Annotated in this window: 46 protein-coding genes (2 of these 46 running past the window's edge); 24 read left to right on the top strand and 22 right to left on the bottom strand. The window is 69.4% G+C overall.

Annotated elements, in window-relative coordinates:
• Positions 1–799, bottom strand: partial view of an MMPL family transporter gene (locus tag ON33_RS16625; protein ID WP_040859793.1) — the 5' portion only. It extends 1,373 nt beyond the left edge of the window; 799 of the gene's 2,172 nt are visible here — the first part of the coding sequence; it begins with the start codon at positions 797–799; its stop codon lies beyond the left edge, outside the window.
• Positions 800–897: 98 nt separating this feature from the next.
• On the opposite strand from ON33_RS16625, the gene ON33_RS16620 reads away from it, so the two are divergent.
• The 5 genes from ON33_RS16620 to ON33_RS16600 all read left to right on the top strand — a co-directional run bounded on the left by ON33_RS16620 (position 898) and on the right by ON33_RS16600 (position 6,311).
• Entirely contained in the window at positions 898–1,593 is a 696-nt protein-coding gene (locus tag ON33_RS16620) for a TetR/AcrR family transcriptional regulator (protein WP_245550556.1), read from the top strand.
• Positions 1,594–1,706: 113 nt separating this feature from the next.
• Positions 1,707–3,392 (top strand): metallophosphoesterase, encoded by a 1,686-nt coding sequence (locus tag ON33_RS16615; RefSeq protein ID WP_040859792.1) that lies wholly within the window; start codon positions 1,707–1,709, stop codon positions 3,390–3,392.
• 63 nt (positions 3,393–3,455) lie between these two features.
• Positions 3,456–4,436, top strand: a complete 981-nt coding sequence (locus ON33_RS16610) for a cytochrome c oxidase assembly protein (RefSeq protein ID WP_040859791.1) — start codon at positions 3,456–3,458, stop codon at positions 4,434–4,436.
• A gap of 192 nt (positions 4,437–4,628) precedes the next feature.
• Positions 4,629–5,351 carry a DUF8020 domain-containing protein gene (locus ON33_RS16605; RefSeq protein ID WP_051152326.1) on the top strand — a complete coding sequence of 241 codons (723 nt, stop codon included), beginning with the start codon at positions 4,629–4,631 and terminating at the stop codon, positions 5,349–5,351.
• Positions 5,352–5,612: 261 nt separating this feature from the next.
• Positions 5,613–6,311 (top strand): DUF8020 domain-containing protein, encoded by a 699-nt coding sequence (locus tag ON33_RS16600; RefSeq protein ID WP_051152325.1) that lies wholly within the window; start codon positions 5,613–5,615, stop codon positions 6,309–6,311.
• An 81-nt stretch (positions 6,312–6,392) separates the two neighbouring features.
• On the opposite strand, the gene ON33_RS16595 is transcribed toward ON33_RS16600, so the two are convergent.
• Positions 6,393–6,704: a hypothetical protein gene (locus ON33_RS16595; protein WP_040859790.1), complete on the bottom strand. Its 312-nt coding sequence runs from the start codon at positions 6,702–6,704 to the stop codon at positions 6,393–6,395.
• A gap of 116 nt (positions 6,705–6,820) precedes the next feature.
• Positions 6,821–7,105: a DUF2631 domain-containing protein gene (locus ON33_RS16590; protein ID WP_040859789.1), complete on the bottom strand. Its 285-nt coding sequence runs from the start codon at positions 7,103–7,105 to the stop codon at positions 6,821–6,823.
• A 199-nt stretch (positions 7,106–7,304) separates the two neighbouring features.
• On the opposite strand from ON33_RS16590, the gene dxr reads away from it, so the two are divergent.
• The 3 genes from dxr to ON33_RS16575 all read left to right on the top strand — a co-directional run bounded on the left by dxr (position 7,305) and on the right by ON33_RS16575 (position 11,483).
• The gene (dxr, locus tag ON33_RS16585) at positions 7,305–8,444 is read left to right on the top strand and encodes a 1-deoxy-D-xylulose-5-phosphate reductoisomerase (protein ID WP_040859788.1); all 1,140 of its coding nucleotides are present in this window, start codon (positions 7,305–7,307) and stop codon (positions 8,442–8,444) included.
• A gap of 22 nt (positions 8,445–8,466) precedes the next feature.
• Positions 8,467–9,669, top strand: coding sequence for a M50 family metallopeptidase (locus tag ON33_RS16580; RefSeq protein ID WP_040859787.1), 1,203 nt, complete (start codon positions 8,467–8,469; stop codon positions 9,667–9,669).
• Positions 9,670–9,860: 191 nt separating this feature from the next.
• Positions 9,861–11,483, top strand: a complete 1,623-nt coding sequence (locus ON33_RS16575) for a TerD family protein (RefSeq protein WP_040859786.1) — start codon at positions 9,861–9,863, stop codon at positions 11,481–11,483.
• A gap of 15 nt (positions 11,484–11,498) precedes the next feature.
• Here ON33_RS16575 and ON33_RS16570 read toward each other — a convergent pair whose 3' ends face one another.
• Complete coding sequence (locus ON33_RS16570; protein ID WP_245550555.1) at positions 11,499–12,149, bottom strand: endonuclease V; 651 nt, start codon at positions 12,147–12,149, stop codon at positions 11,499–11,501.
• A 256-nt stretch (positions 12,150–12,405) separates the two neighbouring features.
• Here ON33_RS16570 and ispG point away from each other — a divergent pair, with 256 nt between their 5' ends.
• From ispG to ON33_RS16555, 3 genes are all read left to right on the top strand, one after another.
• The gene (gene ispG, locus ON33_RS16565) at positions 12,406–13,539 is read left to right on the top strand and encodes a flavodoxin-dependent (E)-4-hydroxy-3-methylbut-2-enyl-diphosphate synthase (protein ID WP_373281039.1); all 1,134 of its coding nucleotides are present in this window, start codon (positions 12,406–12,408) and stop codon (positions 13,537–13,539) included.
• 195 nt (positions 13,540–13,734) lie between these two features.
• Positions 13,735–14,598: a GNAT family N-acetyltransferase gene (locus tag ON33_RS16560; RefSeq protein ID WP_245550554.1), complete on the top strand. Its 864-nt coding sequence runs from the start codon at positions 13,735–13,737 to the stop codon at positions 14,596–14,598.
• Between the two features lie 106 nt (positions 14,599–14,704).
• Entirely contained in the window at positions 14,705–16,504 is a 1,800-nt protein-coding gene (locus tag ON33_RS16555; RefSeq protein WP_040859783.1) for a penicillin-binding transpeptidase domain-containing protein, read from the top strand.
• A gap of 28 nt (positions 16,505–16,532) precedes the next feature.
• On the opposite strand, the gene ON33_RS16550 is transcribed toward ON33_RS16555, so the two are convergent.
• The 8 genes from ON33_RS16550 to ON33_RS16515 all read right to left on the bottom strand — a co-directional run bounded on the left by ON33_RS16550 (position 16,533) and on the right by ON33_RS16515 (position 34,983).
• Positions 16,533–16,733, bottom strand: coding sequence for a hypothetical protein (locus tag ON33_RS16550; protein ID WP_040859782.1), 201 nt, complete (start codon positions 16,731–16,733; stop codon positions 16,533–16,535).
• Positions 16,734–16,943: 210 nt separating this feature from the next.
• The gene (locus ON33_RS16545; protein WP_083869009.1) at positions 16,944–17,507 is read right to left on the bottom strand and encodes a peroxynitrite isomerase; all 564 of its coding nucleotides are present in this window, start codon (positions 17,505–17,507) and stop codon (positions 16,944–16,946) included.
• A gap of 21 nt (positions 17,508–17,528) precedes the next feature.
• The gene (locus ON33_RS16540) at positions 17,529–18,350 is read right to left on the bottom strand and encodes an ABC transporter permease (RefSeq protein WP_040859781.1); all 822 of its coding nucleotides are present in this window, start codon (positions 18,348–18,350) and stop codon (positions 17,529–17,531) included.
• Between the two features lies 1 nt (position 18,351).
• Positions 18,352–19,185, bottom strand: coding sequence for an ABC-2 transporter permease (locus tag ON33_RS16535; RefSeq protein WP_051152323.1), 834 nt, complete (start codon positions 19,183–19,185; stop codon positions 18,352–18,354).
• Complete coding sequence (locus tag ON33_RS16530) at positions 19,182–20,255, bottom strand: daunorubicin/doxorubicin resistance ABC transporter ATP-binding protein DrrA (RefSeq protein ID WP_051152372.1); 1,074 nt, start codon at positions 20,253–20,255, stop codon at positions 19,182–19,184. The genes ON33_RS16535 and ON33_RS16530 overlap by 4 nt, the downstream gene beginning before the upstream one ends.
• Before the next feature lie 32 nt (positions 20,256–20,287).
• Complete coding sequence (locus ON33_RS16525; RefSeq protein WP_040859780.1) at positions 20,288–33,526, bottom strand: non-ribosomal peptide synthetase; 13,239 nt, start codon at positions 33,524–33,526, stop codon at positions 20,288–20,290.
• A gap of 37 nt (positions 33,527–33,563) precedes the next feature.
• On the bottom strand, positions 33,564–33,971 hold the full coding sequence (locus ON33_RS16520) for an AMP-binding protein (protein WP_051152321.1): 408 nt from the start codon (positions 33,969–33,971) through the stop codon (positions 33,564–33,566).
• Between the two features lie 148 nt (positions 33,972–34,119).
• A complete protein-coding gene (locus ON33_RS16515; RefSeq protein WP_040859779.1) occupies positions 34,120–34,983 on the bottom strand; it encodes a helix-turn-helix domain-containing protein in 864 nt (287 codons plus the stop codon).
• A 262-nt stretch (positions 34,984–35,245) separates the two neighbouring features.
• On the opposite strand from ON33_RS16515, the gene ON33_RS16510 reads away from it, so the two are divergent.
• Both ON33_RS16510 and ON33_RS38275 read left to right on the top strand, forming a co-directional pair.
• Positions 35,246–35,605, top strand: a complete 360-nt coding sequence (locus ON33_RS16510; RefSeq protein WP_040859778.1) for a DUF4254 domain-containing protein — start codon at positions 35,246–35,248, stop codon at positions 35,603–35,605.
• A 321-nt stretch (positions 35,606–35,926) separates the two neighbouring features.
• On the top strand, positions 35,927–36,289 hold the full coding sequence (locus tag ON33_RS38275) for a hypothetical protein (RefSeq protein ID WP_051152320.1): 363 nt from the start codon (positions 35,927–35,929) through the stop codon (positions 36,287–36,289).
• A gap of 80 nt (positions 36,290–36,369) precedes the next feature.
• Here the strand turns inward: ON33_RS38275 and ON33_RS16500 are convergent, their stop codons facing one another.
• The 7 genes from ON33_RS16500 to ON33_RS16470 all read right to left on the bottom strand — a co-directional run bounded on the left by ON33_RS16500 (position 36,370) and on the right by ON33_RS16470 (position 44,153).
• A complete protein-coding gene (locus ON33_RS16500) occupies positions 36,370–38,079 on the bottom strand; it encodes an aminoglycoside phosphotransferase family protein (protein ID WP_040859777.1) in 1,710 nt (569 codons plus the stop codon).
• A 171-nt stretch (positions 38,080–38,250) separates the two neighbouring features.
• Positions 38,251–39,048, bottom strand: a complete 798-nt coding sequence (locus ON33_RS16495) for an ABC transporter permease (protein WP_040859776.1) — start codon at positions 39,046–39,048, stop codon at positions 38,251–38,253.
• Positions 39,049–39,051: 3 nt separating this feature from the next.
• Positions 39,052–39,945: a 2-aminoethylphosphonate ABC transporter permease subunit gene (locus ON33_RS16490; RefSeq protein ID WP_040859775.1), complete on the bottom strand. Its 894-nt coding sequence runs from the start codon at positions 39,943–39,945 to the stop codon at positions 39,052–39,054.
• Complete coding sequence (locus ON33_RS16485; protein ID WP_051152318.1) at positions 39,942–41,126, bottom strand: ABC transporter ATP-binding protein; 1,185 nt, start codon at positions 41,124–41,126, stop codon at positions 39,942–39,944. The genes ON33_RS16490 and ON33_RS16485 overlap by 4 nt, the downstream gene beginning before the upstream one ends.
• Before the next feature lie 29 nt (positions 41,127–41,155).
• On the bottom strand, positions 41,156–42,226 hold the full coding sequence (locus ON33_RS16480; RefSeq protein WP_040859774.1) for a 2-aminoethylphosphonate ABC transporter substrate-binding protein: 1,071 nt from the start codon (positions 42,224–42,226) through the stop codon (positions 41,156–41,158).
• Between the two features lie 99 nt (positions 42,227–42,325).
• Positions 42,326–43,018, bottom strand: coding sequence for a phosphonatase-like hydrolase (locus tag ON33_RS16475; protein ID WP_085996767.1), 693 nt, complete (start codon positions 43,016–43,018; stop codon positions 42,326–42,328).
• Positions 43,019–43,037: 19 nt separating this feature from the next.
• The gene (locus tag ON33_RS16470) at positions 43,038–44,153 is read right to left on the bottom strand and encodes a TIGR03364 family FAD-dependent oxidoreductase (protein WP_040859772.1); all 1,116 of its coding nucleotides are present in this window, start codon (positions 44,151–44,153) and stop codon (positions 43,038–43,040) included.
• Positions 44,154–44,250: 97 nt separating this feature from the next.
• Between ON33_RS16470 and ON33_RS16465 the strand changes: the two genes are divergently transcribed.
• A complete protein-coding gene (locus ON33_RS16465; protein ID WP_083869007.1) occupies positions 44,251–45,045 on the top strand; it encodes a GntR family transcriptional regulator in 795 nt (264 codons plus the stop codon).
• Positions 45,046–45,054: 9 nt separating this feature from the next.
• Here ON33_RS16465 and ON33_RS16460 read toward each other — a convergent pair whose 3' ends face one another.
• Complete coding sequence (locus ON33_RS16460; RefSeq protein WP_040859771.1) at positions 45,055–46,068, bottom strand: LLM class flavin-dependent oxidoreductase; 1,014 nt, start codon at positions 46,066–46,068, stop codon at positions 45,055–45,057.
• 128 nt (positions 46,069–46,196) lie between these two features.
• Between ON33_RS16460 and map the strand changes: the two genes are divergently transcribed.
• The 4 genes from map (at position 46,197) to ON33_RS16440 (ending at position 49,673) form a co-directional block, all read left to right on the top strand.
• Positions 46,197–47,060 (top strand): type I methionyl aminopeptidase, encoded by an 864-nt coding sequence (gene map / locus ON33_RS16455; RefSeq protein WP_040859770.1) that lies wholly within the window; start codon positions 46,197–46,199, stop codon positions 47,058–47,060.
• A 125-nt stretch (positions 47,061–47,185) separates the two neighbouring features.
• Positions 47,186–47,404 (top strand): hypothetical protein, encoded by a 219-nt coding sequence (locus tag ON33_RS41295; protein ID WP_157184568.1) that lies wholly within the window; start codon positions 47,186–47,188, stop codon positions 47,402–47,404.
• Positions 47,405–47,501: 97 nt separating this feature from the next.
• Positions 47,502–49,043, top strand: a complete 1,542-nt coding sequence (locus ON33_RS16445; protein WP_040859768.1) for a cobyric acid synthase — start codon at positions 47,502–47,504, stop codon at positions 49,041–49,043.
• A 66-nt stretch (positions 49,044–49,109) separates the two neighbouring features.
• The gene (locus ON33_RS16440) at positions 49,110–49,673 is read left to right on the top strand and encodes an alpha/beta fold hydrolase (RefSeq protein WP_040859767.1); all 564 of its coding nucleotides are present in this window, start codon (positions 49,110–49,112) and stop codon (positions 49,671–49,673) included.
• Here ON33_RS16440 and ON33_RS16435 read toward each other — a convergent pair.
• Positions 49,653–50,591, bottom strand: coding sequence for an alpha/beta hydrolase (locus tag ON33_RS16435; protein ID WP_051152369.1), 939 nt, complete (start codon positions 50,589–50,591; stop codon positions 49,653–49,655). The two genes, ON33_RS16440 and ON33_RS16435, sit on opposite strands and share 21 nt — an antisense overlap.
• Positions 50,592–50,854: 263 nt before the next feature.
• Between ON33_RS16435 and mqo the strand changes: the two genes are divergently transcribed.
• From mqo to ON33_RS16420, 3 genes are all read left to right on the top strand, one after another.
• A complete protein-coding gene (mqo, locus tag ON33_RS16430; RefSeq protein ID WP_373281034.1) occupies positions 50,855–52,378 on the top strand; it encodes a malate dehydrogenase (quinone) in 1,524 nt (507 codons plus the stop codon).
• Positions 52,379–52,396: 18 nt separating this feature from the next.
• Positions 52,397–52,846 (top strand): GNAT family N-acetyltransferase, encoded by a 450-nt coding sequence (locus tag ON33_RS16425; protein ID WP_040859763.1) that lies wholly within the window; start codon positions 52,397–52,399, stop codon positions 52,844–52,846.
• 128 nt (positions 52,847–52,974) lie between these two features.
• The gene (locus tag ON33_RS16420) at positions 52,975–55,098 is read left to right on the top strand and encodes a magnesium chelatase subunit D family protein (protein ID WP_245550553.1); all 2,124 of its coding nucleotides are present in this window, start codon (positions 52,975–52,977) and stop codon (positions 55,096–55,098) included.
• Positions 55,099–55,133: 35 nt separating this feature from the next.
• Here ON33_RS16420 and ON33_RS16415 read toward each other — a convergent pair whose 3' ends face one another.
• The gene (locus ON33_RS16415) at positions 55,134–55,613 is read right to left on the bottom strand and encodes a methyltransferase family protein (RefSeq protein ID WP_218001444.1); all 480 of its coding nucleotides are present in this window, start codon (positions 55,611–55,613) and stop codon (positions 55,134–55,136) included.
• 57 nt (positions 55,614–55,670) lie between these two features.
• Here ON33_RS16415 and ON33_RS16410 point away from each other — a divergent pair, with 57 nt between their 5' ends.
• The 3 genes from ON33_RS16410 to ON33_RS16400 form a co-directional block, all read left to right on the top strand.
• Complete coding sequence (locus tag ON33_RS16410) at positions 55,671–56,315, top strand: TetR/AcrR family transcriptional regulator (RefSeq protein WP_218001443.1); 645 nt, start codon at positions 55,671–55,673, stop codon at positions 56,313–56,315.
• A gap of 75 nt (positions 56,316–56,390) precedes the next feature.
• Positions 56,391–57,011, top strand: coding sequence for a cob(I)yrinic acid a,c-diamide adenosyltransferase (cobO, locus tag ON33_RS16405; RefSeq protein ID WP_040859759.1), 621 nt, complete (start codon positions 56,391–56,393; stop codon positions 57,009–57,011).
• Positions 57,005–57,671 carry the start of a cobyrinic acid a,c-diamide synthase CobB gene (locus tag ON33_RS16400; RefSeq protein ID WP_040859757.1) on the top strand. Its footprint extends 878 nt past the window's final position, so 667 of the gene's 1,545 nt are visible here — the first part of the coding sequence; it begins with the start codon at positions 57,005–57,007; its stop codon lies beyond the right edge, outside the window. The genes cobO and ON33_RS16400 overlap by 7 nt, the downstream gene beginning before the upstream one ends.

Here is a 57,671-nt window from a genome sequence, read left to right as displayed (position 1 = left end):
GCGCCGATTCTCGCGGGGTCAGTCCCGCGGCCAGCTGTGACCGATGCCGGGACAGGATGAACAGCGCGTAGTCGATGCCGACCGCCAGGCCCAGCATGAGCGCCAGCGTGAGTGCGGTGGAGGACACCGGTGCCAGCGCGGACACCGCCGACAGTCCGCCCACGGTGACGGCGATGCCGAAAACCGCTGACAGGATCGGCATTCCGGCCGCCAGCAGCGAGCCGAAGGTGATCAGCAGCACGAGCACGGCGACCGCCAGCCCGAGGACCTCGGTGATGCCGGGATGCATTTCCCCGGCCCCGTACGCGGATCCGCCGACGGAGACGTCGAGCCCGGCCGCGCGGGCCGGGTCGCCGGATCGCTCGACCGCCTCGCGGGCCGCCTTGGTCACCTTGGATCGATCACCGTCGAAGTGGACCACCCCGACCGCGGTCCGCTGATCGGGCGAGATGGTGCCCGCCTGCTGCGGCGCCGTCACCCCGATCGCGCCCGGCGCGGTCCCGGCCGTCTCGAGCGAGCGCTGGATGACCGCGCGGTAGGGCGCTTCGGTGATGAGGCGGCCCGCGGGTGCGGTGAAGACCAGCTGCGCGTTGGCGCCCGCGGCGTCGGGCGCGGTCTCGGACAGCGTGTCCAGCGCACGCTGCGATTCGGCTCCGGGCACGGTGAAGCGGTCGTCGAGGCGGCCGCCGGCGAAGGCGGCGAGGCCGAGAACGGCGATCAGCAGGACGGCCCAGATCGAGACGACCAGGCCACGGCGTCGGAAGGCGAAATCGCCGATCCGTCCCAGTAGCGCGCTCATGGGTGATTCCTCTCGGAGGCGAGCGGGAATGTTGACGGGCGTGAACTTTATGGGTGTTAACTTGCCATCCAATCTGTACAGGTGTCAACATCGGTGTTGTGGCCATCACTGACGATGCGGCGCAGCGCCCGGCTCGCGAAGGTCCCTACCACCACGGGGACCTGCGCAATGCCCTGGTGCGCGCCTCCGCGCAGCTCGCCGAGATCGGCGGGCCCACCGCCGTCACCGTCCGCGCCGCCGCCCGCGCGGTCGGCGTCACCGCCACCGCCGCCTACCGTCACTTCAACGGCCACGAGGAACTGCTCGCCGCGGTCTGCGACCGGGCCGCCGACGCCCTCTTCGAAGCGCTCGACAGCGCCATGAAAGACGTTCCGGAGCAAGCGGATCCGACCTCGACCGCCATCGCCCGGCTCGCCACCGCCGGGCGCGCCTACATCGAATACGCCGACCGCGAGCGCGGCCTGTTCCGAACCGCCTTCTGCGCCACCGATATCGACGTGCAGAAGGACGTGCACGAGGAGCCCATCTTCCAGCTCATCGGGGTCGGCATCGACGCCCTGGTCGAGGTGGGATTCATGGACGCGCGCCAGCGCCCGGGCGCGGAGTTCACAGCTTGGGCGGTCGTGCACGGGCTGGCCTCGCTGATCGTCGACGGCCCGCTCGCCGACGCCGACGCCGCCGACCGGGAGGCGGCCATCGAGCACGCCATCGCCAATGTGCTGCGCGGATTCGCCACCGGACCGCACGCCGAGCCGTACCGCTCGACCGACCCGAATATCGCCCTGCCCGCCTGATTCGGACGACTCGCCGCGCGAATTGTCCTGTGTTCACCGCCATGTCGCGAGTCCGTAAGCTTGCGGCGTTTTGATGACCGCGCAAACGGACTCACGGTGACAAGGTTCTCTCGATGCTGAATCCTCTCGGCACGGTGCCCCGCACGGGCATTCCGCCACACCTCGCCGCGCAGATGACGATGGACGAGCAATACGAATGGCACCGTTCGTATCTGAAACGGCATCGGGTGACCCGGCGGAACTTCCTGTGGGGCAGCGCCGCCGCGGCCGTGGCCGCCGGGCTCGGCTCCGCCTTCGGCGGCCGTGGCGTCGCCTACGCCGACGACGCTCCGCTGACTGTCGGCGGCCGCCGCGTCGGCTATGGCACCGACGCCGCCGGCGAGCTGCGTTTCTCCGCCCAGCTGTCGCGAAACCCGGGCGCCACCAAGGTCTTCCTCGATCACGGCCCGACCCCCGCGCTCGGCGGCACCCTCGAGGCCGAGGTTCGCAATCTGGTCACCCAGCTCCCGCGCACCGACGGGGGAGTGCTGTCGGCCGAGCAGTTCTACGTGCACGCCCCCGTCGACGGACTGCCCGGGCGGCTGCCGCACTTCTACCGCTGGCGCACCGCCGACGGCTACACCACCGACGTGCTCTCCGCGAGCACCGCCATGCCAAGCTCGCGCGCGGCCCTGCTGCCGTTCCGCTTCACCATGATGGGCGACCAGGGCATCGACGACACCCCGGCCCTGCCCGCCGGCATGCCCTCGGGCGCCTACCGCAACAAGTACGGCGAGGGCGACGCCCCCAGCTCCCGCAATGCCGAGAACATCCAGCGCCAGATCGTCGCCAGCAATCCGGAGTTCCACATCCTGGCCGGCGACATCTGCTACGCCGACACCTCGCACGGCGGCGGCCCGGACTGGTTCGTGCCCAACGGCAAAGCCGACACCGACGCCATCGACGCCTACAACCCGTTCGTGTGGGACACCTACCTGCAGGCCATCGAGAGCAGCGCGGGCCACGTGCCCTGGATGTTCGCCACCGGCAACCACGACATGGAAGCCGTCTACGGCAACCACGGCTACGGCGGCCTGATGGCGCGTATGGACTTTCCCGGGAACGGGCCCGCCGGCTGCCCCTCGGTGTACTCCTTCACCTACGGCAATGTGGCCGTGCTGTCCCTCGACGCCAACGAGGTGAGCTGGCAGGTCCGCGCCAACCTCGGGTATTCCGGTGGGGCACAGAACAGTTGGGTGGAATCCACCCTGGCCACCTACCGCGCGGACCCGAATATCGACTTCATCGTCTGCTTCTTCCACGAATGCGCCTACGCCACCGGCATCGGCGGCGCCAGCGACGGCGGCGTGCGCGGGGCCTGGGCCGGCCTGTTCGATCGGTATCAGGTCGATCTGGTGCTGCAGGGTCACAATCACAACTTCGAGCGCACCGACCCGATGCGCGGCGGACAGCCCACCAAGGCCGCGCCCGACAACTCGATCGTCTACCCCGACACCGACGGCACCGTCTACTACGTGGTCGGCGGAGGCGGCGCCGCACACGGCACCTTCGCCGCGGGCGACACCTACCGCGGCAACGAGAAGCCCGACACCTTCGTGCCCGAGAGCACCCTGTGGAGCTCCGACGGCACCGAGGGCAAGGAGTCCGCGGCCTGGTCACGGGTGCGGTTCAGTCGCTACTCGTTCATCCGGGTGGATGTGCGGCCGGGCGTGTTCTCCAGTGAGATGGACGTGGTCGCGGTCGACGAGAACGGGCGCGAGTTCGACAAGGTGACCTACCGCCGCATGGTCTCCCGCTAGCCGCGCGACGCCATCCCGGTAGCCGTGCCGACCCCGGCGGCGGCACGGCGCATACTGGGTGCCGTGTTACAGACCCAAACACCGCTGCAGCTGCACAGTGTGGTGAGCTCCTGGCGGTGGGACACCTCGACCGTGCTGGTCATCGCCCTGCTGGGGCTCGCGTACGCGGTCTGCTTCCGCAAGGGGAGACAGCGCGGCGAACGGCTTCCGGCGAGCCGGGCCGCCTTCTTCGGGGTCGGGCTCGTGGTGTGGCTGTACTCCGGCATCGGCGTGATCGGCGTCTACTCCGACACCCTGTTCTGGGTGCGCGCGCTGCAGGTGCTCCTGCTGCTCTACCTGGTGCCGTTCGCGATCGCGGCCGGCGCGCCGTTCACCGTGGTGCGCGCGGCGCTCGGCCCGGCGGGCCGGAAGCGCCTGGACGCCATGCTCTCCGGCAGCGTCGCCCGGCTGCTCACCCATCCGGCGACCGCCTCCATGCTGATCCTGCTGCTGCCCTGGATGCTCTTTCTCTCGCCGTGGTACGAGGCGGCGCTGCGGCACGGGGAAGTGGACGCGGTCACCCGAATCATCGTGGTGGCCATCGGGTTCCTGTACTTCTACTCGCGCCTGCAGATCGATCCGGTGCCCAAGCACTTCACGCAGGGGCTCTCGCTGCTCATCACCATCGCGGAGTCGCTGGCCGACGGCATCCTCGGCATCGTGCTGTGGCTCGGGCCACTGGTAGCCACCGGCTATTACGGCTCGCTGGGTCGCGATTGGGGTCCGGGCGCGCGGATGGACCAGACCATCGGCGCGGGAATCCTGTGGCTGCTGGGCGATTTTCTTGGTCTGGTCTACTCGCTGGTCGTGATGCGCGCCTTCGCGGCCGACGAGCGGCGCAAGGCCGGGGAGGTGGACGCGGAGCTGGACGCCGAAGAGGCCGCCCGAGCACGGCGAAAGTCGTTGCCGCGCACTGTTTCCCGGGCGGCGGAGGACGAGGAGCCGGTGTCGACCGGACTGTGGTGGGAGAACGATCCGCAGTTGCGCGAGCGCTTCCGGCGCTGATCCCGTTCGGAGATCCGATCGTGGCGGCTGTCACCCGATCGGGTACCGAGTGACATCGGCTATCAAAGGAACAGATCTGGCTATTTCTCAGTAGATTCTATGTGGACGTTCGACCAGCATGCTCGATATCGCGTCCACTTCCATCTATGGGCCTCGACCGGTGGAAGTAAACCCGTCGGAAGGCCAGAAGCCATGCAGTTCAGCAAACTTGCCGCCACCTCTGCTCTCGTCGTCGCTGCCCTCGGTATGACCGCCGGAACCGTGCACGCCGATCCGGCCCCCGCCCCGTCCCCGGTGATCCCCTCGGTCATCGACGGCATCAATCAGGGTGTCGGCCAGGTGCTTCCGTCCATTCATTGGAACGCGAAGGTGGAGGGCGACTCCGTGGTCGTCGAGACCGACGCCGGGTCGCTCACCACCGCCGATGATCAGTTCCAGGTCCGCGACGATCAGGGCAACGTTGTCACCGGTTTCCCGCTGAGCTACACCCTCGGCGACCTCGAGTATCCGATCGACGCGGCCGTCGACGGCCTGCGCGCGGTCCTCACCCCGAGCACGGATCCGTCCACCGCGCGGCCCAGCGCCATGCTGCACAACGTCGTGAAGCAGCAGGCGTTCGACGACGCGGTCTCCGCCGCCTCCACCCAGTTCGGCCTGATCACCGCCGTCGGAACGCTGGTCGGCACCATCGTCGGCGCCGGCATCGGCTGCGTCGTCGGCATCATCGGCGGTGCGACGCTGAGCCTGCCGGTACTCGAGGCGGCCGGATTCGGGCCGGTGCTCGGGTGCCTGGCCGGCGCGGCCATCGGCATTCCGCTCGGCGCCGCGGCCGGGCTGGTCCTGACCGGTGTGCCGGCCGCCATCATCGTCGGCATCGGCTTCGCTCAGCGCGTCAACGATCCGGCCAACCAGTAACTCGTCGCTTCGCGTCGCAGGCCCGCCGAATGCTCTGAAACTTGGGTGTGAGGCGGGCCTCGTTGTGTAACGGAAGGTTGCCTGGATCACTTCTCTGATCTGCAGCGAACACCATCTTTACGCAAAACATACTTTAAGAAGTGTTCTCGCTACGGTTTGGCAACAAGTAGGCAACATTTGCTGACTTATCTTGGTTCGGGTGCTCGATGAGGACCTCGCTCCCAGGAGGGAAGCGCCCGTTCAAGAAAGCGACGAGAAGTAATGCGTTTCAAGAAGTTTGCCGCCACCTCGGCCCTCGCCATCGCGGCTCTCGGCGTCTCCGCCGGTACCGCCTATGCCGATCCCGCCGCCGCCGTAGCCCCCGCCGCTCCCGGCATCCACTGGGACACCAAGATCGAGGGTGCTTCGGTGGTGCTGAAGACCGACGCGGGCTCGCTGACCACTCAGGACGGCCAGTTCCAGGTGCGCGACAACAACGGCGGCCTGGTCACCCAGTTCCCGCTCAGCGTCATCACCGGTGACGTCGCCCACCCGGTCGCCGCCACGATCGACGGCAACACCGCCACCCTCACCCCGAACATGGACCCGGCCGCCGCCCTCCCGGCCCCGGCCCTCCCGGCTCCCGTGGTCAAGGACGTCGCCAGCCAGGCCGACCAGGATGCCGCGTTCGGCGCCGCGGTCAACCAGTTCGGCATCGCCAGCTCCATGGGCACCCTGATGGGCACCGTCGTCGGTGGCGTGGCCGGCTGTGCCATCGGCGCGGTGGGCGGCGCGGTCGCCGGTGTCGTGATCATGTCGGTGCCGACCGGCATCGCGGGCTGTGTCGCGGGCGCCGCGATCGGCATCCCGCTGGGCGCCGCGGCTGGTCTGGTCGCGACCGGCGTGCCCGCCGCCATCGCGGTCGGCATCGGCCTGTTCAACCGCCTGAATGCGCCGGACTCCACCCCGGCCGCCGGCTGAGTCACTGCGCCACAACAGAATTCGGGCCGGATCGCTCCCAAGCGATCCGGCCCGAATCGGTATCGGGGTACTACCGCGATGTTAGGAGCAGGACGCGTTGAACGAGTCGATGGCGTCGCTCAGATCGGTCACGTTGTCATCGATCAGCGCGGTGGCGAAGGCGGCGATGGCCGCCTTGTCCGCACCATTGGCGGCGATGCCGAGCAGCTTGGTGGCCAGTGCCTTCTGCCCGTCGTTGTCGATACCGTTGGGGTACTGGTCGATTGCGGCGTTGATCAGATCGGTCGCGGCGCTGCAGGCAGCGGACTGGGCTGCAGCGGTGCCGGTCGGCAGTGCCAGCAGGGCGGCGGTGGCGGCCACGGCGAGCAGGGCGGACGGCAGCATCTTGCGCATGAGGATCTCTCCGGTTACTAGTACGTCGTTGTGACGTGGCGAGTGTGCCGGAAGGGGCCGACAAAACCCGAATGCCCCACGGACGTGTCCGTGGGGCAAGGGATTTCGTGTCGTGCCTAGCGCGGGCGCCGCGACACGATGGAGTCGCGGATCAGCATGAACGCGAGGCCCAACGCGAACAGCACCAGGAAGATGTAACCGATATTGCCCGTGCCCGACGAGCTGCCCTGCTGGTTCTCGAACAGCATGGCCAGCAGGATCACGATGACGACCCACCCGGCGGCGCGAGCGGTACGGCGCGACTCGCCGCTCCAGCCCCACGCGGCGGACGGAACCTCGGCGGTGTCGACCTTGGTGACAACCTCAGAGGGGTGCGCGGGTTCCAGTTCCGTGGCGGCCACTGTGGCTCCTTTACGGCTCGAATCGATTGCTGGCCAATATCGTGACATACGACCCGTTGTCGTAGCCAACAGGGGTTTGAACAATTCTGGTGGCTCGCGGGGGTCGGCGACGGAAACCCCGGAGACGATCGGGGCGTGTCGCGCGGGCGGGGCGTCGGGGCGGCGCGGGTTCGGGATCCGAGCAGGGGACAATGGGCGCGTGTCCGACGTTGTGAGAGTTCTGCTGCTGGGCAGCACCGGTTCGATTGGTACGCAGGCACTGGAGGTGATCGCCGCCAACCCCGACCGCTTCGAGGTGGTGGGTCTCGCGGCGCGCGGTGGCAATACGGAGCTGCTGGCACAGCAGATCGCGGCCACCGGCACCAGCAATGTGGCGGTGGCCGACGAGGTGGCGGCCACGAAACTCGGTGTCGCGCTGTCGGGCCCGGCCGCCGCGACCGAGCTGGTCCGGCGCACCGACGCGGACGTCGTGCTCAACGCGCTGGTCGGCTCGCTCGGGCTGGGCCCCACCCTCGCCACCCTGGAATCGGGACGGCGACTCGCCCTCGCCAACAAGGAATCTCTGGTGGCGGGCGGCTCGCTGGTGACGCGGGCGGCCAAGCCGGGACAGATCGTGCCCGTCGACTCCGAGCATTCGGCGCTGGCCCAGTGCCTGCGCGGCGGCCGCGCCGAGGAGGTCGCCAAGCTGGTGCTCACCGCCTCCGGCGGGCCGTTCCGCGGCTGGACCACCGAGATGCTGGAGTCGGTGAATCCGTCCGAGGCCAAGACGCATCCGACCTGGTCCATGGGTCCGATGAACACCCTGAATTCGGCGTCGCTGGTGAACAAGGGGCTTGAACTGATCGAGACGCACCTGCTGTTCGGCATCGGCTACGACGACATCGACGTCACCGTGCACCCGCAGTCCATCGTGCACTCCATGGTCACCTTCACCGACGGCTCGACCCTGGCCCAGGCCAGCCCGCCGGACATGAAGCTGCCCATCGCGCTCGCCCTGGGCTGGCCGGACCGGGTGCCCGGCGCGGCCGCCGCCTGCGACTTCTCCACCGCCTCGACCTGGACCTTCGAGCCGGTCGACAACACGGTGTTCCCGGCCGTCGAACTGGCCCGGCAGGCCGGTAAGGCGGGCGGCTCGGTGACCGCGGTCTACAACGCCGCCAACGAGATCGCCGTGCAGGCCTTCCTCGACGGGCTCATCCGATTCCCCGACATCGTGCGAACCGTCGGGCGCGTCGTGGAGTCCGCCGACCGCTGGGCCGTCGAACCCGGTAGCTTGGACGAGGTGCTCGCGGCCGATACGTGGGCGCGCGACACCGCACGCACGATCGTGCGCGGCTGACAGCAGGAGGGCTCGGAACCGGATGGTCTACGCGATCGGCTTCGTACTGTTCGCCCTCGGGATCACGGCCTCGGTCGCCCTGCACGAATGCGGCCACATGTGGACCGCGCAGGCCACCGGCATGAAGGTGCGGCGCTACTTCATCGGTTTCGGCCCCAAGGTCTTCTCGTGGCGGCGCGGTGAGACCGAATACGGTCTCAAGGCGCTGCCGCTGGGCGGGTTCTGCGATATCGCGGGCATGACCGCCCTCGACGAGCTCGAACCCGAGGAGCTCGACCGGGCCATGTACCGGCAGGCCACCTGGAAGCGGCTGCTGGTGATGTCCGGCGGCATCCTGATGAACTTCCTCATCGGCTATCTGCTCATCGTGCTGCTCGCGGTGGGCTGGGGGCTGCCCCGGTTCGATCAGCCGCCGGCCACCCAGCTCGGGTCCATGAGCTGCGTCGCCGATATGGCCCCCGACCAGTCGCTGCTGCCCTGCACCGGGCAGGGCCCGGCCCAGTTGGCCGGCCTGCAGCGCGGCGACCGGGTGATCGCGGTCGCCGGCGTCCCGATCAAGACCTGGAACGAATTCCGTACCCAGACCGAGAAGCAGACCGGCACTTTCGTATACACCGTCGAGCGCGACGGCAAGACGCTGCCGATTCAGGTCACCCCCAAGATGGCGACGGTGTACACCGACAAGAACGGCGCCCCGAAGACGGTGGCCAAGGTCGGTGTCGGCCAGGACTACTACGCGCCGGTCCAGCACAACATCCTCGCCGCGATCCCCGCCGCGGGCGTCTTCACCGGACAGATCGCGGTCCGCACAGTCGAGTCGCTGGCCCAGATGCCGTCCAAGGTCGTGGACCTGTGGCACGCCGTCACCGGCGGTACCCGCGACCCGGAAACCCCGGTCAGCGTCTACGGCGCCTCCAAGATCGGCGGCGAAACCGCCGAACACGGCCTCTGGTCGATGTTCGTCCTCACCCTCGCCAGCCTGAACTTCTTCCTCGGCGCCTTCAACCTGCTGCCGCTGCTTCCTCTCGACGGCGGCCACATGGCCGTGGTCATCTACGAGAAGTTCCGCAACCTCTTCCGCAACCGCAAGGGCCTCCCCGACGGCGCCCCCGTCGACTACCTGAAGCTCCTCCCCGCCACCTACGTCGTGGTGGTCCTGGGTGGCGCCTACATGGTCCTCACCTTGGTCGCCGACATCGTGAACCCCGTCAAGCTCTTCCCCTGAGTTCGAAAGCCCCAGGCTTTCAACGCAACCCGGCAGCGGTGGATCGAAACGGTCCGCGGCCGGGTGTCGGTGCCGCTGGGTAATCTTGCTCGCCGAGGCCGCGACTGGGCTCGGGTGGGATCGCGAATCCGAAGTTCCTGGCGCAGCGCGTGGCTCGGGATCGACTGGGTACGTGGAACGGGGTTCGGGTCGTGGAGTTGGCGCGTGGTGCGAATGCGCTCGTGGCCGCATCGGCGGTATCGCTGGTGCTGGAATGGGACGGCGATCGGGAAGTCGACCCGCACGCTCTGCTGCTGGCCCCGACGGGCAAGATCCGGTCCGACGCTGATTTCGTCTTCTTCAACGCGCCCCGCCATCCTTCCGGAACCGTTGTGCTGGAACAGATCACGGCCCGGCGGGCCGGACTGGCGGTGCGGCTGAGCGACATCGAGCCCGCAGTGGATCGTGTGGTGATCGCCGGATCCGTCGCCGCCGGGACCTTTCTGGACGTGCCCGCGCTGACGGTCAGCGTTCAGGACGCCGGTCGCCGGCTGGTCGACTACCGCGTGTCGAGCCCGGAAGCCGTGCAGGCCATGGTGTTCGGTGAGTTCTATCGACGTGACGGTGGCTGGAAGTTCCGCGCGGTCGGACAGGGCTGGTCGAGTGGATTGCGTGGGCTCGCCGAGGAATTCGGCGTCGCGGTGGACGACGATCAACCACCCGCATCGCTACCGGCCACACCGACCCCGGCGCCCGTCATGGCTCCCGGCTGGTATGTGGCGTCGCAGCACACCGGCCAGCTGCAATGGTGGAACGGGACGGCCTGGACCGCGGACCGCCGGCCGCAGCATCCACAGGATGATCCGGCGACCTGCGGGCGCTGTGGCCGGCCGAGAGCGGTGCGTCGCATGGGTGGTACGCCGCCGTGCCAATGGTGCCTGCGGGAGGTCCACCAATTCATGGAAACCTGGCGGGGTCACGCCTGGCGGGTACTGACCGCGGACGGGCCCCGCGGCCCGCGCTGGGACGACCTGTGGGTGATGCTGCGGTTCCATCTGGTCAGCGAGGACACCGGGCGCGAGGCGCTGCGGCCGCTGGCCGTCGCACACCTGGAGCGGATGGTCGCCTTCGCCTTCGCCGACAACCAGATCGACCAGGAGGAACTGGACGACTTCGACCGGACCGTGGCCGAGCTGCGGGCCGTCGTCGATCTGTCGGCCGCGGACGCGCTCGTCCACGGGTTGCGGCAGCGGATGCTCCGGGGCCGCTCGCTCACACAGGTGCGGGCCGGGGACCTGCCCCGGGTGAGCCGGCCCGATCTGCACCTCGAGATGGACGAGCTGCTGCACGTGGACGTCGACGCGGAGCAGATCAGATACCTGGCCAGCGGTCCGAAGCAGAGCTCGGGCCGGCTGATCGGCAGCAGCCGGAAGCTGCGATTCATCGGCGCGGGCGCGGGGAGCGAACTGGCGTGGGCCAAGATCGTGTCCGTCCGGCACGAGTACGACACCGTGGTGATCGACGCGACCACGGCCCGGGGTGGCGGCAGCTACCGGGTACGGGACGCCGAATACGTCGCCGCCGTACTGGAGGGCGCGCTGCGTATCGCCAAACGCCTGGTGCTCGCCCCGGGGCAACGCGACTCCCGCGCGATCCCGCAGGACGTGAAGGCCCAGGTCTGGCAGCGTGACGCCGGGAAATGTGCCCAGTGCGGCGCCCAGGAGTACCTCGAGTTCGACCACGTCATTCCCTGGAGCCGAGGCGGTGCGACCAGTGTCGACAACCTCCAGATCCTGTGCCGGGGCTGCAACCTGGCCAAGGGTGCGCGCATGTGACCGCGGCGCCGCCCTTCACTCCACCGAAGGTGTTCCCGCGGTGGAGATTTCGCGCAGGAGCCGGCGGCACAGCTGGTCGGCGCGGCGGGTGGTTTCGGGCTGGCGGAATTCGGGGGTCAAGGCGAGGACCTGGGCGCAGGCGGTGTCCAGGTCGATGAGGTGGCCGACGGAGACGTAAACGGGTTTGACGTCGGTGCGGGTGCGGAGGGCGCGGCCCACCGGGTCGCCGTCGATGGTGATGACCGAAAAGCAGCCGCGTTCACGGCCGGGATCCTCGAAGTCGCCCCAGGCGTTCTTGGCGACGCCGAGGGTCGGCACGCCGGTCAGCAGGCCCAGGTGGCAGGCGAAGCCGAAGCGGCGGGGGTGGGCCAGGCCCTGGGAGTCGCAGATGAACAGATCCGGTGTGGCGGTGAGGTTTTCGAGGGCGCTGAGGGTGGTGGGGAGTTCGCGGAAGGCGAGCAGGCCCGGCACGTACGGGAAATCGGTGGTGCCGTGGGCGGTCGCGACCTCGACGGTCTCCAGGGTTGTGGCATCGAGCACTACGATCGCGGCCACTACGTTGCCGTCCTCGTCGTAGGCCGAGTCGAGCCCCGCAATCGTCCGGAATTCCGGTGGCCGGGGGTTGGCGGCGATCACCTGCGTGCGCAGCCGATCTTGTAGTGCCACCGCCTCTTCCGGGGTCGCCGGCCACGGATCTGGATTCGCTACCTTCACTTTTCGGAGCGTAAACCTTCGCGTCGATCGCAACGAATATGAACTGTAGGCCCCGGGCCGATTCCGGGTCCTGCCGTCGGCGCGGGTAGCCTTGTCGCCGCCGTCACAGGGCGACCGGTAACTGAGCCTCGGTAAGCTCGGAGCCGGTAAGGGTGAGGACTTAGTCGAAAGTAGGCAGCCGATCGTGAGCAGTGCCATCGCATTGGGGATGCCGGCCGCACCGGCGGCCGTCCTCGCACCACGGCGCAAGACGCGCCAGCTGATGGTGGGCAATGTCGGAGTGGGGAGCGAGTTCCCCGTCTCGGTTCAGTCGATGACCACCACCAAGACCCATGACGTCAATGCCACCCTGCAGCAGATCGCGGAGCTGACCGCGTCCGGCTGCGACATCGTGCGCGTGGCCTGCCCGCGTCAGGAGGACGCGGACGCACTGGCCACCATCGCCCGCAAGTCGCAGATCCCCGTGATCGCCGACATCCACTTCCAGCCGCGCTACATCTTCGCCGCCATCGACGCGGGCTGTGCCGCGGTGCGCGTGAACCCGGGCAACATCAAGGAGTTCGACGGCCGCGTCAAGGAGGTCGCCAAGGCGGCCGGTGACGCGGGCATCCCGATCCGCATCGGCGTCAACGCCGGATCCCTCGACAAGCGGATGCTCGAGAAGTACGGCAAGGCCACCCCTGAGGCGCTGGTCGAGTCCGCGCTGTGGGAGGCGGGCCTGTTCGAGGAGCACGGCTTCGGCGACATCAAGATCTCGGTCAAGCACAACGACCCGGTGGTAATGGTCGAGGCCTACCGCCAGCTGGCCGCGCGCTGTGACTACCCGCTGCACCTGGGTGTGACCGAGGCCGGTCCGGCCTTCCAGGGCACCATCAAGTCCGCCGTCGCGTTCGGCGCGCTGCTGAGCGAGGGCATCGGCGACACCATCCGCGTTTCCCTCTCGGCCCCGCCCGCCGAGGAGATCAAGGTCGGCACCCAGATCCTGCAGTCGCTGAACCTGCGTCCCCGCAAGCTGGAGATCGTCTCCTGCCCGTCCTGCGGCCGCGCCCAGGTCGACGTCTACACCCTCGCCAACGAGGTCACCGCCGGCCTCGAGGGCATGGAGGTTCCGCTGCGCGTGGCCGTCATGGGCTGCGTCGTCAACGGTCCGGGCGAGGCCCGCGAGGCCGACCTCGGCGTCGCCTCCGGCAACGGCAAGGGCCAGATCTTCGTCAAGGGCGAGGTCATCAAGACCGTGCCCGAGCACCTCATCGTCGAGACCCTCATCGAGGAGGCCATGCGCCTCGCCGAGGAAATGGGCGACACCACCGAATCCGGCGCCCCGGTAGTCACCGCGGGCTGACCCGATCACCCACTCACGGCCCGGACCGCACGGCCTCGTCGCCGCGGCCGGGGCCCCTCGCTGTCCGCGCTACCCGCGGGGCAGTTGAGTACCGAGAGGTTGGATTGGGTTGGGGTGTTTGGGGTTTTGCCTGGTGACTCGGCGGTTGGGGGCAATCGGGCGGCGCGGCGCCGGAAGTTCTGGCAGGCTGTCAGCGTGCGGAGTGTGCTGGAGCCGACTCGCCGGGGCCGGACGTCCGGGGCCCGTCAGCTCGCGAACCGCGATCTGACGCAGGTTCTGCGTGTGCTCGACACCGATCCGGTGGCGACCTGTATGGTCGCCGCGCGCCTGCAGGAGTACGGGCTGGACCCGCGTGGCGTGTACGGCGAGCTGTGGACCCGGGGCGGGCCGGCGGAATCGCTGTGCTTCTCGGGCGCGAATCTGATTCCGCTGCGCGGTGGTCGCGACGATATGAGGGCCTTCGCGGAGCGCGCGATCAAGGGGCCGCGGCTGTGCTCGTCGGTGGTGGGCCGTCGTGAGCTGGCATTGCCGCTGTGGGAGTTGCTGGCCGAGCACTGGGGGACGCCGCGCGAGGTGCGCGAGGATCAGCCGCTGCTCGCGCTGGAGCGGCCCGCGAGTATCGCTCCGGATTTGCGGGTGCGCCGGGTGCGCCCTGAGGAGATCGACCGGTACCTGGTCGCGGCGGTCGCCATGTTCACCGAGGAGATCGGCGTCGACCCGCGCACGGGCGACGGCGGGCGCAGTTATCGACGCCGGGTGTCGGGCCTCATCGATTCCGGCCGGGCCTGGGCGCGATTCGAGGACGGCGAGGTCGTCTTCAAGGCCGAGGTCGGCGCGTTGTCGCGACGCACCGGACAGATCCAGGGCGTATGGGTCCATCCGGACAAACGCGGCCAGGGCTGTGGCACTGCCGGAACCGCCGCGGTGGCCAATGTGGTGGTCTCCTCCGGGCGCACGGCCAGCCTGTATGTCAACTGCTACAACGATGTTGCGCGCCGCGCGTACGGCAAGGTGGGCTTCCGTCAGGTCGCCACCTTTGCGACCGTGCTGCTGGATTGAGTCCCATTTCGAGCGCGGGGAGGCGGAGCGGGACCTGAACGTGAAATCCGTTCCGTTACAGTGTGTCGCACCGGTTTGCCGGTAGTTGGCTCTAGCATCTGACCCGATGTCTCCTCGGGTCTTCACCACGCTGATCGCCGCCGCGGTCGCCCTTCCGGCCGTCGCGCTCGCGGCCGGTTGCTCGTCGGGTCCGCAGGGCCCCTCGCAGGCGGCCGAGGCCTTTGTCTCCGCCTTCGCCGACCATGACGTGCAGGCGGCGGCCGACCGCACCAGCCAGCCCGAAAAGGCCGGTGCCGCACTGGCTTCGGCGTGGGATCAGCTGCAGGCGGAGAAGCTGGTGGCCTCCACCGGCGCCGCCCGCGTCACCGGTGACACCGCCATCGTCGACTACACCTACGAGTGGCATATGCCCAAGGATCGCGTCTGGACCTACCAGGGCCAGCTGCAGATGGGCCGGGCCAACGGGCAGTGGCAGGTGCGCTGGTCCTCGGCGGACATCCACCCGCAGCTGGGCAATACCCAGACGCTGCAACTGCGTTCGACTCCCGCGCCCCGAGCCCGGGTGAACGAGCGCTCGGGCAGCGATGTGATGGTGCCGGGCTCGCTGTACCGCGTGACCTTCAAACCGTCGGCGTCCACGGACCCGACCGGTGTCTCCGCCGCGCTGGCGAATGCCCTGCACCGCTTCGACGATCACGTCACCCCGGACGCGCTGCTGCGCGCGGCCCGCAAGGCCGACGGCGCCTACACCGCGGCCCTGCTCTCGGAATGGGAGTTCGGCCAGGTGAATTCGCAGCTGCTGGGTCTGTCGGGGGTCACCTTCAACAAGGAATTCGATCTGGTCCCCACCGATCGCCACTTCGCCCCCGATCTCATGACCCAGGTCCGCAAGACCGTCATCGACGAGGTGGACGGCAAGGCGGGCTGGAGTGTGGTGACCGTGAACGCCAATGGCGTCGATACCGACGTGCTGCAGGAGGTCGATCCCCAGACCTCCCCGTCCTTCTCTCTCAGCGTCGATCGCTACATCCAGAACGCCGCCCAGAGCGCGGTGGACGGCCGCACCGAGCAGGCCATGATGGTGGTGCTGCAACCCTCCACGGGCGCGGTGCTGGCCATCGCGCAGAACGAGGCGGCCGACGCCGACGGCCCGGTGTCGGCGACCGGCCTGTATCCGCCGGGCTCGACCTTCAAGACGGTGACCGCGGCCGCGACCATGACCGCCGGCAATGCCACCCCGGACACGGTGGTGCCGTGCCCGAGCCAGATCGTGGTGGGGGAGCGCACGATTCCCAACTACGACCTGTTCAGTGTCGGCAATGTCCCGATGGCCACCGCCTACGAGCGGTCCTGCAACACCTCGTTCGCCAAGCTCGCCTCGGAGCTCGGCGGTCAGGATCTGCGCACGGCCGCGGCGTCGCTGGGGCTGGGCCCGGATTACACGATGGCGGGCCTGCCGACGGTGTCGGGTTCGGTGCCGCCCGACGATGATCTGGTGCAGCGCGCCGAGGACGGCATCGGCCAGGGCAAGGTGCTGGCCAGCCCGTTCGGCATGGCGATGGTGGCGGCGACGGTCGCGCACGGTTCGGCGCCGGTGCCGTATCTGATCGCGGGCCATCCGACGCAGGTGTCGGGTGGTCGGCCGCAGTTGAAGCCGGAGGTCATCGACGGTCTGCGGTTGATGATGCGCAAGGTGGTGCTCGGCGGTACGGCCGAGCGCATCGTCGATCAGGGCGAGGTGTACGGAAAGACCGGTGAGGCCGAGGTGGACGGCGGTTCGCACTCGTGGTTCATCGGCTACCGCGGTGATCTGGCCTGGGCGACCCTGGTGGTGCGCGGCGGCAGTTCGGACAATGCGGTGGCGGTGACGCGGGATATGCTGGCGACCCTGCCACCGGGCTATTGAGAACTACCGCTTCGGAATTCGGATCAGGTCAGCGATCGCCGTAGCCGCTGTCGGTGCGGGTGCAGGCGAGGGCTTGGATCACTCCGGGACTGTCGGTGACGAAGTGCTGGTCGGCTAGGAACTTGACCGGTGGTCCGTCGGCGGAGGCATCGCCGATGATCTCGGTGACGCCCGCTCCGGCGAGGATCATTCCTGCGGTGGTGACCAGCAAAAGGGCCGAGCGCTTCATATCCCTCTCCCTTGTTTTGGGGATGAGTCGGGAGACCCGAACGGTCTGCTTCGGTGATCCGGTGCTCATTAAGGGTTGGCTGACTGTTTGCCAATGGAAGAAACGGTAATCGGTCACTTATGCCGAAGGCAACCCGCAAATGTGCTGCCGCACTCCGGTTATCCGGCGGTCCGGCAGGTCACGCGCGAGGTGGGAACGCGAAGTTCACTGTCAGTTCGCTCGCTGCATGGTCGCCGCGAGGTGGTGGGTCAGCGGTTGCTCGACCGCGGCCATGCGGAGCGAGTACGCGAGGGTGTCGCCCGCGACGGTGATGCTGCGGCCGAGGGCGGTCACCGATTTCGCGGTGCTGCTCAGCCCGATGGCGGTGGATTCGAGTTCCAGGCGCAGTTCGCCGTCCTCGGTCACCAGGGTGCCCTCGCAGATCTCGGTGATGCCGGTCGGGTGGGCGAGGATCAGCTCGACGCGGTCGGCGCCGATGGCCCGCAGATAGCCCGTCTCACTGTGCATGGGCCGGCTGCCGTCGGCGGCGCGGGTGCGCTGCCGGTAGGTGAGGAAGGGCCGGCCGACGTGGCCGAAGTGCACTTCCTCCAGGTACTCGAACGGTTCGATGGTCGGGTACTCGCCGCGGCCGCGGCCGCGCCAGGTGCCCAGCAGCGGGGCGAGGTGGGCGATATCGGGGTGGGGCGCGACGGCGGTTTCGGGTTCGAGCACGGCGGACAGCTTAATCCGCCCGGCACGCGGTGGCGGGAGGTGCACCCGTCCGCGCGCCGACATTCGCGATAAGGGGTATTGATCTCAGCGTCGGCTGGCCCGGCGGTAGCCGTAGGCTGCGGGGATCGCGAACACGATGATCAGGCTGAGGGTCCAGGCCAGGGTCTGGACGAGCGGGCGCGCCACCGGTCCGCCCTCCGACAGCGCGCGCATGGTGTCGACGGCCACCGACATGGGTTGATTCCGCACCACCGGTTGAATCCACCTCGGGTAGGCCCCGAGGGGCACGAATCCGGTGCTGAAGAACATGAGCAGCGAGGACAGCAGCGCGACGGCCTCGACGAGCGTGGACTTGGCGGTGAACACGGCGATGGCGGTGACCATGGTCGCGAACGCCAGCCCGAACAGCACGGGAATCCACAGGTAGGCGAACGTCTGCAGCGGTCCCTGGCGGAAACGGAAGCCGAGCGCCATACCGAACAGGATGATGACGACGGTCCCCGCGAAGATGCGGCAGCCCTCGGCGATGATGCGGGCGGCGAGCCCGGAGGCCCGGTGCACCGGCAGCACCCAGAAGCGGGACAGGATGCCGGCCTCGCGTTCCCGCCCGAGCATGACGCCGCTGGCCACGGTTCCCGACAGCGCGCCCACGAGGGTCACCATGGGCGTGGATCCGTACAGCGCGCTGTGCCCGGAGAACTTCTCGATCTGCGAGCCGACCACGATATTGAGCATGAGCAGCAGCAGGCACGGCACGACCAGGGTCTCGAGCAGCGTGATGGGGTCGCGGACCCAGCGCAGCAGCAGCCGCTGGGTCTGAATCCAGGTGTGCCGCAGCAGAGCCGGGGCCGAAGCTTCACCGAAGACGAGAGTGTCGGCGGTGTCGGGGTGTTCGAGGGTGGCCATGTCATGACCTCTTCAGGTTCTGCCGGGCGAGGAAGTAGCAGGACACCGAGGTGCTGCCCACGAGCCACAGCACCGTCGGCATCATGAGCGACCAGGTCACCGGACTGGCCTTGCCGAGGGTGTCGCCGCCGAGGGCGCGCAGCCCCTCCGCGTATTGGGAGATGGGCTGGTTGCGCACGAAAGGCTGGACCCAGCGCGGGAATTGGTGAGCGGGGGCGAGGCCGGTGGAGAGCATGCCGAGGATGAGGGGTGGCAGTACCAGCATCTGGCTGGTGGCTTCGGGGCTGCGGGTGGCGGTGCCGATGGCGTCCGCGCCGAGGCAGAAGGAGATGCCGATGACCAGCCCGAGGGCCAGGAACCCGAGGGTGTCCGCGGTGCCGCCGACGAAGCGGAACCCGATCACGTGGGTGCTGATCACGGCCGAGACGAGCCCGATGAGCAGCCGGAAGACGTTGGAGGACATGCGCGCCGCAGCGGGGACGAGCGGGTGCATGGGCATGGCGTCGAAGCGCCGATCGAGTCCGGAGACGGCGTCGGTGGCGGCGCGGAAGGCGGCGGAGACGGCGGTGAAGGCGCACGCCTGCAGGATGACGATGGGGGCCATGAATTGCGCGTAGCTGCTGAATCCCAGTCCGGCAAAGGACATCACGCGGTTGAGCGGGATGTAGAAGCTGGCGGTGAAGGTGACGGGTGCGAGGACGGCGGTGATGATCTCGCCGGTCTTGACCGAGGGCACGATGAGCCGCACGGTGAGCACCCACCATTGGGCGAGGGTGGCGGGGGTGGCGCGGACGTTGGTGAGCCACCCGGTGGGTGCGGCGTCGACGGCGGTCATGCCCGGCTCCGGTCCTCGGCGCGGTGGCGTCCCTCCGTCGTCCGGAATCGGACGGAGGGCGAATCTTCCTCTTCCTCTTCGGCTTTGGCGATGTGCCCGGTGAGTTCGAGGAAGACGTCGTCGAGGGAGGGCCGCCGCAGCGCGATGTCAACGAGTTCCATTCCGGCGGTGTCGAGCCGGCGCAGCGCTTCGGCGAGGGTCTTGGCGCCCTCGGGCGCGGGGATGGCGATCCGGTCCGAATCCTCGGTCAGGGCTTCGCGATTGGCGGCGGGCAGCAGGTCGCCGAGGGCGCCCGCGATGGCGGGCAGGTCCTCGATGCGCAGCGGCACGATCTCGCAGTAGCTGCCACCGGTGCGCGCCTTGAGTTCGTCGGCGGTGCCGTGGGCGATGACGAGGCCGTGGTCGATGACGATGATGCGGTCGCAGAGCGCGTCGGCTTCTTCGAGGTACTGCGTGGTGAGCAGGGTGGTGATGCCGTGTTTGCGGAAGCCGCCGACCAGGTCCCAGACGCCCTGGCGGCTGCGCGGATCGAGGCCGGTGGTGGGTTCGTCGAGGAACACCACCTCGGGCCGGACCACGAGTCCGCAGGCGATGTCGATGCGCCGCCGCATGCCGCCCGAGTAGGTGCCGACACGGCGTCCGGCCGCCTCGACCAGATCGAATTCCTGGACGAGTTCGTCGGCGCGGGCGCGGGCAGCGCGTTTGCGCAGGCCCATCAGGCGGCCGAACATGACGAGGTTCTCGTACCCGGACAGGGCGTCGTCGAGGGCGGCGAACTGCCCGGTCAGCATGATGGAGCGGCGGACATCGGCGGCGTCGGCGACGACATCGTGCCCGGCGACCAGCGCGCGCCCGGAGTCGGGGGCGATGAGGGTGGACAGGACATTGACCATGGTGGTCTTGCCCGCGCCGTTGGGTCCGAGGATGCCGAGGACCTCCCCGGGCGCGGCCTTGAAGGTGACGCCGCGCAGCGCCTGGACGGCGCCGAAGGATTTCTCGACGTTCTCGACGACGACACCGTCGAGGCCGGTGTCCGCGTTGCTCGGGGGTGCGACCGTCCTGGTTTCCACGGTTGTTGTATCGGGTTTGCCATTGTCGGTGTTCACGGCGTCCCTCCCAGATGTGCGTCGAGAATGCGCGCGATGGCCGCGAGCGCGTGCGGTGCGGTGAGTTCGTCATGGCTGACGTCGATGTCGTGGTTGGTGATGACGCCGGTGATCCAGGGCCGCCAGCCGTCGGGTCCGAAGATCTCGGAGGTGTGCACAGTGGCGCTGAAATACAGTGCGTCGCCGTGGAATACGGGCCGCTGGTAGCCGGTGCGGGTGCGGGCGGAGGCGTTGTAGGAGGCGGCCATGCGTTCGAGCGTCCGCGCGTCGACCAGTTCGACGCCGCCCATGCGGTCGCGGATGAGGGCGGCGGCCTGCTCGGCGCTGGTGTCGGCGGGGACGTCGGTGATGCCGAAGACCGAACCGAAGGCCGCGACGAAGGACCCGGCGGTGAGCGTGTCGATGCTGTCACCGTCGATATCGGTGCTGTCCGCGTCGAGCAGGGCCAAGGTGGCGACCTCGTCTCCGGTTTCCTCGAGCTGGGCGGCGACGGCGTGCGCGATCAGGCCGCCGAAGGACCACCCGAGCAGATGATAGGGGCCGCGCGGTTGCAGTCGGCGAATTTCGGCCATGTAGCGCGCGGCGAAGTCGGCGATGCTGCGGGCGTGCGGTTCGCCGGACAGATCGGGGGCCTGCAGGCCGTAGATGGGCCGGCCGGGCGCGAGGGTGTCGGCGAGGCCGAGGTAGGTCCAGGCGATGCCGGAGGACGGATGGATGCAGAACAGCGCGGGCTCGTCGCCGCCGGGGCGGATCGGCAGCACCACGTCCAGTCCGAGGCCGGGCGGGGAATCCGCGCGGGCAGCGGCGAGTTCGGCGGCGGCCTGCTGTTCGCGCAGGTATCGGCGTTCGGCTTCGGCGGCGGGTGCGGCGGCCGGTGAGGTGGCGAAATAGGCGGCCGCGGCGAGCGTGTCGGTCCACAGGTGGGCCAGCATGGTGATCTCGTGGCGGGGCAGCAGGGTTTCGGGGAAGGTGAAGCTCGCCTGCAGGCGGTCCCCGGCCACGACGGCATTGATCTCGATCTCGGCGGTGACGGGCACGTCGGCGTGTTCGGTGGCGTGCAGGTCGCCGAATTCGTCGGTGGGCAGCCAGCCGAGATCTTCGAGCCCGGCCGGAATGTCGGCGGTGGCGTAGCGGCCGAGGTAATTGAAGCCGATCCGCCCGGGGACCCGGGCGGGCAGGTCCGCGGCGGTGTCGGGGTTGAGGTAGCGCAGCATGCCGTAGCCGATGCCCTTGTCGGGCACGGCCATCAGCTGGTGTTTGATCGCCCGGATGGCGGTGCCCATGGCCGGGCCGCCGGCGAGGGCGTCGCGAATCGGGATGTCGGACAGGGCGAGTCGCACCGGGTAGACGGTGGTGAACCAGCCGAGGGTGCGGGAGAGGTCGGCGCCGGGCACGATCTCCTGCTGTCGCCCGTGCCCTTCGAGCCGGATCAGCACGGCCTCGCCGGGTTCCATCCGCCAGCGCATGACGGCCAGGGTGAGCGCGGCCAGCAGGGTGTCCTCGACGGTGCCGTCGAAGAGCGCGGGCAGGGTGGTGAGCAGGGCGGTGGTGACATCCGCCTCGAGTTCGACGTCGACGGTGCGGACGGCCGTGACGCGGTCGACGGCCGGGTCGAGTTCGCGGGGCCCGATCATCGGGTCCGGGGTGGCGGCGATCTCGCGCCAGTACTCGAGCTCGGCCGTGCGGGTTTCGCTGTGCGCGGCCTCCTCGAGCGCGTGCGCCCAGCGGCGCAGGGAGGTGCCGGTCTCCGGCAGGATCGGTGTGGCGTCGCCGCTGATCTGCGCCCAGGCCGCGATGAGGTCGGGGATGAGGATGCGCCAGGACACGCCGTCGATGACGAGGTGGTGGGCCACCAGGATGAGGCGGCCGCGGCGGTCGGCCGGGCTGCCCGGTGCGGGGTCCAGCCACACGAGCTGCAGCACGGTCCCGGTGGCGGGGTCGAGGCGGCCGAGTGCGGAATCAAGTTCGGTGACGGCGTACTCGCGCAGGTCGACGGCGTCGCCGGTGTCGAATTCGATGCGGTGCAGGAGCGCGTCGACGTCGACCGCGCCGGGTTCGCGGATGCTCATCCGCCACTCGCCGTCTTCCTGTGCGAGCTGGGCGCGCAGCGCGTCGTGGTGGTTCACGACGGCGGTGACGGTGGCGACGAGTTGTGCCCGTTCGATGCCCTGCGGCAGTTCCAGCACCGCGGTCTGCGCGAATCTGCGGTGGTCGCCGCCGCGTTCGAGCATCCAGCGCACGATCGGGGTGAGCGGCAGCTCGCCGACCCCGCCGCCGGGCAGTTCCTCGAGGACGACGGTCTCGCCGGCGGCCGCGGCCAGGGCGGCCAGCGCGGCGACGGTGCGGTGCTCGAAGATCTGCAGTGGCGTGAGTTCGATGCCGCGCAGCTTGGCGCGGGAGACCAGTTGGATGGCGAGGATGCTGTCGCCGCCGAGGGCGAAGAACGAGTCGTGCACGCCGACCCGGTCGCGGCCGAGCAGTTCGGCGACGAGTTCGGCGAGCACGGTTTCCAGCTCGGTGCTGGGTGCGCGGTATTCGGTCTCGACCTCGAACACCGGCGCGGGCAGCGCCTTGCGGTCGAGTTTGCCGACGGCGTTGAGCGGGATGGCGTCGAGCACCACGAACGCGGTCGGCACCATGTAGCCGGGCAGCTGGTCGGCGGCGTGCGCGCGCACGGCGGCGAGGTCGACCTCGCGGCTCGGTTCCGGCAGCAGATAGGCCGCGAGCGCGGTCGCCCCGCCGGGCCCGGGAACGCCCAGGGTGACGGCGAATTCGACGCCGTCGGCCGCGGACAGCGCGGCGTCGATCTCACCGAGTTCGATGCGCTGGCCGCGCACCTTGACCTGGAAATCGGTGCGGCCCAGGTATTCCAGGCGCGGTTCGTCGAGGTACCCGGTCCAGCGCACCAGATCGCCGGTGCGGTAGAGCCGTTCGCCGGGCCGCCCGTGGGGGTCGGCGACGAAGCGGGACGCGGTGAGACCCGGCCGCGCGTGGTAGCCGCGCGCCAGGGCCGGTCCGGCCAGGTACAGCTCCCCGGCGACGCCCATGGGCACCGGGCGCAGGCGGTCGTCGAGGACGAGGGTGGCCGCACCGCGGATCGGGGTGCCGATGGTGACCGGCTGCCCGGCGACCAGAGGTTCGGAAGCCGTTGCCCAGATGGTGAATTCGGTCGGCCCGTAGAGATTGATCAGCGTCCGCCCGGTCGCCCACCGGGCCACCAGATCCGGGCCGATGGCCTCACCCGCCACGGCCAGCACGCGCACGCTGGACACCTGCTCCGGGTCGAGGGTGGCCAGCGCCGACGGCGTGATGACCAGGTGCGTGACGCCCTGCGCCGCGATGAGATTCGACAGCGCCTCGCCGCCGAAGACGTCGGGCGGGGCGACCACGGCGGTGCCGCCGGATCCGAACGCCATGAGCGCTTCGAAGGCGGAAGCGTCGAAACTCGGTGAGGCGACCTGCAGTACCCGGCAGTGCTCACCCAGCCCGAGCAGCTCCCGCTGGGCGCGCACGAGGTCGGCGATACCGCGATGCGAGACGGACACGCCCTTGGGCGTACCGGTCGATCCGGAGGTGTAGATGAGCCACGCGGGCTGATCCGGGTAGGTGGTCATGGCGCGAATCCGGCCCTGCCCCAGCCTGATCTGCACGCTGGAGGCGGCGGGATCGTCGAGCACCAGCCACCCGACGGTGTCGGGCAGCAGTGCCCGGTGCGCGCTGGTGGTGAGCCCGAGCACCGCGCCCGAGTCGGTCAGCATGTGGTCGATGCGGTCCAGCGGGTGCCGCGGATCGATGGGCAGGAACGCCGCGCCGGCCTTGGCGCAGGCCCAGATGGCGGTGATCAGCTCGGCGCCCCGCGAGAGTGCCAGCGCCACAATGGTTTCCGATCCGGCCCCAGCGGCCGAGAGCTGCATGGCCAGCCGCTGGGATGCGGTGTCGAGTTCACGGTAGGACACGGCGCGCCCGTCGGCGATGACGGCCGGGCACAGGCGGTGGGCGGTGGCGGCGGCCCGGAAAACCTGGGCGAGCGTGGTGATCCGGTCGTGGCCCGGTCCGCGCAGCGGCACGAGCGCGGCGCGTTCGGCCGCGTCGAGCAGGTCGATATCCGACAGCCGGATCCCGGGATCGGCGGTGACGGCGGTGAGGATCCGCTGCCACCGGGCCACCAGTCGCGCGGCGGTCGACTCGTCGAACAGGTCGGTGGCGAAGGTGAGCGTGCCCTCGAGCCCGGCCGTCTCGGCGCCGGGCAACGGCGCCCGCAGGTCGAAGGTCAGGTCGAACTGTGAGGCGTCCCGTTCGATGGGTTCGACCGCCACCCGCAGGCCGGGGAATTCGACCGTCGGTGGCTGGAAGTTCTGCAGGGACAGCGACACCTGGAACAGCGGGTGCTGCGCGGTCGACCGCGGCGGGTCCAGGATCTGCACCACCCGCTCGAACGGCACCTCGGCGTGCGCGAAGGCATCCAGGTCCGTCGCGCGCACCTGGGTGAGGAACTCCTTGAACCCCTTGGCCGGATCGACGGGTGTGCGCAGGGCGAGGGTATTGACGAACATGCCCACCAGGTCGTCGAGCGCCGCCTCACCGCGCCCGGCCACGGCGGTCCCGATCAGAATGTCGTTTGTGCCCGACAGTCGCGACAGCAGCACGGCGAGCGCGGCGTGCAGCACCATGAACAGGCTGGTGTCGGTCGCCGCCGCCAATTCGGTGAGCGCGCTGTGCAATCCGGCGTCGAGCTGGAACTCCAGGTCCGCGCTGTGCAGGCTCTGCACCGCGGGCCGCGGCCGATCGGTCGGCAGCTCCAGCACGTCCGGCGTCGCCGCCAGCCGCTCCTGCCAGTACCGGATCTGCTGCGCGGCACGCGATTCCGCGTCCTTCTCGTCGCCGAGCAGCTCGCGCTGCCAGATCGAGTAGTCCGCGTACTGCACAGGCAGCGGCGGCCGCTCGGCCTCGGCGCCGGCGCTGCGCGCGAGGTAGGCCGTCACCAGGTCGGTGGCGAGCGGCGCCATGGAGGCGCCGTCCGCGCTGATGTGGTGCACTACGAGCACTACGACGTGCTCGGCCGGCGAGGTGCCGGTCAGCCGGAGCACGTGGACCCGCAGCGGGGCCTCGCGGGTGAGATCGAAACCCGCCCCGGTGGTTTCGGCGATGGCGGCGCGCAGGGCCGGGCCGTCGTCGGTGTCGGAGAAGCTGATCTGCGGTGCGGCCGCCTCGGCGTTGAGCACCACCTGGCGGGGGCCGTCGGCGTCGGCGGGATAGAGGGTGCGCAGGGATTCGTGCCGTCCGACCACATCGGCGACCGCCTGGCGCAGCGCGTCTGCATCCAGCTCGCCGAAGCGCGGAGAGGCGGAGCGGAGGCGCAGGGCCGCGGTGATGTTGTAGGCGGCGGAGGTCGGGTCCAGTCGGTTGAGGACCCACATGCGTTGTTGCGCGGGGGACAACGGAATCCGGTCCGGGCGGATGCGCGGGACCAGGGTCGGCAGGCCGGGAATCTCGGTGCCGGGCACGATGCGCGAGGAGAGTTGCGCGACGGTGGGGGCGTCGAAGAGGTCGCGCAGGGCGATGGTGGCGCCGAGGGCGGCGTTCACCCGGGCCACCACCCGGGTGGCGGTGAGGGAGTTGCCGCCGAGGTCGAAGAAGGAGCGGTCGATGCTGACGCGTTCGGTGTCGAGGACGTCGGCGAAGACCTGGGCGACGGCGGTCTCGACGGGGGTGCGCGGGGCCAGGTAGCGCTGGCCGAGGGTGGCGAAATCCGGTGCGGGCAGGGCGTTCCGGTCGAGTTTGCCGACCGGGGTGAGCGGGACGTCGTCGAGTTCGATGAGGTAGCTGGGCACCATGTAGCCGGGCAGTGCGGCGGCGATGCGGGTGCGCAGCAGTTCGGTGTCGAGGGCGTGTCCGGCCGCGGCGACGACGTAGGAGACCAGCACCGTCTGGCCGCCCGGTCCCGGGCAGCCGATGGTCGCGGCGTAGTCGACCTGTTCGTCGGCGGACAGGACGGCGTCGATCTCGCCGAGTTCGATGCGCAGGCCGCGGATCTTGACCTGGAAGTCGCTGCGGCCCTGGTACTCCAGCTCCAGCTGTGTCCCGTCTGAGGTCTTGACCTCCACCCAGCGCACCATGTCACCGGTCCGGTACATGCGCGCGCCGGCCGCGGTGTACGGGTTGGCGACGAAACGGGCCGCGGTGAGCCCGAACCGGTTGAAGTAGCCGCGGGCCAGCGCGGGCCCGGCCAGATACAGCTCCCCGGTCACCCCGATGGGTACCGGCCGCAGCCACCCGTCGAGTACCAGGGCGGCCGCGCCGCGAATGGGCGAGCCGATGGTGATGGGCTCCCCGGGCCGCAGTTCGCCCGGCCCGGTCGCCCACACGCTGAATTCGGTGGGGCCGTACAGGTTCACCATGCGCCGCCCGGCCGCCCAGGCGGCCACCAGTTCGGGCCCGGCGGCCTCACCTGCCACCGACAGGCAGCCGAGGTCGTCGAGTCCGGCCGGGTTCATGGTGGCCAGGACCGACGGCGTGATGACCGCGTGCGTCACCCCCTCGGTGCGCAGCAGTTCCTCGAGCGCGCTGCCGCCGTACACATCCGGCGGCGAGATGACCAGTCGTCCGCCCGCGCCGTGCGCCATGAGCAGTTCGTGCACCGAGGCGTCGAAGCTGGGGGAGGCGACCTGCAGGGTGCTGGAGGTCTCGTCGAGGTCCAGCAGACTCTGTTGCGAGGCCACCAGATTGGCGAGTCCGCGATGGCTCAGCAGCACGGCCTTGGGCTTGCCGGTGGAACCGGAGGTGTAGATGAGGTACGCGGTCTGGGCCAGGTTGATGGGCCCGCCGCGTTCGTCGTCGGTGATGTGCGCGTCGGAGACGGTCATGACGCGGCGGATGGTGTTGAGGTCGTCGAGCAACAGCCAGTCGATGGTGCCGGGCAGGGTCTCGCCGACCTCGCACACCGTCACCCCGATGGGCGCGCGGGAGTCGGTGAGGATGTGCTCGATGCGCTCGACCGGATAGCTGGGGTCCAGGGGCAGGAAGGCCGCCCCGGTCTTGGCCAGCGCCCAGACCGCCATCACCGATTCCACCGACCGGGTCAGTGCCACCACCACGAAGCTCTCGCGGCCGACCCCGCGCCGCAACAGGACTCGCGCGAGACGGTTGGACCAGGTGTCGAGGTCGCGGTAGGTCATGGTGAGTGCGCCCGAGCTGACGGCGATACCGTCGGGATTGGCGCGCGCGCCCGCGGCCAGGATATCGGGCAGGGTGCGCAGGGGCGTGGGCGTGCCGCCGCGGACGGGCAGCAGCCGGGTGCGTTCGATCGGATCGCAGTGCTGCAGTTGCGCGGTGCGGCGCTCGGGGTGGCCGGCGATCTGGTCGAGCAGCAGCACGAACCGGTCGAGCAGCCGGCGCGCGGACGCCTCCGGCAGTTCGCCTGCCATGAATTTGACTGTGATCTGCAGGCTTTCGCTGCCGTCGGCGGCGCGCTGCGGAATCACCATGAGGTTCAACGGGTACGGGGTGGCGTCGGTGCCGGACACGTCGAGGATCCGCATGCCCGCGATATCGAGTGCGCGCGAAAGGGTTTCGCGGTCGATCGGATAGGATTCGAAGACGGTGAGGGTGTCGAACAGCTCGGGCAGCCCGACCGCCTGGTGGATGGCGGCCAGCCCGACATGCTGGTGGTCCAGCAGCCGCGCCTGCTCGGCCTGCACCCGCGCCAGCAGCTCGCCCACGCGCTCACCGGGATCCAGCCGCACCCGCACCGGCAGAGTGTTGATGAACAGCCCCACCATCTCCTCGACCCCGGCCAGCTGCGGCGGCCGCCCGGAGACGGTGCCGCCGAACACCACATCGGTGCGGCCGGTGAGCATGGCCAGCAGCAGCGCCCACGCGGCCTGCACCGCCGTGTTCACGGTGGCGCCGGCGGTGCGCACGGTGCCGGTGAGGCGCTCCAGCTGCGCGGTGGTGAATTCGACCGAGACCATGCCGGATTCGGTCGAGGTGAGGCCCGCGAGGCTGGGCACCGCGCGGGTCGGCGCGTCGACGCCGGCCAGCGCCTCGGTCCAGGCGGCCAGCGAGGCGGCGGCATCCTGCCGGTCGAGCCAGGCGAGGAACTCGCGGTACGAGTGGGCAGGGGTCTGCGGAATCTCGTGCCCGGTCACCGCGGCGAGGTAGCCGGCCAGCAGTTCGCGCACCACCAGCGGTGTGGACCAACCGTCCAGGGCCAGATGGTGATTGGTCATCAGCAGCGTGTACGCCTCGGGCTCGGTGCGAATGAGGCTGAAGCGCAGCAGCGGCGGCCGGGCGAGGTCGAAGCGGGTGCCCGCGTCCACCGCGATCAGGCGGGCCAGTTCCCGCTGCCGTTCGGCGGGCTCCGCGATCGTGGTGAGATCGACTTCCTGCCAAGGGATTTCGGCGCGTCCGAGCACCAGCTGCCGGGGGCCGTCGGTGGTCTCGACGTAGGCGACCCGCAGCACCTCGTGCCGTTCCAGCAGGGCGGACGCGGCGGTGCGCAGCCGGGCGGCGTCGACCTGCCCGGCCAGCGACAGCTGGGTCTGGACTGTGTAGCCGTCGGCGGTGTCGGTGTCATAGCGGGCATGGAAGAGCAGGCCGTACTGCAAGGGCGACAGCGGCCAGATCTCGGTCAGGTCCGGGTAGTCGCGTTCCCAGCCGTCGATCTGCGCCTGATCCACCGTGACCAGCGGGAAGTCCGAAGGCGTGTGCCCGCCGGACCCGGCATGGCGGGCATGGATCACCAGCGCGGTGACCGCGCGCCCCCACAGCCGCGCGAATTCGCGCACCTGCCCGGGCGTGAGCAATCGCGACGCATAGGCCCACGTCACCTCCAGGCCGGCGGCGGTGTGGAAGGCATTGATGTCGACGACGGCCGCCAGCGGTGCGCGGTCGTCCTGGGTGGCGGCGAATCGGACCGGCACCCAAGGGCTTTCGGCGCCGCCCGGGTGCTCCACACCGGCCCCGGTGCGGCCGAGATAGTTGAAGCTGATCTGCGGTGTCGGCGTCCCGTCGAACTCGGCCGCGGTGGCGGCGTCGAGGTAGCGCAGCATGCCGAAGCCCACACCCTTGTCGGGGATGGCCCGCAGTTGCTCCTTCACCGCCTTCAGCGCCGCGCCCGCCGCGGGTCCGCCCCGGAAGGCGTCGTCGAGATCCAGGTCGCCGAGGTCGAGCGCGACCGGGAACACGCTGGTGAACCAGCCGATGGTGCGCGTGATGTCGGCGCCCGGCAGTACCGCTTCCTCACGCCCGTGGCCCTCCACCGTGAGCAGCGTCTGGTGGGTCTGTCGCCAGCGGCTGGAGGCCAGGGCCAGCGCGGTCAGCAGGGCGTCGTCGAGGCCGCAGTGGAACCGCGCCGGGATGAGTTCCAGTGCGGCCGTGGCGGTGTCGGGGTCCACGACGGTGCGCAGCTGACCCATGGTGGCCACGGTGTCGAGCTCGGGATCCAGGGCCCGGGTGCCCAGCCGCGGGTCCGGCGTGGTGAGAATCCTGCGCCACTGCGGGATCTCGCCCGCGCGGGCCGGGGTCTGTTCCAGCTGGCCATGGGCCCAGCGCCGGAAGGAGGTGCCGACCGGTGCGAGCGGGCCGCCCGCCCACGCGGTGGCCAGGTCCGGCAGCAGGATCCGCCAGGAGACGCCGTCGGTGACCAGGTGGTGCAGCACCACCCAGAGCAGGGGCAGCGCGTCCTCGCGGTCGATGAACACGAAGCGGGCCACGACGCCGGCCGCGGGATCGAGCAGATCGGCGGCGCGCTGCAATTCGTCCTCGCCGTCGCTGTCCGGGCCGGCGGTCACGGTCTCGATGAGGGCGCCGGCCTCGACCGCGCCCGGCTCGCCGACCCGCCATTCCCACGGCTGGGTGTCGTGCGCGGGCCGGCGGATGAGGGTGCTGCGCAGCAGGTCGTGCCGGTCGACCAGGGCCTGCACGGCGGCGGTGAGCCGGGTCCGGTCGGCTTCGCCGGAGGCGATCATGTCTTCAGTGCGGGGCAGCGGGATCAGGACGGCCTGGGCGAATCGGGGCCAGTTGTCGCCCTGCTCGAGCATGGCGTGCACGATCGGGGTGAGCGGGATCGGGCCGACCGGGCCGCCGGGCAGCTCCTCGATCACCGGTGCGGTGACCTCGGTGGCGACGGCGGCCAGCGCTGCGACGGTCTTGTGCTCGAACACATCTCGGGCGCGCAGCCCGAGCCCGGCCGCCTTGGCCCGCGCCACCAGCTGGATGGCCACGATGCTGTCGCCGCCCAGGGCGAAGAAATTGTCGTCCGCCGCCACCGATTCCACGCCCAGTACCGATGCGAAGACCGTGGCGAGCGTGCGTTCGCGCTCGGTGGCGGGGGCTCGGCCCGCGCGGGGCCCGGAGCCGAAGTCGGGGCGCGGCAAGGCGCGGCGGTCCACCTTGCCCGCCGGGGTGAGCGGCAGTGTGTGCAGCACCATCACCACCGACGGCACCATGTGCGCCGGAAGCTGCTGGGCGACGGTCGTTCTCACGTCCTCGGGCGCGACCACCGAATCGGCCGCCAGCACGTACGACACCAGCGCCGTCGCCCCGCCCGGCGTGGTCGCACCCACCGTGACCGCCATCTCGACACCCGGATGCCGCGCCACCGCGGCGTCCACCTCGCCGAGCTCGATGCGGAAACCGCGCACCTTCACCTGGGTGTCGCCGCGGCCCAGGTACTCCAGCTCCCAGCGTCCGGCCCGCCGCCGCCAGCGCACCAGGTCGCCGGTGCGGTACATGCGCGCGCCCGATGCGAACGGGCTGGCCACGAAACGCGCGGCGCTCAGGCCGATGCGCTGGTGGTAGCCGCGCGCCAAACCCGGTCCGCTCAAATACAGTTCGCCGACCACGCCGGGCGGCACCGGGCGCAGCCACGGATCCAGCACGATCGCCGCCGTGCCGCGGGACGGACCGCCGATGGTGATGGGATCACCTGGTTCGAGCGGGGCGCTCAGGGTGGAGGTGACGGTCGCCTCGGTCGGGCCGTAGCCGTTGATGACGCGACGCCCGGCCCAGCGGACCGGCAACTCGGGCGGGCAGGAGTCGCCGCCCACCACCACGGTGCGCAGCCGCGGCAGGGAGTCCGGTTCCAGTGAATTCGCCACGGCCGGAGTCACATTCAGGTGGGTCACCTCCAGGCGCCGCAGCACCCGCGCCAGCTCGTCCCCCGCGTAGGCGGCCGGCGGCACCACGGCCACGCTCGCGCCGACCGCGAAGGCGACCAGCAATTCCTCCACCGAGATGTCGAAGCTCGGCGAGACGGCATGCGCCACCACGGCATCCGAGCCGACGCCGAATGCCGCACCCGAACCGGTGACCAGATTCGTCAGGCCCCGGTGGGTGACCGCGACGCCCTTGGGCAGGCCGGTCGACCCGGAGGTGTAGATGAGGTAGGCGACCTGGTCCAGGTGCACGGGCGCGCGGCGGCCGGCATCGGTGATCGGGCCGGAATCGCCTGCGGCGATGAGCTTCTCGGTGTCCGGGTCGTCCAGCACCAGCCATTCGATCCGATCCGGCAGCGCCGCCCGGGCGCTCGCCACCGTCACGCCCGCGACCACGCCGCTGTCGCTGAGCATGTGCTCGATGCGGTCGATCGGATAGCCGGGATCGACGGGGACGAAAGCCGCGCCGGTCTGCGCCACCGCCCACATGGCCAGCACCGACTCCGCCGAGCGGGGAATCGAGATCGCCACGGCGCGTTCGGGTCCGGCGCCCGCCGCGATCAGCAGGCGGGCCAGTCGATGCGCGTAGCCGGTGAGCTCGCGGTAGGTGAAGGCGGTGCCGTCGACGCGCAGGGCGATGGCCGCCGGATCCCGGCCGGCTCCGGCGTCGAGGATCTCGGGCAGTGTGTGCGGCCGGGAGCCGTCACGTCCCAGCGCGGGCGCCAGCGCGGTGCGCTCCTCCTCGGAGAGCGCGGTCACCGCCGCGAGGGGCTGGTCGACGCCCCCGGCCAGGAAGCGGTGCAGGAAGTCGAGGAACCGCGCGTGCAGCAGGGCCAGCTCGGGCTCGTCGTAGCGGTTCGGGTTGGCCTGGAAGTCGATGCGGGTGCTCTCCCCGCCGCCGCCCGGATAGACGTTCACGAACAGGTCGTCGATCATGCCCGAGGTCAGCACGTGCAGCTGCCCGGTCACCCCGCCCAGGCGGATGCGGGTGTCGGCGAGCATGAGATTGACCGTCGGGCCGAAGCCCGCCACCTCGTCCATGGCCCAGCCGAGGTCACGGATGATGTCCTCCTGCCGGTACCGCTGGCGGCGCAGGGCGGCAGTGAGCTCGCCCTGGGTGGCGCGGATGAGATCCCCGACGGTGGCGGTGGGGGAGGGGTGCAGGCGCAGCGGCACCACATTGGCGACCATGCCGCCGGAGCGGCGCAGGATGGCGGTGGTGCGGCCGGACACCGGCAGGCTCAGCACGATCTCGCCCGCCCCGGTCATGGCGCTCACATAGGCGGCGAACGCGGCGACCACGACGGGGGCCGGACTGGTCGACAGGGCGGTGGTGAGCGAATCCAGCAGGGCCGCAGTGGATTCCGGCAAATCGCCACTGAGCAGGCGGGGGTGGGCGTCGACCGCGCCGGTGCGCCGGCCCAGCACCGCCGGTTCCGGCAGCCCCGCCAGATGGGTGCGCCAGTACTCCCGGTCGGCCTGCAGCTTGTCCGAATTCCGGTATGCCGCATCGGCTTCCACGATGCGCTGCAAGGGTTCGGCCTTGCCGGGCGGGATCTCGCGCCCGGCGGCGGCCTCGTTGTAGATCTCCGAGGTGCGCTGCAGCATGGTGAGCGCGCCGACGCCGTCGATCAAGATGTGATGGAAGCGCGAATACCAGTACCAGCGGTCCGGGCCCAGCCGCAGCATGGCGACCAGGCACAGGCGATCCCGCGTCAGATCCAGGGGAGCGGTGTACTCGGCGCGCATCCACGCCTGCGCGGCGGCCTCCGGATCGGGCGCGCCGCTCAGGTCGACGGTCTCCATGCGATCGTCGAGCGTGGTGTCCACGACCTGCCAGGGCAGCTCGTCGATTTCCATGAGGCGCAGGTAGCCGGTGCCGAACTCGCGTCCGGCGCGGCGAGCCGCCCCGGCCAGCAGCTCCACGTCGACAGGGCCGGTGAGCTCGACGTACTGGGCGATCGAGACGGGTGTATCGCCGGCCAGCTGCTGGGCGAACCAGATGCCGCGCTGGGCCGCGGAGAGGGCGAAGGCCGCGGACGAATCAGGGGTAGATGCGGACAGGGTGCTGAAGGTCATTCGGAAACATCCTGCTGGCGAAGAAGATTCGATGCGGTCAGGCGGCGACTCCGGCCGCGGGCCGCAGCTCCGCCTCGGTGAGCGGGGCATCCGAGCCGGTGAAGTACTGCACCAGCGTGGAGCGGTCGTCGAGTACCAGCCAGCGGCCCGGATCGGTGACCAGCTCGCGGCCGGCCTTGGTGGTGATGCCGAAATCGGCACGCGCCACCGCGGATTCGGTGGTGAGCGGCACCGGAATCGCTCCGGTCTTGGTGACGGCCAAGCGGGCCACCGCAGCCTCCAGCTGCGGGGTCTCCGCGATTACGATGCGAGCGCCGGGGTGGGCTCCGAGGCGCAGCAGCATGCGGGCCACGCGGTTGCTCCAGCGATCCAGCTCGGCGTAGCTCAGTTCGCAGTCGGCGGCGGTCACCGCGATGGCGGCGGGCGATTCGACCGTCTTGCACATCGAACATCATCCTCTCGGAGGGGGCGCTTGCGGTGGTGTTCGGTATGTATCCACTGTCGCCTCCGCGCGCCGTGGCCGATAGCGACCACAGTGCTGCCCGAACCCGCTCCGAGGGTGCGTCTGTACCCACCCTGGGGTGGGTGGAAGATCAGCCGCCCAGCTCGCTCATCGACTGGGAGATCATCGAGATGGAGTCTCGCGGGCTCAGCGCCATGGCCCGCAGCTGGTCGAACATGACGCCGTAGCGGCGCACCTCCGGGTGGCCCTCGATCAGCTCGTCGCTGGCGATGCCCTCCACATAGACGAGTTCCGGGTCCGCCGGGTCCGGGAAGTCCAGCAGGGTGAAGGAGCCCAGCATGCCCGGGTGCGCGCCGGCGTCGAAGGGGAGGATCTGCAGGATCACATTGCGCTTCTCGGTGTGCTCGAGCAATTGGGTGAACTGCTGGAACATCACCTCCGGGCCGCCCACCAGCCGGCGGATCACGGCCTCGTCCAGCACCACCCACAGCTCCAGCGGATCATCCTTGATGAGCACGTTGGCCCGCTCCTGGCGAGCCCGGATGCGTTGCTCGATAACCTGATCCGAGATCTTGGGCATGGTGGTCTGGTAGACGGCGTTCGCGTACGCCTCGGTCTGTAGCAGCCCCGGGATATAGGTGGACTGGAAGAACCGGGCCGACAGCGCCTCGGCCTCGAAGTTGATGTAGGCGCCGTACACCTCCGACACGGCGTCCTCGAAAGACCGTGCCATGCCAGGGCGGAGCGCGTCGACCAGCAACTGCAAGGCATCTGAACGCTGCGGCTCGCCGATGCCGTACAGGTCCAGCATGGCTGTCAGGGTGCGGCGCTGGGGCCTGGCCTGAGCGGTTTCGATGCGGTAGAGCGTGGTCACGTTGATGCCCGTCTTGGCGCTGACCACTTCTTTGCTGAGCTGCGCGTTCTCGCGCATCTCGTGCAGCATCGCAGCGAGCCGCCGCAAACGGACGGTAAGCACGGTGCGCTTGCCTGCCATGACAACCCTTTCGCCTGTCGCACTTGCAAGAACGCAGTATTGCGTTCTTGCATTTGTAAGAGCATGATCCAGCTAGCCTATTCGTGAACAACCGATCCGATGACCGGTATAGCTGAATCCGGAGACCAATCATGTTGGTGCGATTAGTGATGCTGTCGGGTGCGTATAGGGAGTCTCGATGACCATGTCGATAGCGGGCGTGCTGCCGACCGCTCCGCAATTGCTCTGTGCCTTCCAGGGGAGGCGATTTCAAGATCGAGTTTTGCTACGGTCGGCGCATGCTCTCGCCGAGTTGCACGAACGGCGCGGGCAGGTAAGAGATCCCATGATGGTGAGCGAGATCGATTGTCGCCGCAGCGAACTCGTTGACGATATCAACGATTGGGTGGAACAGGAACTGCCGCAACATCGCAACGGGGCCACACTGCACACCGAGAGCCTGGGCGCGGTCGTCGACCGCATGGCCCGGAGCTGGGTGGAGGCCAATCAGGTGATCGATCACGAGGGCGCGGCCAGTGACAACACCCATAAACACTGGTACCACCTGGCCGAACTGGTCGACGGCTACACTGATCTCGTAATCGACGTGGCCGGTGGCCGCCGCCGTTTACCAGAACAATGATTCCAGATGCATTGACACAATTGATGTTTTGGTGCCGGATCGTTGATCGTCAGCGGTGACGTCGGCCGAGTCGTGCTATCGGACCAATAGCTCGCTCGAACCGTAGGCGTCGCCCGCCGTGACGGCGGGCGCAACGGGGCGCCCCGCCCGGCGTGCCGCGTGGTCGACTGGCGCGGCACGCCCGCCCTGAATAAATCGCGGAGCGTCCAAAAACCATCCGCTCGGTATTTAATTCACGCCGTGTTTCATTCACATGACCGAGAATTCACAAAAGTGCGGGTGCAATTACGGCATTTCACAATGCGAGGGAGGGAGTTCGTCATGAACACGGGCGAGGCGATGGCCACCGAACTGTATCGGCGGGCCCAGGATGGCACGTTCCGCCTGGATATGGGTTCGGCGCGCCATTGTGCCGCAACCTTCCTGCGGTTCGCAGACGCACTGGACCCGCAGATCGCGCGTAGCCACGATGTCCATGCCCTCACCGGCTTCGGCGATTTCGATTCCGCCCACCAGCTCCGGCGCGGTTTCGAGCACAAGGGCCGCCGGCTCACCGAGGCACTCACCGCCCTCCAGCACTCGGCCCTCGACATGGCCGCCGCCTACCTCCTGGCGGCCGACCTGATCCAGGCCACCGACGACACCCACTCCCGCACCCTCCTGGCCGCCACCGCCGGCCTCTGAACTTCGGGTCTTGTTGATCCCTCGCCCGGAGAAGGTTGGGCCGGTATCCACCCCTGGATACCGGCCCAATTCCTATGGGGTCAGCGGGTTTTCCAGTAGTAGTCGGGGCCTACCTGGTTGAGGATGGTGCGGGCGGGGGCTTCCAGGTTGGGTTTGAGGGTGCTGTCGACGGCGAGGTTGATGTAGAGGGAGTAGGACTCGTAGAGGTAGCGGTATTCCTGGCTGCCCCAGCTGGAGTAGGTGGCCTTCAGGAGGGTGTCGAAGTCTGCTTTGCAGACGCTGGCGCCGGTGCCCTGGGTGGGGCACCAGACGTCCCACATCTGGTCCTGGTCCTTCATGCCGTTGTAGATGGCCTCGGCCTCGGTGCTGGAGGGGAAGGTGAAGATCTCGATGGAGGTCAGGATCTTCTCGGACTGGTCGAGGTAGACGCCGGTCATCATCTGCTGGCACTTGTTGTTCTGCAGCGCGGTCTTCACGTTCTGCGACATGTTGCTGGAGACGCAGTCCTTGGGGCCGGAGGAGCGGAGGTTGAACACCACGCCTTTGGTGTCGGTGAAGCTCTGCGGCAGTAGGGCGTTCGCGGTGAAGGGCGTCTTGTCGGTGGCCTGCTGGTTGAGGGTGCTCTTGTCGAACGCCGCGGTCGTCGTGGTCGGCGGGGCCGTCGTGGTCGTGGTGACGGTCGTCGTCGAGCTGCCGGAAGCGGTGTTCTTGTTGGAGTCCTTGCCGGTGAGCACCACCGCGCCCACCGCGATGGCGATGACCAGCACCACCAGCAGCACGCCGAGGATCACCTTCAGCGCCGTATTGGTCGAATTGGACTGCGGCGCGGTCGGATACACGGTCGGCTGCTGCGGCGAGGACCAACCGGTCTGTTGTCCCGGTGTGGTCGGCGAACCGAAGGCCACCGTCTGCAGGGCGGGCGCGCTCGCCGGCTGCTGCCCGGTATGCCGATCCAGCACCGCCAGCGCCTCGGGCACATAGTTCGCACCGTCGGGCGTCAGATACACCGCCCGCAGCGTGTCACCCCACTCCGCCGCGGAAGGCCGCGCGTCGGGCCCGAATCCGCCATTGCCGAAGGCCCGGTCGAACAGCGCCCGGACTCGCGGATCGAGATCGGCGGGCACCCCGGACGGCTGCCATGCCGCACCGGGCGCCCCCGTCCCGGCGTCCGGCAGCAGCGTCCGATACACCAGCGACGCCAGGTCGTACCGATCCTTGAACCGGTCGTAGGCGCCGTCGGCCGGCGTCAGCCCGGCCGTGTCGATGAGGTACACCAGCGGCGCGGCCGTCTGCCACAGCACGTTCTTGGCGGACAGGTCCCCGTGCACCAGCTGCCGATCCTCGAGCACCCGCATGATGTCGCACAACCGGATCATCAGCCCGGCACGGAAGTACGACCCCACCTGCCCGGGCGCGGCCCACAGCTGATCGAGGGTGCGCGGCCGCCCGTCCGGCTGCAGATAGTCCAGGGGAATCAGCGGATGCACGGTCCCGGCCAGCATCCCCTCGCGCGACACCAGGTCGATGGGCCAGTTCACCGCCTGGGCGGCATCGCTCGCAGTTCCGCCCGGGGTCGTGTCGGAGAGGACGGTCTGCCGCCCGAAGAGCATGACCTGCTGCGCCCGTTCGATGACGTCGGGAGCGGTGACCGGGGTCCGGAACATCTTGTACAGCCGCTGCTGCCCGCGCGGGTCCCGGCACAGATACTGCACGGACCGGCTGCCCGCGGCGTAGAACGGTTCGCTGTCCACGTCATAGGACTCACCGGACAACCCTGCGACGACCACCATCGAACTTCCCCCGCCCGAACAGTTACCTCGAAACCCTTACGAACCCGACAATGCGGCGAGCATATCGGTTCCACTGTCCGCCACGCCCGTGGATAAACGCAAGACACCGCTGACCGTCCCCTCATCAGCGGTCAGCGGTGTGGCGCGGTCGACCGAAAGCTGACCCGGCAGTCAGCGCAGCGCCGCACGACCTTTCAAGCGGCCCAGGATGACCAGGGCGAGGAGGGTGACCAGCACCAGCAGCGTGGTACCGGCCGCGGCGTCGAAGACCGCGCCGCGGTCGGTGGCCGCGAAGATGGCCACCGGCAGGGTTTTCCAGGTGGCGGGGTAGACCATGATGGTCGCCCCGAGCTCACCCATGGACAGGGCGATGGCCAGCCCCGCCGCCGCGCCGAGCGCGGGCAGCAGCAGCGGCAGCGTGATCCGGAACAGGACCCGCGCCGGTCCGGCGCCGAGCGATTCGGCGGCCTGCCGGTATCCCGGGTCGAGCCGGTCGAGTGCCGCGCAGACCCCGCTGAAGGCGTAGGCCAGCACCAGCACCGTATGCGCCAGGATCACAATCCATTTGGTCCCGCCGAGCAGCAGCGGCCGCTCGTTGAAGGTGATGAGCACACCCAGTCCGATCGCCACCGACGGCACCGCGACCGGCACGTGGAACATCGCGTCGGTGAGACGCCGCAGCCACGCGGGCGCTTCGACCGAGGCGAGCGCCGCCCACGTGCCCAGCACCAGCGACAGCAGCCCGGCCAGGAGCGCGGTCTGCAGGCTCACCGACAGGCTCGCGGCCTGCTCGCCCGACAGCGCCCGGGAGAAGTTGGCGAATCCGAGGTTCGAGGGCAGCGGCCCGGTCCAGCCCCCGGCCAGCGCGGCGGCCACCACGGTCGCGATGGGCGCGACGAACACCACGGTGACGACGATCCCGAAGACCGCGAGCACCGCGGCCCGGCCGCGACGCGTCCACACCAGCATGGGTCAGCTCTCCTTCCGCGCGCCGAGCAGGCGCGCGAACAGCAGTCGGTATCCGAGGTAGAGGCTCAGCGACAGCAGCACCTGCACCGAGGCCAGCACCGCCGCCCCCGGCAGATCGAAGGTGACGATGCCGCGCGTATAGATCAGCGCGGGCAGCGTGATGACGCCCTTGGCCCCGGTGAACAGCACGATGCCGAACTCGTTGAGCGTCAGCAGCAGCACGAGACTGCCGCCGGCCGCGAGCGCGGGCCACGCCTCGGGCAGCACGATCTGGCGCAGCACCCGCCATGGCGAGGCCCCGAGACTGGACGCCACGTCGAGATGTTCCCGCGGCAGCTGCGCGAAGCCGGCCAGCAGCGGCCGCACCACGAACGGGGTGAAGAAGGTGACCTCGGCGAGGATCACGCCCCACGGCGTGCTGAGGAAGTTCAGCACCGGCTCCCGGCCCCCGGTGATCCGGTTGATGAGCGCGTTGACCGCGCCCGCAGTGCCGTACAGGAACGTGAAGGCAAGCGTCACAAGGAAGGACGGCAGTGTCAGCACCGAGTCGATGAGCCGCCCCACCGGCTGCGATCCGGGAAACGGCACGAACGCCAGCACGATGGCGAGGAACGTGCCGAGGATCAGGCATCCGATGGTCGAGCTGACCGCGATGCTCACGGTGCGCCACAACGCATTCCGGAACGACTGCTCGGCCAGCACCTTCGACCAGGTGTCCCAGCCCCGCCCGGATTTGGTCTCGGTCGACTCCAGCAGCACCCGTGCGATCGGGTACACCGCGATCAGCAGCACTACCAGCAGCGGCGGCAGCGTCCACAGCACCGGGCGCCACGACCGCCCCGGCTCCCGTAGCTCGGGAGCCGGCGGCGCGGAAGGAGATTCGAGCAGCGCGGTCATGCCCGCACCTCGGGGGAATCAGCGGCCGCCGCCGTTCCGATACCCGGCGGGATGAGCACACCGGCCGGGTCCGCGAAGCGGACGCCGACGCGGCCGCCGGGCGTGATGTCGTTGTGGCCCAGCACATCCGCGGCGAGTTCGGCGGGGATGCCTTCGACATCGAGGTGCAGGCGGGTGGAGGCGCCCCTCCACACGCTGGTGATCACGGTGGCGCGCAGCGCATCCCGCTCGGTGAGCGCCACGACGCGGACGGTGTGCGGCCGCACGCACAGCTGCGCGTCGGCGTGCGGCGCCCAGTCCGGCCGTCCGACTCCAGGCGGCGGCGCGTCGGCGCGCAGCGTGTGCTCGCCGACGGTCACCAGCGCGGCCGTGCCGGAGACGTGTTCGACCTTGCAGGCCAGCAGGTTCGCGCCGCCCAGGAAGGAGGCGGTGAATTCGGTGGCGGGCTGCTGCCACAGCTTGTGCGCGGTGTCGATGTCGACCAGCCGCGCGTCGCGCATGACCGCGATGCGGTCCGCGAGCGCCAGCGCCTCGGACTGGTCGTGGGTCACGTACAGCATCGCCGTGTCCGGCAACGCCTTTCGCAGCTGCTGCAGTTCCCCGAGCATGTTCTGACGCAGCTGCGCGTCGAGTGCGGCGAGCGGCTCGTCGAGCAGCAGTACCCGGGGCCGGATGGCGAGCGCCCGCGCGATGGCGACGCGCTGCTGCTGCCCGCCGGACAGCTCGCGCGGCAGCCGGGTGGCGTACTCGCCCATGCCGACCATGTCGAGGGCCTCGGTCACCCGAGCCCCGATCTCGTTGCGCGGCACCCGATGTGCCTTCAGCCCGAAGGCCACATTGTCGCGGACCCGCATGTGCGGAAACAGTGCGTAGGACTGCACCACCACTCCGATGCCGCGTTTGGCGGGGGAGAGGTCGGTGACGTCGCGGCCGGCCAGCCGCACCGCGCCCGAGGTCGGCCGGACGAATCCGGCCAGTGCCTTGAGCGCGGTGGACTTGCCGGAACCGCTGGGTCCGAGCAGCGCCACGGTTTCCCCCGCGGCGACGCGCAGGTTGAAATCGGCCAGTGCCACAGTGGTTTTCCGGCCGCGGCCGTAGGTGACCCCGACCCGGTCGAACACGATGGCCGGTTCGGCGGTGGTGTCGGTGACCACCGTGGATGTCGTCAACGCGGAGGACATGGCTGCTGCTCCTTATCGGCTACCGGCGGTCAGCTACCGGTGACCTTCTTGTAGGCGGTGAGGTCGGCGTCGAGACCGTTGAGTACGGCGGTCCAGTCGGGGTGCACGATCTCGATGCCCTTCACGACCTGGGCCGGGGAGGTGGTGCCCGGGGTCGACGGCGCGGCGTCCTTCAGGTCCTGCCTGGCCGGCACCGCGTAGGCGTCGGGCAGGGTCTTCTGCGCGTCGGCCGAGAGCAGGAACTCCATGAGCTTCTTGCCCGCGTCCGAGTGCGGCGCACCCTTGGCCAGACCCATCAGGTAGGGCAGCGCGACGGTGGACCGCTTGCCGTCGGCGGTGGCCGGGAAGAAGACGTTGAACTTGGAACCCTTCTCCTTCACGGTGGCCAGGTTCATCTGCACGTCGCCGTTGGCCAGCAGGATCTCGCCCTTGTCGACCTTGGCCTGCAGCTTGCCGGTGGAGGAGGACGGGCCGACATTGTTGCCCTGCAGCTTGCCCAGGTAGTCGAGCGCGCCTTGCCTGCCCATCAGCTGCTGCAGCAGCACGAGCACGGCGGTGCCGTCACCGGCCTCGCCTGGCGTCGAGTACTGGATCTTGCCCTTGTAGTCGGGCTTGAGCAGGTCGTCCCAGGTCAGCTTGGACGAGTCGACGGAGGGGTTGGCGATGAAGCACAGGTAGTTGCCCGCGAGAGTCACCCATTTGCCGCCGGCGTCCTTCTCGTCGGCCGCGATGGCCGCGGTGTCGACGCCGCTGGCCTGCAGCAGCCCGGACTGGTCGGCCTTCTGCATGAATGGCGGCAGCGTCACGACCACGTCGGCCTGCGGGTTGGACTGTTCCTTCTCGACGCGGCTGACGACCTCGCCGGACCCGGCCTCGACCAGGTTGACCGCGATGCCGGTCTGGTCCTTGAACTTCGCGAACTGGGTCTTGTACCAGTCGCCGACGCCATCGGCGGAGTAGACGGTGACCGTCTTGCCGCCGCCGGAGTCGCTGCCGGTGCCGCCGCAGGCGGTGAGGCTGAAGGCGACCGCGGTGGCGGAGGTCAGGATCAGGGCGGTGCGGGCGATGGTGCGTGCGAGGCGGTTGGTCGAATTACGCACGGTGACTGCAACTTTCAGTTCGGGGACGGGACGGCTCGGAGGAACTGGTTGGGGGTACTCCGCCGCCCGGGGCAAGGCGCGTCCGGGCGGCGGAATTCTCTAGCCGCGCTCGGCCAGCAGGAGTTGCGCGAACTCGGTGACGGAGGGCACCACATGGGTCGCGCCGGCGGCCCGCAGCTGGTCCTCGTCGTGCGCGCCGGTCAGCGTGCCCGCGACGATGCGCGCGCCCGCGGCCAGCCCGGTGGCGATGTCGCTGGTCGTATCGCCCAGCACCGCAACGCGATCCACGGCCTCGGCCCCGAGCCGCAGCAGCGCGGTGAGCACCATGTCGGGGTAGGGGCGGCCACGGCCGGCCTCGGAGGGTGCGAGGGTCAGGTCCGCGATCTCGGTCCAGCCCAGCGCGGTGAGCAGCCTGTCCTGGGTCTCACGGCTGAATCCGGTGGTCAGCGCCACCTTGATCCCGGCGGCCCGCAGCGCCGTAATGGCTTCGGCGGCACCGGGAATCGGCGTTACTCCGGATTCGGCAACGAGTTCGGCGTAGGCGGTCTCGAACGCCGCGTTGCCGGCCCGCGCCCGTTCCTCGTCGCCGTCGGTCAGCGCGCGGAAGACCATGATCTTGGACTGGCCCATGGTGTCGATGACGTACTGCCGGGCGGCCTCGCGTTCGGGCCCCTGCTCGGGAATGCCCGCGGCGGTGGCGGCGCGTTCGAAGGACCGGATGACCAGCCCGTCGTCCTCGACGGTGGTGCCGGCCATGTCCAGCACGGCGAGTTCGATCTGCTTGTCGGACACAGTGATTCCTTCGTAGGTCTCAGAGGTTGAGGAGATCGGCGGTCTCTTCGCCGAGCGCGGGGCCCAGCGTCATGCCGCGCCCGCCCGGCCCGGTGACGACCCAGACGCCGTCGGCGGCCTGCGCGCGGGTGACGATGGCCCCCGGATCGATGGACTGGCTGTACACGCCCGCCCAGCGCCGCACGATCGGCGGCAGCTTGCGGCCCAGCAACTCCTCCATCACGCCGGTGAGGTGCTCGTAGGGCGCCTCGTCCACGTCGAAGGCGAACGGCTCGTCGTACTCGTGGGTGTCGCCGATGGTGAGCCCGCCGTGCAGGCGCTGCACGGCCAGCAGCTGCATCTTGTGCTGGGCGGCTGTGAACGGCTGCGCCTCTTCGCGATTGAGCCGGTCCAGCTCCGGTCCCGCGAAGGCCGGGTAGTAGCGGAAGCTGTCGCCGTCGGCGATGGCGGTGGTGAGCGGCTCGCCCAGGGGCGCGGTCTGCATCATCTGCAGCCGCACCCGGCGTACCGGGAGGTCGCCCACCAGTTCGCGGGTCAGGCCGGAGTGGGCGGCGCCCGGGCAGACCAGCACCAGATCGCCCTCGTGGCGGCGGCCGCGGTCGTCGATCACGGTGGTGCCGGTGACGGCGCGGGCCTCGGTGCCGGCGAAGAAGGCGTACCGATCGGTGGCCTCCAGATAGCGGCGCAGCGCGGGCAGCGCCTGCCGGGATTCCACGGCGGCATCGGCCGTACAATGCAGGCCCGCAAGGAACTTGCCGCGCAGCGCGGGGTTCAGCGTCCGCACCTGGTCGACGTCGAGCAGCTCGAAACCGCGCTCGGCGGCTGACGGGCCGGCCATGGCGGCCTCGGCCACGGCGAGCTCGTTCTCGCTGCGGACCAGGGTGATCGAGCCGGCGGGCCGGAAGCCGACGCCCGGCACCTTACCGCCGATCTCCTCCCACAGCTGCCGCGAGCGCAGCGTGAGCTCGAGTTCGTTCGCGCTGCGTCCCGACACCCAGACCAGACCGAAGTTGCGCACTGTCGCACCGCGCGCCTCGACCTCCCGTTCCAGGTGAATGACGTCGTGGCCGCGCCGGATGGCGGCGAGAGCGTGGGCGGTACCGAGGATCCCTCCGCCGATGATGACCAATCGCATGGGACTCATCCTGAGCAATGGTCTAGACCCACGAGTGTTTCGCGTGGAAACGGCAGGTTAATAATTGGTATAGACCAATCTTGTGTAGGCTGGAGCCATGAACACGAGGGAGGCTGCCGGGGTGGAAGACCAGGTGGGAACAGGCCGTCAGCCGGGTGAAATCCCCGGCGCCGGAACCGATTCCGCGCCGAACGCGCGCATTCCGAAGTCGTACCGCGTGCGCGCGGAACTGGAGGCGCTGCTCACCGAACTCTCCGAGGGCGACCCGCTGCCCTCGGAACGTGAACTGGCCCTGCGCTGCGGCGTCGCGCGGGAAACCGTGCGCCAGGCCGTGCGAGAACTATTGGTGGAGGGCCGCATTCGCCGGCAGGGCCGCGGCACCGTGGTCTCGCGTCCGAAGATGGTGCAGCCGCTGTCCCTGCGCTCCTACACCGAGGGCGCGATCAAGTTCGGCCGCAAGCCGGGCCGCCTGCTCGTGGAATGGACCGATATCCCGGCGGACGCGGACACCGCCCGGGACCTGGCCCTCGAATCCGGCACGCCGGTCATGCATCTGGAGCGCATCCTGCTCGCCGACGGGGAGCGCATCGGCCTGGAGAGCACCTGGATGCCGTTGGGCCGCTTCGCGGTCCTGCGCGAGTTCTACAATCCGGAGACATCGCTCTACGCGGCCACCCGTGACATGGGCATCGTCTATGCGACCGCCACCGAGCGCATCGAAACCGTGCTGGCCTCACCGCGCGAGGCCGCCTTGCTGGAATGCACGACGGCCCTGCCGATGCTGCTGCTGCACCGCCGTAGCGTCGATGGGGAAGGCGTGCCGATCGAACGCGTGCGCTCGCTCTACCGCGGCGACCGGATCGCCTTCCAGGCCAAGCTCGGCGACTCCTGAGTTTGCCGATCAACCCAGCTGCGGAGCGACTTTCGCGCCCAGCAGCTCGATATTGTGCAGCACCTTCTCGTGCGGCAGCGTGCCCACACTGGTGTGCAGCATGAACCGATCCAGCCCCAGGGTGTCGCGGACGTCGGCGATCTTCTCCGCGACATAGTCCGGCGTGCCCACGAACAGCGACCCGCTCTGCGACCGCAGCGCGTCGAACTGCTGACGGGTCATCGGACCCCAGCCGCGCTCGCGCCCGATTCCGGACATGGCCCGCGCGTAGGAGGCGTAGAAGTCCTCCACCGCTTCCTTGTCGGTGTCGGCGATGTACCCGTGCGCGTGTACGGCCACCGGCTGCGGCTGGTGCCCGCCCTCGTCGAGCGCCCGGTGGTACAGATCGACCAGCGGCTTGAACCGGGCCGGCTGCCCGCCGATGATGGCGATGGCCAGCGGCAGGCCCAAAAGTCCTGCGCGCACGACGGATTCGGGGCTGCCGCCCACCGCGATCCACACCGGCAGCGGCCGGTTCTCGGTGCGCGGGTAGACGATCGCGTCGGTCAGCGGCGCGCGGAACCTGCCCTCCCAGGTGACGGGCTCCTCCTCGCGGATCTTCAGCAGCAGTGCGAGTTTCTCCTCGAAGAGCTCGTCGTAGTCGCTGAGGTCGTAGCCGAAGAGCGGGAACGACTCGATGAACGATCCACGCCCGGCCATCAATTCGGCCCGCCCGCCGGAGAGGCCGTCGAGCGTCGAGAAGTCCTGGTACACCCGGACGGGGTCGGCCGAGCTCAGCACGGTGACCGCGCTGGTCAGCTGGATCCGCTCGGTCCGCGACGCGATGGCCGCCAGTACGACGGCCGGCGAGGACGCGGCGAAGTCCTTGCGGTGATGCTCGCCGACGCCGTACACGTCCAGTCCGGCCTGCTCGGTGGCCACGGCCTCCTCGACCACCTGCCGTAACCGCCGGCCCGCGGTCGGCACCGGCCCGTCCCCGCTGACGGGGTGTGTTTCGGCGAATGTCGTCAGCCCCAGTTCCATGGCCGGAACCCCTCTCGAGTCTTGTTTCCAAGTCAATCGACAGCATAAACGGACCATGGTCCGGAAGAATTCCCCCATCCCAGGACCTGGGAATCCCCCGTTCCGGGGCGGCAGATAGTCTGGTACCCATGTCTGTGCGCACCCGCAAGCCCCTCGTTCCCGGCACGCAGTCGCCCATTCGCGAGGTCCCGAAAAACATCGAGCGACCCGAGTACGTCTGGAAGAAGACCGCCAAGGAGGGGCACGAACCCTGGGTGCAGACCCCGGAGACCATCGAGAAGATGCGGATCGCGGGCAAGATCGCGGCCCAGGCCCTCGAAGCGGCCGGTAAGGCCGTCGCGCCCGGCGTTACCACCGATGAGCTCGACCGGATCGCCCACGAGTACATGCTCGACCACGGCGCGTACCCGTCGACCCTGGGCTACAAGGGATTTCCCAAATCCTGCTGCACCTCGCTGAACGAGGTCATCTGCCACGGCATCCCCGACTCGACCGTGATCGAGGACGGCGACATCGTCAATATCGACGTCACCGCCTACATCGACGGCGTGCACGGCGACACCAACAAGACCTACCTCGCCGGCGACGTGGACGAGGAGGTGCGCCTGCTGGTCGAGCGCACCGAGGAAGCCACCATGCGGGCCATCAAGGCCGTCAAGCCCGGCCGGGCGCTCAATGTCATCGGCCGCGTGATCGAGTCCTACGCCAACCGCTTCGGCTACGGCGTGGTCCGCGACTTCACCGGGCACGGCGTCGGGCCGACCTTCCACTCGGGCCTGGTCATCCTGCACTACGACCAGCCCTCGGTGGAGTCGGTGATCGAGCCGGGCATGACCTTCACCATCGAGCCCATGATCAACCTGGGCGGTATCGACTACGAGATCTGGGACGACGGCTGGACCGTGGTCACCAAGGACCGCAAGTGGACCGCCCAGTTCGAGCACACCCTCGTCGTCACCGACGACGGCGCAGAGATCCTGACGCTCCCGTGAGGGTCGCGATGCCCCAGCGGGGGAACAGGAATCGTGGGATCGGCTCCCGGGGACCGCGTCGGAAGAACTCGCGGGTCCTCCCGCCCAACCCCCGCGACGAGGGTCTGGGTGCGCTGCGCGCCACCATGCGACGACATGTCGAACTCTCCGCGGGCCGGCGGCCGGAACCGGACGAGCACCCCGAGGTCGTGGTGACCGGCAACGCGGACACCGAGACCGACGACGTCTACACGAGCCGCGACGCTTACGCCGGTAGCGGCCGCGACTCCTACTCCAGCCGCGACTCGTACACCAGCCGGGACGCCTACACGAGCGGTGCCTCCGCCGGGAACAGCCGGCGGTGACGGCCGCCCTGCCGGCCGCGGGTAGCACCTCGTACGCTGGGAAAAGCGTTGTGGCGGTGGGGCTTCGCCGTCTGCCCGCACAGCGGGGGCGGCAGGGGTGAAGGGCGCTCTGCTGGTAGCGGGCACCACCTCCGACGCGGGGAAGAGCGTCGTGGTGGCGGGGCTCTGCCGCATGCTGGCCCGGCGCGGGGTGCGGGTCGCGCCGTTCAAGGCGCAGAACATGTCGAACAACTCCGTCGTCACCCTGGACGGCGGGGAGATCGGCCGGGCGCAGGCCCTGCAGGCCCGGGCCTGCGGGCTGGAGCCGAGCGTCCGGTTCAATCCGGTGCTGCTCAAGCCCGGCAGTGATCGGCGCTCGCAGCTCGTGGTGCGCGGAAAGGCCGTCGATACCGTCGGCGCGAAGGACTATTTCCGGCATCGGCGGCAATTGCGCGCCATTGTCGCCGAGGAATTGGCTTCGTTGCGAAACGAATTCGATGTGGTGATCTGTGAGGGTGCGGGATCGCCTGCCGAGATCAATTTGCGGGCAACGGATCTGGCGAACATGGGATTGGCGCGGGCCGCGGATATACCGGTCGTGCTGGTCGGTGACATCGACCGCGGGGGAGTGCTGGCACACCTGTTCGGCACCGTCGCGATCCTGGAACCCGAGGACCAGCACCTGATTTCCGGCTTCATCGTCAACAAGTTCCGTGGCGACGTGGACCTGCTGCGCCCCGGGCTCGACCAGCTCACCGAACTCACCAGCCGCCCGACCCTGGGCGTCATCCCCTTCGCCGAGGACCTCTGGATCGACGCCGAGGACTCCCTGGGCACCGTCGCCGACGCCCCCGTCGGCCGCTCCCGCGCGCCGCTGGGCCGGGACTGGCTGACCGTCGCCGCCCTCCGGCTGCCCCGCATCTCCAACTCCACCGATGTCGAGGCCCTGGCCTGCGAGCCGGGCGTCGCCGTGCGCTGGGTGAGCGACCCGTCCCGGCTGGCCGGCGCCGACCTGGTGGTCATCCCCGGCAGCAAATCCACCGTCAGCGACCTGGAGTGGTTGCGCCGCACCGGAATCGCCGACGCGCTCATCGCCCGCGCCGCCGCGGGCGCGCCCATCCTCGCCATCTGCGGCGGCTACCAGATGTTGGCCCGCACCATCGTCGACCCGGTCGAGTCCGCCGCGGGCACCGTTCCCGGTCTGAACCTGCTGGACCTGGAGATCGAATTCGCCGACCCCAAGGTGCTGCGCCGCTCCAGCGGCCGTGTCCCGAATCATGCTGTGCCCGGCGGTGATCGCGATCTCCCCGTACACGGCTATGAGATCCACCACGGCCGCGTCACCCACACCGGCGACGACCCGTGGTTCGAGCTCGACGGCGCTCCGGAAGGCAGTGTGCGCGAGGCGATCTGGGGCACCCACCTGCACGGAGCCCTGGAATCGGACGAGTTTCGCCGCGTCTGGCTGCGCGAGGTCGCCCGGCAGGCGGGTCGCGCCGATTTCGTTGTCGCCGAATCCGTTTCGGTCGCCGAGGTGCGCTCGGCCCAGCTGGATCTGCTGGCCGACCTGATGGAGAAGCACCTCGATCAGGACGCCCTCGAACAGCTCATCACCGCAGGTGCGCCCGTGGATCTGCCGGTATTGTCCGTCGGTAAGTGACCGCCGTCACATTTTTCCGCCCGACTCGCGTTCGGCGCCTCCAGCGCTCCTGTAGCGTGACTGACCATGGAATCTCGGCGGATCACGGTCGGTGACCGCGAGTGGGCGGTGCGAGTCGGCGGACCCGAAACACGGCACCATGTCCTGCTGCTGCCCGATGCGGGCGATCCGGCCGACGTTTACGACCAGGTCTGCGAACGCTTGCAGACCTCGGACCTGCACACCATCGCGATCGAATCGATCGACGGTCTCGACGCGAACACCGTCTTCGCCATCCTCGACCAGCTGAAGGTCCCGTGGGCCAACCTGGTCGGCAGCGGCGCGGGCGCGGATCTGGCCTGGCAGCTGGCCGCTCGCGGCTTCGGCCGCTTCATGAGCCTCATCGTGGCCGGCGGCGGGCATCCCGCTGCGCCCGGCGTGGACGGCACCGTGACGGACGCCTCCTGCCCGCCGGTGGAGATCCCCACCACCCTGCTGGCCACCAAGCGGCTGCCGCGCGCGGTGGCCGAGGGTTCCAGCCGGTTCGTCTACGGCGAATTCCGGCTGGTCCCCATGGATGTCACCGACGTGGCCGCCGAAGCGGGCCACGAGCTGGCCACCGAAGTGGTGCTACGCACCAGCTTCTGGTGACTTCGCCAGCCACTCGAGCCAGGAATCCAGCTCCGCGAACGCCTGGGCGCGCGGCGTCTCCGAGGACAGGAACACATCGTGCCGCGCGCCCTCGATCGGCACGATATTGGTCCGGTCGCCCAGGCAGCCCGCCCAGCGCTGGATCTGCTTGACGTCGAGCACCAGATCCGCCAGATCGGCGGCGGGCCCGTACTTGCGCATGAACTTGGTGGCCTTCGAGCGCAGGATGAGCGCGGGCACCCCGATGTCGAGGCCCTTGTGCAGCCGCAATTGACCACGGCGAATCGCACGCAGCCAGCCGGCGTGAACGGCGTAGCCGCTCAACGGTTTCCAGTCCAGGTTGTAGTCCCATTCGCCGGAGACGCTCTGGTGCAGGCTGTCGCCGTAGGCAGTGGAGACGCCGAGCGGCAGCTTCGCGAACGCCCGCAACCGGCCCAGCCCCTCCAGCAGCGGCGTACCCACCGAACGGTAGTAGCCCGGCCCCTGCAGGTCGAACCAGGGGCTGTTGAGGATCAGGCCCGTGATGCCCTGCGCGCGAGCGCCACCCGAGGCCTGCAGCCGGTTCAGCCACAGCGAGGTCACCAGGCCGCCCGTGGAATGCGCCATGACCAGCACCGGCAGCTCGGCCTCCGCGCGGATGACCTGCACCGACCGGTTCAGTTCCGTGTCGTAGAGCGCCAGGTCGCTCACGTAGTGCGGGGTCTGCCCGGCGCGCTGCGAGCGCCCGCACTTGCGCAGATCCAGCGCGTAGAAGGCGTAGCCCTGGGCGGCCAGGTGCTGGGCCAGGTGCTCCTGGAAGAAGTAGTCGGTGAACCCGTGCACGTACAGCACGGCCAGGGTGGCGACCGGGGCGTCGGCGGGCGCGTAGCGGACCAGGGTGGCGACGACATCGCCCTCCCCGTCCGGATCCGGACCCATCGGAATGGTGAGCTGCTGGTAGTCGGCACCCAGCACATCGGGTTGCCAGGCGGTGGTCGACGACGTAGTGGATGACGTTTCGGAGGTCACACGCCCAACATAGACCGCGACACAACGATGTCCATTTGGGAGGGATCTCTCACATTCAGGGATTTCGACGCGGGATTCGGGAATGGTCAGGGGCAGAATTGAGTCCAAGTGAACGACGGGTAACCTAACTCCCACCTGGTGACCCCAAAATGACAAGGAAGTCGATCCCCGCCGTGTCGAACGCTGCCACGATTGAAAAGACCGATGTAGTACTCGTCGGTGCCGGCATCATGAGTGCCACCCTCGGTGCCTTGCTTCGACAGGTGCAGCCGGACTGGTCGATCACCGTCTTCGAGCGCCTGGAAGCCGCTGCCGCCGAGAGCAGCGACCCGTGGAACAACGCCGGTACGGGCCACTCGGCCCTGTGCGAGCTGAACTACACGCCGCAGAACGCGGACGGCTCGGTGGAGATCACCAAGGCCGTCGACATCAACGAGCGCTTCCAGGTGTCGCGCCAGTTCTGGTCGTACGCGGTCGAGAACGGCGTGCTGGCCAACCCGTCGAACTTCATCAACCCGATCCCGCACGTGAGCTTCACCCACGGCGCGGACGGCGTGGAGTACCTGCGCAAGCGCCACGCGGCGCTGTCCAGGCACCCGCTGTTCGAGGGCATGGAATTCATCGACGACGCAGCGGAATTCGCCCGGCGACTACCGCTGATGGCCAAGGGCCGCGACTTCTCCGACCCGGTCGCCCTGAACTGGACCGAGTACGGCACCGACATCGACTTCGGCGAGCTCACCAAGGAACTGCTGGCCTACCTGGGCGCGTCCGGAGCGGACATCGCCTTCGGCCACGACGTGCTGAACCTGACCAAGCAGTCCGACGGTTCCTGGCTGGTCAAGGTGCGCAACCTGCGCAACCACAAGGTGCGGGTCATCAACGCGAAGTTCGTGTTCGTGGGCGCGGGCGGCGGCGCGCTGCCGCTGCTGCAGAAGTCCGGCATCAAGGAGATCCGCGGTTTCGGCGGCTTCCCCGTGTCGGGTCTGTTCCTGCGCTGCACCAACCCGGAGATGGTGGCCGCGCACGAGGCCAAGGTGTACGGCCAGGCGTCGGTCGGCGCGCCGCCGATGTCGGTGCCGCACTTGGACACTCGCGTCATCAACGGTGAGAAGGGCCTGCTGTTCGGCCCCTACGCCGGCTGGACGCCGAAGTTCCTCAAGGACGGCAAGATGACCGACCTCATCAAGTCGGTGAAGCCGAACAACCTGTTCTCCATGCTGGGTGTGGGCGTCACCGAGATGGGCCTGGTCAACTACCTGGTGTCCGAGCTGCTCAAGTCGCAGAACGGCCGCATCAGCTCGATGGAGGAGTTCATCCCGCGCGCCGACAGCGCCGACTGGGAGCTCATCATCGCCGGCCAGCGCGTGCAGATGATCCGCCGCAAGGGCATCGGCGGCGTGCTGGAGCTGGGCACCGCGGTTGTCTCGGCCGAGGACGGCACCATCGCCGGTCTGCTGGGCGCGTCCCCGGGCGCGTCGACCTGTGTGAGCGCCATGCTCGACGTCATGAAGCGCTGCTTCCCGCGCGAATTCTCCACGTGGGAGCCGAAACTCAAGGAAATGGTGCCGTCGCTGGGCGTCAAGCTCTCGGAGAACCAGGCCCTGTACCGCGAGGTCTGGGACTGGTCCACCAAGGCCCTCCAGTTGGATTCGGACAACACGCCCAAGCCCGCCGATATCGCTTCTCACGCCTAGATGTGATAGCAAGACGCGATGATGTCAACGGTTGCTCTCAAACGGTCGTGGTCCCAAGACCTGGACACCGCGACGCTGTACAAGCTGTTGAAACTTCGCGTCGAGGTGTTCGTCGTCGAGCAGAAGTGCGCGTACCCGGAACTGGACGGGTTCGACCTGCTGCCGGAAACCCGTCACTTCTGGCTCGACGATGAGGGCGAGGTGATCTGCACCCTCCGCCTCATGGAAGAGCACGAGGACGGCGTGAAGTCCTTCCGCATCGGCCGCCTCTGCACCGCCCCGGAGGCTCGTGGGCACGGCTACACGACCCGCCTGCTGCAGGCCGCCCTGGCCGAAGCGGGCTCGGCGACCGTTCGCCTGAACGCGCAGACCTACCTGCTCGACATGTACACCAAGCACGGTTTCAAGCCCGACGGCGAGGAGTACATCGAGGACGGCATCCCGCACATCCCGATGCGCCGCGGCTGACCCCGCACTTGGCAACACCCCCGCGCCCGCTGTGAAACCCACAGCGGGCGCGGCTGTTTCATCGCCGGGCATTGGGCCTGGAAGGGGCGCGCGGGGAGGGGGAGCGACCCGCGCATACAGTTGGGGGCGTGTCCGTTTCTCCTGTGGCTTACTCCGAGAGTGTCCGTGCGGCCGATGATGAGGCCGGGTTTCCGTTCTCCGCCGTGGTGGGGCAGGAGCGGTTGCAGCTGGCGCTGATCCTGTGCGCCGTGCATCCGGGCATCGGCGGGGTGCTGGTGCGCGGGGAGAAGGGGACCGCGAAATCGACCGTGGTGCGGGCGCTGGCGCAGTTGCTGCCGCCGGTGGTGGACGAGTCCGGGGCGCGGCCCGCACGGCTGGTGGAGTTGCCGGTGGGCGCCACCGAGGACCGCGTGGTGGGGTCGCTGGATCTGGAGCGGGTGCTGCGGGACGGGGAGCAGGCGTTCAAGCCCGGCCTGCTGGCCGCCGCGCATCACGGCGTGCTCTACGTCGACGAAGTGAATCTGCTGCACGACCACCTGGTGGATGTGCTGCTCGACGCGGCCGCCATGGGACGGGTGCACATCGAGCGTGACGGTGTCTCGCACACGCATCCGGCGCGATTCGTGCTGGTGGGCACCATGAATCCCGAGGAGGGCGAGCTGCGGCCGCAGCTGCTGGACCGGTTCGGGCTCACCGTGGACGTGGTCGCCTCGCGCGATGTGGACGTGCGCATGGCCGTCGTCCGCCGCCGCCTGGACTACGAGGCGGATCCGGGGGCCTTCGCCGGCCGCTATGCCGCCGCGGATCGTGAAGTGGCCGAACGCATTCTGACCGCCCGCGACCGGCTCGCCGATGTCGACCTCGACAATGTCGAGCTGCGCCGGATCGCCGCCCTGTGCGCGAGCTTCGATGTCGACGGCATGCGCGCCGACCTGGTGGTGGCGCGCACCGCGACCGCCCACGCGGCCTGGCGCGGCGCACCCGCGGTGACCGAGGACGACGTCCGCGTGGCCGCCGAACTTGCCCTGCCGCACCGGCGCCGCCGCGATCCCTTCGACGAACCCGGCATCAGCGAGGAGCAACTCGACGACGCCATGCGCGATGCCGCCGACGAGGCCGCCCGCGCGCAGGAGGATGACAGCCTGGGAAAAGGTGAAGCGGTCCCGCCGAACGATGGTGCGGGACCGCAGGATCCGGCGGAGGGGGCCGATGACTCCGGCCGGAACCCCGACTACCTCAATTCACCTGGTGCCGAGGCTGACTCGCGTGATGGTGGGCCTGGAGCAGCTGCCGGCTCGGACCCCGCGCCGAGCGACGCCCCGCGTACGGAAATCGGCGATCTCCCGGACGACGGCCCGGATGTGCCTGGGGGAGGCCAGAATCCGCCCGACGATCGACCTGATCGGAACCCGGGCAACCGTCCCGGTGGCGAGGGTCGAGTCGCCGCTCCCACCGCCACTCTGCCCAAGCCGCCACGCTGGGAGGTGCCCGGCGTCGGCGAGGGCGCGCCCGGCCGCCGCTCCCGCGCCCGCACCCGTCAGGGCCGCGTCGTGCGCACCACCGACGACACCTCGACCGGCCTGCACCTGCTGGGCACCATCTTCGCGGCGGCCCCGCGCCAGTTCGAGCGTGGCCGCCTGTCGGGCCCGCTCGCCTTCGCCGCCGACGATCTGCGTGGCGCGTATCGCGAAGGCCGCGAAGGCAATCTGGTCGTCTTCGTCGTCGACACCTCCGGCTCCATGGCCGCCCGCGACCGCCTCGCCGCGGTGACCAACGCGGTGGTGGCCCTGCTCCGCGACGCCTACCAGCGCCGCGACAAGGTCGCCGTCATCACCATGCGCGGCCAGGAGGCGGAACTGGTCCTCCCGCCCACCACATCGGTCGACATCGCCGTCCGCCGCCTCGCCGACCTGCGCACCGGCGGCAAAACCCCACTCGCCCAAGGCCTCCTGAAGGCCCGCGACCTCATCCGCCGCGAACGCACCCGCGACCCCCACCGCCGCCCGCTGCTCGTCCTCCTCACCGATGGCCGCGCCACCGGCGGTACCGATCCGGTTCCCCGTGCCCGCGTTGCCGCCCGCATGCTCGCCAACGACGCCGTCACCTCGATGGTCGTCGACTGCGAACGCGGCATGATCCGCCTGGGCCTGGCTCGCGATATGGCCGTCGAATTGCGCGCCGGCTACCTGCAATTGGGTGAACTCACCGGTGACGCGGTCGCCGGCGTGGTGCGTGCGACCCGGGCGGCCTAGGGTGCGTTTCGAAAGTTGTTGAGCCCGGGTGGGCTCTAGAGCCAGCGCCGGACCCGGTTCCGATAGTCGGCATATTCCGCCCCGAATCGTTCTGTCAGATATCGCTCCTCGGGCTCGATGACGAGCCGCTGGACGAGGAACAGCGTGACGGGCAGCAGTAGGATCGGCCACCAACTCCCGGCGACGAGACCGAAGCCGAGCACGGCCACCGCCAACCCGGTGTACATGGGGTTGCGGGAGATCCGGTAGACGCCCGTCGTCACCAGGACCGAAACGGGCCGGTGCGGAACGATTGTCGTGCGATGCCGGACCACGCTGCCGACGCCCGTCCACGCGAGTATCAGGCCCAGCGCGAGGATCGTGACGCCCGCGACGGTGGTCGCGGGACGACCGCCGACCGGTAGCGCGACGGCGGTGTCGAGCAGCATGCCGCCCGCTGCGGCGGCGAGGTAGTAGACCGGCGGGGGAAGCGGGAGGACCCGGGCGCCGCGTTCCGAGAGAGAGTTGCTCGCCATGATCGGCTCGCTTTCGGTAGAGCGATACTCTATCCAATAGATGATTACACTATCGACGTGGTTGTCAAGAGGCGATACGAGTCCACCCACCGGCAGGATCAGGCCCGCCAGACGCGGTTGGCCGTCCTCGCGGCGGCGCGGACGCTGTTCGTGGCCTCCGGCTACGGTCCGACCACCCTCGCGGCGATCGCGCAGGAAGCTGGCGTCGCGGTGCAGACGGTCTACAAGATCTTCGGGAACAAGAAGACCCTGCTGTCGGAGTTGGTGGACCTCACCATCGCCGGGGACGACGAGCCCATCGAGCTGGCCCGCCGCGCTTTCGTCACCGAGATCCGCGAACTCGGCGACGCCCGCGCCAAATTGGCAAGGTATGCAAGGCATCTCGCGGAAACTCACGCGCGCGAGGCGGAGGTGATGCTCGCGGTCTGGAGCGCCTCGGCCGCCGACAAGGACGCGGCCGAGATCTGGCAGAAGAATCTCACCGAGCGCCGGAACGGCATGACGATGTTCGCCGCCGACCTGGCCGAGACCGGGCAACTGCGCACCGACTTCACGCCCGACAGAGTTGTCGACGTGCTGTGGCTGGCCATGGATGTGCGCAATTTCGACTGGCTGGTGCGGCAGCGCGGTTGGAGCCCAGCGCAGTTCGAGGCCTGGTATGTGGAGTCGGTGGCGGCGTCGATTCTGACCGGGCCGCTGTGAGGGCATGCCTAGGCCGTATGGCACGGTGAACGTCGAGTGCGGTGTGCCAGGCCGCGGCGAAAGGAGTCCCCACCGATGCCCAAGGGCGTTCCCCTTCCGGAGTCCATCCCCGACGACGGCCTCACCACCCGGCAGCGTCGCAACCTGCCGGTGCTGGCGGTGCACACGGGTCCCGGCAAGGGAAAGTCCACGGCCGCATTCGGAATGGCGCTGCGGGCATGGAATCAGGGCTTCGATGTCGCGGTGTTCCAGTTCGTGAAGAGTGCGAAGTGGAAGGTGGGGGAGGAGGCCGCGTTCCGGACCCTCGGGAAGCTGCACGACGAGACCGGGGCCGGCGGGGCCGTGGAGTGGCACAAGATGGGCGAGGGCTGGTCCTGGACCCGCAAGCAGGGCTCCGACGAGGATCATGCGGCTGCCGCGTTGGCCGGGTGGCAGGAGATCCGGCGCCGGCTGGAGGCCGAACAGCATCGCTTCTATGTGCTGGACGAGTTCACCTACCCCCTCGGGTGGGGCTGGGTCGATGTCGACGAGGTCGTCGAGACTTTGCGCAACCGCCCGGGCAACCAGCATGTGGTGATCACCGGCCGTGATGCTCCGCAGGCCCTGATCGAGGCCGCGGACCTGGTCACCGAGATGACCAAGGTGAAGCATCCGATGGACGCGGGCCGCAAGGGCCAGCGCGGCATCGAATGGTGAACACGCCCGCGGTCGTCATCGCCGCGCCCGCATCCGGGAGCGGGAAGACCACCGTCGCCACCGGATTGATCGGGGCGCTGCGGCGGGCCGGGCATCGGGTCGCGCCGTTCAAGGTGGGCCCGGACTACATCGATCCCGGATATCACGGGCTGGCGGCCGGACGGCCCGGACGGAACCTGGACCCGGTGCTGGTCGGCGCCGACCGCGTGGTGCCGCTGTACCTGCACGGAAGCCAGGGCTGCGATCTCGCGGTCGTCGAAGGCGTCATGGGCCTGTTCGACGGCCGCATCGACGAACACCACACCGAACCCATCGCCGAAGGCTCGACCGCGCAGATCGCGGCCATGCTGGGCGCACCCGTCATACTCGTGGTCGACGCACGCGGGCACAGCCAGAGCCTGGCGGCCCTGCTGCACGGATTCGCCACTTACGACAGCGGAATCCGCCTCGGCGGAGTCATCCTCAACCGGGTCGGCAGCGAACGCCACGAACAAGTCCTGCGCGCAGCCTGCGCCCGCGTCGGACTCCCCGTCCTGGGCGCCCTTCCGCGCCTCGCCGAATTAGCAGTGCCCTCTAGACATCTCGGCCTCATCCCCGCCGTCGAACACGGCTCCGCGGCCCACTCGGCCGTCGACGCCATGACGGATCTCGTTGCAGCCC

Source organism: Nocardia niigatensis NBRC 100131, assembly GCF_000308655.1.
Lineage (GTDB): Bacteria > Actinomycetota > Actinomycetes > Mycobacteriales > Mycobacteriaceae > Nocardia > Nocardia niigatensis.
The sequence above is the reverse complement of the archived record's forward strand: the minus strand, read 5'-3'. Positions and strand labels throughout refer to the sequence as shown.

What these genes read in the sequence shown, in the direction of transcription:
- ON33_RS16615 (WP_040859792.1), top strand. Translation starts at nt 1,707, where the DNA reads ATGCTGAATCCTCTCGGCACGGTGCCCCGCACGGGCATTCCGCCACAC.
- ON33_RS16605 (WP_051152326.1), top strand. Translation starts at nt 4,629, where the DNA reads ATGCAGTTCAGCAAACTTGCCGCCACCTCTGCTCTCGTCGTCGCTGCC.
- ON33_RS16600 (WP_051152325.1), top strand. Translation starts at nt 5,613, where the DNA reads ATGCGTTTCAAGAAGTTTGCCGCCACCTCGGCCCTCGCCATCGCGGCT.
- ON33_RS16595 (WP_040859790.1), bottom strand. Translation starts at nt 6,704, where the DNA reads ATGCGCAAGATGCTGCCGTCCGCCCTGCTCGCCGTGGCCGCCACCGCC.
- ON33_RS16580 (WP_040859787.1), top strand. Translation starts at nt 8,467, where the DNA reads ATGGTCTACGCGATCGGCTTCGTACTGTTCGCCCTCGGGATCACGGCC.
- ispG (WP_373281039.1), top strand. Translation starts at nt 12,406, where the DNA reads ATGCCGGCCGCACCGGCGGCCGTCCTCGCACCACGGCGCAAGACGCGC.
- ON33_RS16555 (WP_040859783.1), top strand. Translation starts at nt 14,705, where the DNA reads ATGTCTCCTCGGGTCTTCACCACGCTGATCGCCGCCGCGGTCGCCCTT.
- ON33_RS16550 (WP_040859782.1), bottom strand. Translation starts at nt 16,733, where the DNA reads ATGAAGCGCTCGGCCCTTTTGCTGGTCACCACCGCAGGAATGATCCTC.
- ON33_RS16545 (WP_083869009.1), bottom strand. Translation starts at nt 17,507, where the DNA reads ATGTCGGCGCGCGGACGGGTGCACCTCCCGCCACCGCGTGCCGGGCGG.
- ON33_RS16540 (WP_040859781.1), bottom strand. Translation starts at nt 18,350, where the DNA reads ATGGCCACCCTCGAACACCCCGACACCGCCGACACTCTCGTCTTCGGT.
- ON33_RS16535 (WP_051152323.1), bottom strand. Translation starts at nt 19,185, where the DNA reads ATGACCGCCGTCGACGCCGCACCCACCGGGTGGCTCACCAACGTCCGC.
- ON33_RS16525 (WP_040859780.1), bottom strand. Translation starts at nt 33,526, where the DNA reads ATGACCTTCAGCACCCTGTCCGCATCTACCCCTGATTCGTCCGCGGCC.
- ON33_RS16520 (WP_051152321.1), bottom strand. Translation starts at nt 33,971, where the DNA reads ATGTGCAAGACGGTCGAATCGCCCGCCGCCATCGCGGTGACCGCCGCC.
- ON33_RS16515 (WP_040859779.1), bottom strand. Translation starts at nt 34,983, where the DNA reads ATGGCAGGCAAGCGCACCGTGCTTACCGTCCGTTTGCGGCGGCTCGCT.
- ON33_RS38275 (WP_051152320.1), top strand. Translation starts at nt 35,927, where the DNA reads ATGAACACGGGCGAGGCGATGGCCACCGAACTGTATCGGCGGGCCCAG.
- ON33_RS16500 (WP_040859777.1), bottom strand. Translation starts at nt 38,079, where the DNA reads ATGGTGGTCGTCGCAGGGTTGTCCGGTGAGTCCTATGACGTGGACAGC.
- ON33_RS16495 (WP_040859776.1), bottom strand. Translation starts at nt 39,048, where the DNA reads ATGCTGGTGTGGACGCGTCGCGGCCGGGCCGCGGTGCTCGCGGTCTTC.
- ON33_RS16490 (WP_040859775.1), bottom strand. Translation starts at nt 39,945, where the DNA reads ATGACCGCGCTGCTCGAATCTCCTTCCGCGCCGCCGGCTCCCGAGCTA.
- ON33_RS16485 (WP_051152318.1), bottom strand. Translation starts at nt 41,126, where the DNA reads ATGTCCTCCGCGTTGACGACATCCACGGTGGTCACCGACACCACCGCC.
- ON33_RS16470 (WP_040859772.1), bottom strand. Translation starts at nt 44,153, where the DNA reads ATGCGATTGGTCATCATCGGCGGAGGGATCCTCGGTACCGCCCACGCT.
- ON33_RS16465 (WP_083869007.1), top strand. Translation starts at nt 44,251, where the DNA reads ATGAACACGAGGGAGGCTGCCGGGGTGGAAGACCAGGTGGGAACAGGC.
- ON33_RS16460 (WP_040859771.1), bottom strand. Translation starts at nt 46,068, where the DNA reads ATGGAACTGGGGCTGACGACATTCGCCGAAACACACCCCGTCAGCGGG.
- map (WP_040859770.1), top strand. Translation starts at nt 46,197, where the DNA reads ATGTCTGTGCGCACCCGCAAGCCCCTCGTTCCCGGCACGCAGTCGCCC.
- ON33_RS41295 (WP_157184568.1), top strand. Translation starts at nt 47,186, where the DNA reads ATGCGACGACATGTCGAACTCTCCGCGGGCCGGCGGCCGGAACCGGAC.
- ON33_RS16440 (WP_040859767.1), top strand. Translation starts at nt 49,110, where the DNA reads ATGGAATCTCGGCGGATCACGGTCGGTGACCGCGAGTGGGCGGTGCGA.
- ON33_RS16435 (WP_051152369.1), bottom strand. Translation starts at nt 50,591, where the DNA reads ATGGGTCCGGATCCGGACGGGGAGGGCGATGTCGTCGCCACCCTGGTC.
- ON33_RS16425 (WP_040859763.1), top strand. Translation starts at nt 52,397, where the DNA reads ATGATGTCAACGGTTGCTCTCAAACGGTCGTGGTCCCAAGACCTGGAC.
- ON33_RS16415 (WP_218001444.1), bottom strand. Translation starts at nt 55,613, where the DNA reads ATGGCGAGCAACTCTCTCTCGGAACGCGGCGCCCGGGTCCTCCCGCTT.
- cobO (WP_040859759.1), top strand. Translation starts at nt 56,391, where the DNA reads ATGCCCAAGGGCGTTCCCCTTCCGGAGTCCATCCCCGACGACGGCCTC.